The following is a 57,671-nucleotide window of genomic DNA, read 5'->3' on the forward strand; positions in this document are numbered from 1 at the left end:
CCGACACCAGGTCCGACAATCGGCGCTCGGTCTCAGGCTTCTTCCATCCAGCTCTCGGCATACCACCAAACTACACCGATGTGATCTTAACTGAACGGTATTGCGGCTAATGGCTGGGTCGTGCCGAGGCTAGACGAGGCCCGGGTCCGACGCGACCTCGCTGAACGTTGTCGCCAGTCGCTTTGGGCATCTCAATAATGTGTGCCCGTTCGGTGACAATGCGCAGAAGTTCGAGGAGATCGCGACCCTTGAGGCCCCCATGGCCAGGCCATCGACAGCATAACGGCCTGAATCGCCCTGAGAGTTGAACGGAACACGATCTCGACCAGCCCGGTGGAGAAAGCGTTGGCCGATCTCCGTCGGCAAGCGACAGGCACACGTCCGGCCTATCCCGAGTGTCGCTGGCCGACCGACATACGTCGCCTCCGCAGTTCACGCGGTTGCGCCGAACGCGATCAGCGGAAGCGGATCCCGCACTGGCACGCTCCGCGAGCCGATCGGTATTCGGGACGCAGCCCCCGATCAGCTCGGGTGGTGGAGCCGGTGGGCTGCCTGGCCCGGTCCGCCCGTTCGGCGCTGATCCAGCGGGGGCACCGCTACGTTCCTGGCAGCCGGTCGTGCGGCGACTGCGTGCCGATATGTGTTACCTGTCGCAGCGCGGCGAGTTCTTCGCGTGCTTGGTGGACCTCGAGGGAGAGCTCGGCGACGATCTTCGTCAGCGTCTTGGTGGTCTCGTGTTCTTCGGCGAGCTGCTTTTTGAGAGCATCGTTTGCGTTCCTGAGCGCGCGGTTCTCGTCGGAGATTCTTGCGATCGAGCTGGGTGTGGCGTCCTGGGCTTTAACGCGTGCCTTGAAGTCGTCGACGAGGTCCTTGTGCTCGCCGTAGACGACGTCACGTCGTAGGCCGGACTCGGTGATCAGTTCGCTGCTGGTGAGCTTCCCGCTGGCCGACCGCAGCGGGGTGCCGGCCAGGAGACGTTCCGCGGCGGCGGTCAGGTCGCGGCGTTCTGCGTCAAGGTCGCGTCGCTTGCGGGTCATGGTGTGCGACCTTCTTTGGGTGCTGTCTGGTGTCGTGTGAGGACGGCGCGGATCTGTTCGGCTTGGGCGCGTGCGCGGTCGCGCAGGGGGGCCGGTGTCATCGGGTCGTCTGCGGCGGCATCCAGGACGTTGAGGCGTTCGCTCTGGCGGGCGATGTCGCGGTCGGTGTAGGCCAGGTTGACGCACCCGGACTGGCATTCCGCCTCGTGGGGGCCGTCATCGATCGGCAGCCCTTGGGCTTGTCGGCTAGTGCGGCATGCGGCGGTCTCGGCCCGGTACACGCAGGTCATTCCGTCGCCGTGGTGGATGCTGGGGTCGGCGTGTTGCAGGAGGCGTTCGACGTTGCGCACGCGGTTGACCACTCGCCCGGCGAACCGGTGGGTGGCGGCGACCCGATCGCGATAGTCGGTGGCGGCGGGGCCGCTGACGTGTTCCCCGGCCGCCAGCAGGGCATGGTCGTGCTGGTTGTGCTCAAGGATGGCCTCCAGGCGTTCGACGGCCAGGTCGTCGAGCCATCCACTGTCGGCCTTGCCGCTGTAACTGAGTGTGACGGTCGTGGACACATGCCCGTACTGCAGCGCGGCGGCGATCAGCCCGCGGGGGCGACGCACGATGAAGTAGGCCAGGGTGCGCCGGAACCTGGTGGGGTAGATCCGACCGGCCGGATCCGGTGGGATCACGGCCTCGTCGTCGAGGCCACGGAAGGTGCCGTTGACCCAGGCGATGAAGCTTCCCAGGTCGCGGGTGATCTCGCTGCTTCGGCGGGCGTGCAGCTCGGCCGGCCGGATCGGGTGCGGCTTGTGGAGGCTGGAGGGGAACAGGAAGGGTGCGTCGCTCAACTGCTCGAGCATCGTGATCGCGTCGTGGACCGGGCGCACCACGACCCAGGTGCGCTCCCAGGGGTCGTCCCCGAGGGTGGGGCGGTGGGTACGCGCCGGTCCCTTCCCGTAGCGGCCGGCCACCAGTAGCTGACCGGTCATCTCGTCCCGACGGCTGCAGCCACGGCGTAGGTTGAGGACCTCGCCGGGTCGCATGCCCGACAGGTAACTGATGATGACGAAGCAGGCCACAGACAGGTGAGAGATCAGGCTGGGGAGCTCGTGTGTCGTCAGAGGGCGTTCGCGCCACGGGCGGCCCTGGACGAGGCCGCGGATGGTGCCCACGGGTGAGCCGTCGTCGACAGGAAGGCCGCTGTCGAGGATGACCGGCTGCAGGCTCGCGGGTACTTGGCGTTGCGGCAGTTGCAGCATTCTGGCGAGCTGGCTCCAGTTGATCCGTGCTTGTTCGTGCGGGTTGCAGCGGGGATGTCCAGGTAGGGCGTGACGCCGCTGGGTCGCGTCGGCTACGAACGCTTGGAGCCGTTGCCGGGAGGTCAGCCCGTCGAAGGCGCGCTGGCTGGGATGGGTGCCGGCTTCCAGCTGGTCCAGTTCGGTGCGGGCCGCCACGATGTCAGGGCCGATCACCTCGACCATGCGCAGGCTCCAGGCCAGCAAGGCTTCCATCGTGGCCGCGGCGATGCGCGGGGTCGTGTTCTCCGCGGCTGCGGGCCGGGGCGAGGCCGCGGCCAGCCGAGCCGGCGGCGTCCCGCTCCACGGGTTGTGGGTGTTCAGGCGACAGCGTTGGGGAAGACGGTCGCGGTATTCCCAGACGGTGCGGACCGCGATAAAGAGGTGGCTCTTGTGGTGGGTGCTGGCCTCGAGGCGGAGCACGTGCTGGCGGTAGCGGTCCAGCTGCTGATCGGTGACCTCGTGCAGGCTGGCCAAGTGGTGGTGCCTCATCCACTCGGCGAACACGCGCAGCGTGCGCAGCCGGTAGACCAGGGTGCCGATGCTCATCAGGTCTCCGTCGCTGGTGACGGTCACGCTGCGTGGAGTGGGGCCTTCGAGGAAGGCCAGGGTGACGGTCTTGAACACGTCGACCAGCTCGGCGGGCCAGTGGTCCCAGCGGATCGCGTTGATCTTCGCGTGGGCGTCGGGGTGGGCGGGGGCCAGGTGCCAGACCGCGTCCTCGAAGTGGGACAGCTTGTCCGGCGAGGTCCCGGGGCGCACGGTGCGGTGGTGCAGGATGAGCTCGCCGACGCGGCTGGCGTCATCACTCCTCAGCGGACGTCCCATCGGCCCTCCAGGAGGTCGTTGATGCGGTGGCGGTGCTCGTCGGTGATCTCGGCCTTGGCTCGATCGATCTCGGCGCGCTGGAAGCCGGTGGTGATGTCTTGCAGCTGGTCCAGCCGGGGCGCGTACCGGCGCGCCCACATGGCCGGGGGGAGGTGAGGTCGCAACCGCTCCAGTGCGTCGATCGCGGCCAGTTGGATCGGTAGTTGGTGCGGCAGGGCGCGGGCGTTGGCGCAGTCCAGGCAGGCCAGGAAGGACGCCGAGCAGGCGACCCCGGGCGGCGTGTACGGGCTGGCCAGGTGGTCGTGGCAGGACGCCAGGACGGTGTCCTGACTCCCTTCGATCAGCCCGGCCAGCTGTCCCATGCTGATGCCGGCCTGCGTGGCGGCAGCCTGTGGGTCGCGTCGGGCGAGGTCGACGAAGTCTTGGGTGAAGACGGGGACACGGGCATGGTCGCGGGCCTTGCTCACCTCGCTGTCCAGGGCGGCCGCGACGATCGCGTGGGACTCGGCCTGGACGGCGGGGTGGGGCATCAGGTAGCGATCCCGCAGGGTGGTTGGGGAGTGCGCCACGGGACGACGGCGCCGCTCGATCGCGGTCCGCCGCAGCCTCTTGACCGAGATCACTGGCTTCCCGTCGGGAACCGCGGCGTTGGCAGTGGGGAAGCCGCGGGCGGCGGCCCATCGCTGCACATGGTGGCTTGTCAGCGTGGTGATCCACGGGCTTGGGGTGTGACCGGTCTTCTTCGCGATCCGTCCGGCGAAGAGTGTCTGGCTGTTGCTCAGGCGGCGGGCGGTGTCGCCGAGATCGAGCAGCATTCGATACACCTGCAGCGGGGAGCGGGACCACCGATGGTCGGGGTCGCCGCCGGTGATGAGGTCTTCCAGCGCGATGACCATGTGTTCCCGGTCGGGTCCGCGTCGCGGCTTGCAGGACTCGACCAGGGCCAGGCCCTCGTCGGTCAGCCCGCCGTCGGGGCGGAAGTGTGCCGCCGGGCAGGCCGCGATCGTGCCGTAGTTCTGCCCGGTCAGGGAGATCAGGAGCAGCGCGAACGCTGCGAGTTCGTCCGGGGACAGGCACAGCATGCCGGCGACCTTGACCAGTCCGCCGCACCGGTACACCTCCGGCGTGCCGTTCGTGTCGGCCTTGCGGGGCAGCTGGCCGGTCCGTTCGAAGCCGTCCAGCAACCGACCAAGTGTCGCCTCCTCGCTGCCGTCGGGGAGCTCTCCGGACCGATACCGGGCCAGGAGTCGCCGCGCGGTGTGGATCCGGTCGCGGGCCGCCCGCACGTCGTGTCGTACGGCGGTGAGGATCTCCTGCCATTCGGTGTCGGTGTAGCCCGGCTTGTTGATGTCGCGACGACCCATTCCGCGTACCCGGATCGCGGCCAGCCCGGCCCGCGCGTCGTCGCTGAGACGCTCGTCGTCGAGCAGCAGCCGTCGCAGGTTCTCTACATAGCTGCTCACGGTTCGTGGCTTCAGGTGCTCGTAGCGACGCCGGAAGGCCAGCAGGTGCTCGGCGACGACATCCTCCGGGCGCGTGGCCGTGACCGGATGCTCGGACAAGACGACGGCGAAGTGGCGGGCCGTGTCTACCAGCGACCGGGCGGTGGGCAAGCGTTTGACCGTTGAACGCGTGGTGAGCCGGCGGGCGACACGGTCGGCGAGCCACCGGCGGAGAGGTTCGGCCACTGGCAGCTCGACGAAGTCGAACAGCGTGCTGCGCCCGCTGGACTCGTCAACGAACAACACGCTCTGGCCATCGGGCCCCAGGCGTGGCCGTGGCGCCCACCCGGCCGGAGGCAGGGCCGCGGGTTGTCCTCCCCGCGCGCCACTCACCGGGACAACTCGCCGGTGCCGGTAGTGGCGCCGGTGGTGGTGATCGGCTGCACCGTGCGGCCGCCGTGGTGGGCGAGGGTGCGTAGCAATGCATCGACTCCGAGGGTCTCTTCCTCGTCCAACATGGCCATCAGGTAGTCGATCTCCAGGCCGGCGAAGGGTTCGAGGTAGATGTCTCGCGTGGTCATCGGGTGGGCGTGGCCCATCAGGGTGGCCAGTTGGTACCAGATGTCGCCCAGCTGGTCGCGCAGGTCGCGTGTCTCCTCCTCGGACAGGCCGGTGACCCGGGTCCGCCAGACCGCGGAGAGGATCGAGTACCACTTCAGGCAGAACGAGTGGCGCAGCATGTGCGGTCGCGCCCACAGCGGGCACTCGTCCGCGTCCTTCCCGTCGCCGACGGTCTCGGCCCACACTCGGGCGACGCGGTGATTGGCGTGATCGAAGGTGTCCTCCCACCCGTAGGGCTTCTTCGGCAGCCCATTCGGGGCGAGCCACACCCACAACGGCGCAAGCCCGTCCGGGGTGCGTCGGAACAAGCGGCGACGCTCGTCCGGGCCGAGCACGTCCAGCGAGACCGGCACCGGGCCGCCGCCTGGGCCCTCGATCAGCAGCCGACGAGTCTGCGGGCGGTAGCCGGTCACGACCCGGAGGCCGGACAACTGCTGGTAGCGGCCGGCCCGCTGAGCACGGCGGACGACCTCGGCCCGGGAGCCCTCCGCGGGGTCGGTGTAGGCGGCTACCGCTTGCAGCACGCTCCGCGGGATCCGATACGTCCGGCCCGTCTTGCCGCCCTTGAGGCATGCCACCGACAGGTGCGCCGGCGCGAACCGGGCCGCGCCCGGTGTGGGGATCTCGACATCGAGGACGGCGGCCCACTCGGCCAACCGCAGGCCCGTCCCGTACAGGCCATCGACGAACGCCGCATCCCGGTCCTCGTTGATGCCGCGCCAGCCAGGGCGGCGCAGCCCATCGAAGCCGTAGCCACACAGCCCGATGTTGCGCCACTGCTCGAATGCCGATCGAAGCATCCACTTGACCTGCCGCCGCGTCGAGCCTGCTGGCCGCAATGGGTCCCGGCCTACCGACGGGCGACGCAGTGCGATTTCGTGTGGCCGAGCGCGGTGTCGCGTGCCTACCCCGGCGGTGGCGACCGGATTGGCCACGCCGTACCGCTGGCCGGCCCACGAGTAGAAGCTGTTCAGCGCCGACCGATCCGTGTCGAAGCTAGTGGGCTGCACGCGGCCGGCATTGTCCAGCGACGTTAGCCGCCACTCCTTGAACGCTTCCACGTCACCGACCGTCGCCTCCTCCCATCCGCGGCCGACCACCTGCAGGTAGTCCAGCCACACCACCAGCGCGTAGGCATACCGACGCCACGTTCCCGGGCGTGCCTCGGCCATCGGGCCGGTGCGGAAGTAGAGATTGATTCGCGGGTCCGGCCACCCGCCCGGCCCGATCAGCACCGGGGTCCCGTGCCGGGCACCATTCGCCGCGGCGCGAGCGTGGACCTCCCCGAAGCCCGACAGGCACTCAACGTCAGGCGTGGTCACGGACGCAGTGAAGTCGTAGAACGTCAGCGTCCAGCCTTCTAGCCCAGCAGGCAACAGCGACCCTCCAAGCACGGTGATCCGACAACTTCGGAAAGCCTAGAGAAGCATCAGCGCACCCGAGGTCCCGCATCCGGGCAAGCCGGGGGAGTGCTACGGCTCCCCGTCCACGCGACACCTCAGGCAGCTCCTGTCGGTCGGCACGCAGGTCACGCTCGTGAGCGACTCGACGCAGGACGACGTCGACACCTACGGGCGCTGGCTGCGCTACGTCGAGGTAGGTGGGCGCGACATCGGACGGGCGCAGATCCGGTCCGGTGCCGCCGTGGCCCGGGTCAGCTCAGACCCGGTCTGGCGCCACGCCGCGTACGTGCAGGTCGAAGACCAGGCCCGGGAGCGCGGGGCGGGGATGTGGACGGCATGTCGCTGACCAACACGCCGGGACCGATGACGGTGGAGGGGTTTACAAACGGTATAGGGGGGCTATACCGTATAGGGAGGGTATACCCCAGCGGCGCGGGCCGCATCCGTTAGGTGTAGGAGGTCATCAGATGAGCAGCTGCGAGGGATGTGCGCAGAAGGGACACGGGCCGGAGGAGTGCGCAAACCGGGATCTCCCGATGTGCGCCCAGACCTGTACCTGCCGGCATGGGGAGCCTGAAGCCGACCCGGCTCCGTACTGGACGGCAATCGCCGCGGTCGCTGATGGCGGTGCCGCATGAACGTCGAGGACCTCGCTTCGATCCGCCGGCGCCTGGACGCCGCCACCCCCGGCCCGTGGCACGGCGTGGGTGACCAGGTCCGGGCCACTGCCGCCGACGCACTGATCGAAGACAACATCCTGGTCGCCTACTACACAGGCCATGACCACCGACTCGGCCTCAAGACGACAGGTGTCGCGGCCGACGTCGACCTCATCGCGCACGCCCCGACCGACATCGCCGCGCTTCTGGGTGTCGCGGAGCGGCTGATCGAGATTCGGGACTTCCACCGTGAGTGGGGCGACCAGGACACCGACACCCTCGACCTCCTCACCCTGTGGGAGCAGCTCGGCCGACTGCTGGGGGTGACCCCGTGAGCATCTACGTCATTGCGAAGCACGGTTCCGCGTACTTCACCTGCGACTTCATCGGCGGCAAGCCCGAGCACCGGTCGGCCTGCCGTGCCGCCATCACGGTTCGATCCAACCAGGGCGCACTCTGGCTCGATCCGTCGTGCGCAGAGCTGCCCACCGGCTGGGTCCGCGCCAGCGGCGGGCACTTGTGCGGCGAGCACGCTGGCCGCGTACCCAAGGACGGCCACGTCGCGGCGCTTACCTTCTCGGGGAGTGCGTCATGACCGCCGCACAGTGGCGCCCGGCGCTGCAGCGACGTCGGTTCAAGCACGACACCCTCGTGGCTGTCGACGCCTTCTCGGGCTTCGGTGGTCTCACGCAGGGGATCGAGCTGGCCGGCTTCGACGTGATCATGGCGGCGAACCACAACGAGTACAAGGTGCGGGTTCACGAGGCCAACCACCCGAACGCTGAGCATTGGATCGCCGACCTGGTCAACAGGGAGGCCTCCGACTACCACTCCGCGCAAGACCTTCCTGCCGCAGACCTCTTCACTGCGGGCATCAGCTGCGTCAACCACAGCCAGGCGAACACGCAGAAGGCGTACGAAGAGGGCCTGACGCTGTTCGACCTCGAGGACGCCGAGTACGAAGCTCGCGTCACCCGGTCCGAGCGCGACCGTGCGACGGCGATCTGCGTTCTGCAGTACGCCGCCCAGCACCACCCGCGGGTGATGCTCATCGAGTGCACGACCGAGTTCGCGTCCTGGGGCCAGCTCGTTCCCGGAAGGCGGAAGGTCGGCGATGGGTCGACCTACCGGTGGTGGCTCAAGCAGCTCGGCCTGCTGGGGTACAACCACAAGGTCCTGTACCTGAACTCGATGTTCTTCGGTGTCGGCCAGTCCCGCGACCGCGGGTACTGGGTCTTCTGGGACAAGGAGCTGCCCGCGCCCGACCTGGATCACCGTCCCGAGTCCTGGTGCGAGAAGTGCCAGACCATCGTCCAGGCCGTGTGGTCGTGGAAGACCGGCGTCCCGCCGACCGGCTCGGTCCGGTACGGCAAGCAGTACAACTACCGCTGCCCGTCGTGCTACCGCGAGGTCATCCCGCCGTTCACGCCCTCACTCGACGCCCTCGACCTGTCGAACCTGGGCACCCGGATCGGCGATCGGGCCAAGCCCCTCGCCGCCGCGACGATGGCGCGCGCCGAGCGGTGCCGCCAGCGGTTCGCCGAGTTCCCTGCGGTGCTGATGCCGGCGAAGGCCCAGCGTGGCTCCGAGCGCCACCCTTGGCAGCCGATGGCCACCCAGACCAGCCAGCAGGAGACCGCGGTCCTCTCGACCGGTGCGCTGATGGCGGCCGCCGGCAACACCTTCGAGTGGCCCGGGTCGGAGTGCCGCGCCCGCGACTTCTCTCAGCCGTTGCCCTCGCAGACCTCGACGAATGGAACTGGTCTGATCACTCCGCCGGTCGCGATGGCTGTCAACAACTTCCAGGGCGCCCCGCGCGGCGTCGACGAGCCGCTCCCGACCCAGGGCGGGTCTGAGACGCTCGGCGTGCTCTCGGCGCGGATCCTGCCCAATCGCACCAACGGCACGTCCCGGTGCCTGGGCGAGCCGATGGAGACGATCGTCGGCAACGCCGGTTCCGGTGGCCTCGGCGTCCTCTCCTCGGGCGTCCTGCCGTACCGCAGGCACACCACGCCCACCTCGCACGCTGAGGCGATGCCGACCGTGACGGCCGATCAGATTCCCGGGCTTCTGACCGCGGCCGGGTCCATGAAGAACAACGGGTCGATCCTCGAGGCGAAGTACCGGGCACACCCGGTGTCCGATCCTCTCGGGGCCGTCACCGCTGAGCCGACGCAGGCGCTGCTGTTCTCCGGCTGGTACAAGCAGAACGGCTCCACCGGAACCGAGACCGCCCCGCATCCGGTCGCGGATCCGTTCGGGACGCTTACCTCGCGCGACACGACCGCCATCCTGACCGCCGAGTGGCGTGAGGCGCTCCAGGATCTCGCGCTCGAGGACTGCTACTTCCGGATGATGTACGACCACGAGATCGGTCGTGGCTGCGGTTTCGACGTCGACTTCGCGGACTACCAGGGCACGTTCCAGGTGTGGGGGCCGGCGCGCGACAGGGTCGACGGCTACGGGAATGCGGTCTCACCCCAGGTCGGCTGTTGGATCGGAGGCCGGCTCCGCGCCGTCCTCCACAACGAGGAGGTGGCGGCGTGATGAGCGAAAAGAAGCTTTCCACCACGGTCCCGGGCTCGGGTCCTGATGCAGATGCGCTGGCCGCGTGGAGGCGTGAGCAGAAGCATCTCGGCGCGGTCTGCGACTTCCCTGGGTGCGATCGGCACGCCGAGCTCGGCGGACGGATGTGCGACTACCACGTAATGGTCCGGCTCGCCTCGAACGGCTCCTGGGTCGACGACAGCCACGCTGACGGGGGGCACGGCTGATGTGCTATCGAGAGACCGCCCACTACGTCGTTCTGTGCGACCGCTGCGGCGTGGCCGCGCCGGAGGGCACGGGCTGGTGGACGCCGTCACACGCCGACCACGCCGCTCTCGAGGCGGGTTGGGAGATGACAACGACCGAGCACCTGTGCCCAACGTGCGCGATTGCTGAGGTGACCGACGAGTCCGGGGGAGCGGTCGCACACCGGCCGGCCGTCGGGTCCTCGACGGGTCCGGACATCTGCTGGCCGCCGTTCTCAGCCCCTGCGGCTCGTTCGCCGGAGGAGTCGCGATGACAGACAGGACGGGCATCGAGTGGACCGACTCGACCTGGAACCCGGTGACTGGATGCACCGAGGTTTCCGCGGGTTGCAGTCATTGCTACGCCAAGACCCTCGCCGAGAGGTTCCGCGGGACCCCGGGGCACTACTTCGAGGACGGCTTCGACGTCGTCCTGCGCCCCGAGCGTCTCGACCAGGTGCTCCGGTGGACCCGGCCGCGCCGGATCTTCGTCAACAGCATGTCCGACCTGTTCCACGACCAGGTGCCCGACTGGTTCATCGCCCAGGTGTTCGCCCGGATGGCGCTCACGCCGCGGCACACCTTCCAGCTGCTCACCAAGCGGCACGGCCGGATGCGGGCGCTCCTGAACTCGCCTGAGTTCCGGGGCCTCGTGGTCGAGATGACCACCATCGCCGCGAGCGACCATGTTCTCGACTGCCGTGCCGCCGACGTCTGGCCGCTGCCCAACGTCTGGATCGGCGTCTCCGTCGAGAACCAGCAGTGGGCCGATATCAGGATCCCCGCGCTGCTCGAGACCCCAGCGGCCGTCCGCTTCCTGTCCTGCGAGCCACTCCTCGGGCATGTGAACGCTGAGCTGAGCGGCATCGACTGGGTGATCGTGGGCGGCGAGTCCGGCCGCGGCGCTCGCCCGATGCACCCCGACTGGGCGCGGTCCCTGCGTGATCAGTGCACGACCGCTGGCGTCCCATTCCTGTTCAAGCAGTGGGGCGAGTGGATCGAGACCGCGAACGGCACAACCATCGTCCACGCCGACGGTGAGACCACGACTGCCCGCATCCCACTGCCCGCGGGCGGGGCACGGGTATCCCGCGTCGGGAAGAAGGCCGCGGGCCGCTCTCTCGACGGGCGCAGGTGGGACGAGTACGCATCAGCGACCGGAGCCGACAGTGGCTGCTGACACTTGTGGACGACGCCACCGAGGCGGAGCGCTCGGCCTCGCAAGTGCACACCGTGGAGGTGATCTGGTCGAACCGTCCGGTCGACGCCCAGGTTGCCTTCGACTTCGACGGCACTGGGGCAGGATCATGACCAGTCGGCGGTGCGCGCTGGGGCCGTTAAGGTCGGCAGCATGCAGCCCGCCGATGTGACCGCCGTGCCGGCCGAGGTGGTGGAGGACGTGCTTCGCGACCCGTCAGGTTTCCTCGCCGCGGCCGCGGAAGCAGCACCAGGCTGGGCGTCTCGGTACGGAGGGCCAGAGGGCGTCGCACAGCTGACGAGTGCTCTGCATGACCATCTGGCCCAGCTGACGAAGAGCAACGCCGAACTGCGAGCCGCGACGGTGGTCTACCTACGCACCCATTCGGGGCTGTCACTGCTGACGATCGCCCGGCTGCTCGGCGTGACGAAGGGCGCCGTCCAACACGTCATGCGCCGTGCCCAGGAGGATTCGACGCGCCCGTCAGGGACGTTCGCGCGGCTCGCGTCTCCCGGCGTCTGGCGTTCCTGACGACACCGCCCCCACAGGTTGCCCTCAACCATCCCCGGGCCGCCGTCTTTGAGCTCGTCGACACCGACCGCAAAGCTCAGCCCGGTCGCACAGCTAGCGCTCCGGCGCGGTCCAGTTCGGATCGACAGGCACCGGGATGAGCTGGTCGATGCGGAGCCAGTCCATCTTGACCACGGGCTTGAGAGAGGCGTCGTCATGCCAGACCACCAGGGCCTCCCAGTGTCGGCCTTCGCGCTTCCAGTCGAGGATGAGCCCGCGTGACGGCTTGAGGCGGCCGGCGTTGCGGATCAGGACGAACCGAACGACGGCGTACGGTCGCCACGCGTCGTTCTTTGGCGGGTTCGCGGACACGACGGCACGCGTCACTCGGTGGTGAGTAGCTCGGCCGGGAGCCACTCCTCGACTGAGGCCCACCGTCCGGGCCGCAGCTGCGCTGCATAGATGACTCGGCCCTCCCAGAGGTGACCGGCGCGACGCCACTCCAACAACAGGCCAGGGCGCGGCTCCGAGGCGTCGAAAGGCAGAGTTATCCAACAGTGCCGACCGGGCTGAGGCGGGGCCCCTGCGCTGCTGGGAGCTGGCTCCGTGTGCTGGCCAGCGCGCACACGGTCCTTCAGGGGGATCCCCGCCCCGCGCCCGTACCCGCCGCCTGCCATGTCTTCCAGAGTAGAACAAGTGTTCGAGCAGACGCCGCCGGTGCGAGTTCGTACGCTGAATGGGTGCCCACCTGCTGGGAGCCCATGCTGGCCAAGCCCGCAGCCACGCTGCCGGCTGGCTCGGCGCTGCCCGGCGGCACGGTCTACGAGCCCAAGTGGGACGGCTACTGGGCCATCCTCGAGCGGACGCCTGAGAGGTGTTGGGTGTGGTCACGCAACGGCGCGGATCTCACCGCCGGCTTCCCCGACGTCGTCGACGCCGCATGCGCGCAGCTGCCGCCGGGCACCGTGGTCGACGGCGCGCTCGTGGTTTGGAGCGAGGGGCGTCTGGACTTCGCCGCTCTTGCCCCGCGCCTGGCCTACCGCGGCCACCGCCGGCCACCGGCTCAGCTGGCGCCTGCGGCCTTCCTGGCCTTCGACGTGCTGGCCGCCGGAGACGCCGACGTGCGCGGGAGGCCGTTGCGGGTGCGGCGATCGCTGCTCGAGCAGCTCGCCGCGGCCTGGCGGCCACCGCTGCAGCTGACTCCGCAGACGGGCGACCCGGCCCAGGCGAGGCAGTGGCTGGAGGAGTACGCCGCGGCCGACGTCGGCGTTGAGGGCCTGGTCGCCAAGGGAGACGGTCAGCGCTACCTGCCCGGCCAGCGAGCTTGGGTGAAGTACCGGATCCACAACACCCGCGAGGCCACCGTCGGCGCGGTGATCGGTCGCGTCGAGCAGCCGGTGCGGCTAATTCTCGGCCTGGTCGACGACGCCGGCCGCCTACGGGTTGCCGGCGCTACCCATCCGCTCAGTTCCAGGGAGTCGGCTGAGCTCGCCGCTGTGCTCAACGGCACCGATGACCACCCGTGGCCGGCCGAGCTCAGCACCCACCAGCTGGGGCGGTTCAGCCGCGAACCGGTTGCGATCACCCGAGTGGCCCCCATGGTGGTCGTCGAGGTCGAGGCAGACACGGCGTTCGAATACGGGCGCTGGCGGCACCTGACCCGCTACCGCCGACTGCGCCTGGATCTGTCTGGCTGACACAGGGGAGGGGCATTGCGCTGATGCAGCCGGCCGGTTCGCGGCAAGATGGCCCTATGGCCCAGGCTCTCGGCAACTCCAGCGCGCTGCCGCCTGACGATCGGTCGGTGCTGCTGACCGCCACGGGGCGGCGCGACCTCGTCGACGCATTGCATTGGATTGCCGAAGGGCGGCCACTGGTTGACGGCACCGACCTGTCGGGCATGCTCACGGCCCTGGTGGCTGCCGCTGATGCCGGGATACACGGGTCGGAGCCGGCGCTGCGCGCTGCGGTTCGTGCGGCGCTTCGCAGCACGCTGGATACAAGTGCGGATCTCGTTCTCACTGGGACCATCGTGTCTCCGCACCGCTACCAGGCGGCCCTGGCGAACGTCGCGCGCCGTACGACCACGGGCAGCATCGCCGACATCACCACCGCTGCCGTGCTGGCCGCCCAAGATGACGACCCGCTGGTGGTAGAGGCGCTCGGGTTGGTTGCCGGCCTGAGCTGGCGAGACCTGCAGGCCCGTTCTCAGGCTCGTGGGGTCTCGCTGCCGAGTGATGCCGACGGGACTTGGAGTCCGAGCCAAGTTCTGAGCGCCTTCCGGATCATCGACGACGTCGTGTGCGGGCGGGTCGAACCTCAGCTCGACGGTGCGGTGGCCGCTCGCCCGGTGGAGCTCCTCCTGGACGACGCGACCGGTTGGAGCGAGGTGGAGAAGCTCCGCATCGGAGGGGTGAGCTACGGGACTCTTCTTGCTCAGCGGGACGTGGGCAGCGCCTGGAGCGCCCACCGCAACCGCAGCAACAACGAGATCAGCAGGCTCATGGTCCGGCGCGTCCTTGGCGCCCTCGATGAGGCCAATGTTGGCTACTGGTCGACCGAGGGTGATGCTGCGGTCCCGAAGACGTTCCTTGGAACCCACGCGGGGGTCCATGGCAAGCTGCCGGGGCAGTTGTCGGTGGTGACCCGCAGGGCCGATGGCACCGCGGGCTACGCGGTGCTAATCGCGATCGCCCGCGACGGGGGCACAGCGCGCAAGACGGCGGCTACACTCCTTCAGCTGCCCAAGCGGTTCACGATCCCGGCGGTCCTGGTTCTGTTCGGCACAGGCTGGGCGGACCGAGGTGAGAGTGATGATCTGGTGCGGGCCTATGGCGGCCGTCTCTACACCGAGCACACGCTGGCGGACCTGGCCCATCTGGCCGCAACTGTCGGTCCTGCCTGACATGCTGGACCGACGCACGCAGCACGGGAGAGGTACATGACACAGTCGATCACCACCGCCACACGGGAGAGCGCCATCCAGGCCGCTGTCGAAGCCGCCAAGCAGGCCGTCGCCAACGGTGGTGGAACGGCTGAGGAGCTCCGCTGGAAGGGCGGCACGTTGGTCCTGCCCGTGGCCTCGGTCGATCTGGATGTGGTGCTCCTCAGCCCGCACAGTCACCGAATCAAGGCCCAGCTGCAGTCCCTTCCCAAGGCCGACCAGGATGTCGTCGCAACAGACCCCTACGGTCCCCAGGCCCAGGACATCATCGCTCGACTTCTGAGGGAGACCCCCGGGTTCGAACGGATCAAGAACGCGCTCGCCAACGACGGCCAGCTCTTCGCGGGCGTGATCACCACCGGGGGCGTGCTCGTCAATGCCAACACCCGGGCGGTCGCACTGCGCGACCTGCGAGAGCAGTACCTCAAGGTGGTCGTGCTGCCGGCCGACGCCGGGCCGAAGGAGATCACTGAGCTCGAGCTGCGGTTGCAAATGGAGCAGGAGGTCAAGCAGGAGTACAGCTTCACCAGCCAGCTGCTATTCATCGAGGACCTCATCAACAGTGGCAACTACACAACCCTGGAGGTCGGTCGGGCACTGCGCCCCGGGCTGACCACCAGCAAGCGGGACACGAAGGCGGCCACCGATTTGGTCGAGGGCGAATTGCGGCTCCTGGGACTGATCCGCGAAGTTGTGAGCGCCAGCGGCGGAGCACTCAACTTTCTGTTCTTCGACGACCAGCGGCAGGCTCTCATCGAGATCGACCAGGACTACCAGCGGATGAAGAGCACGAAGCCGGAAGAGGCCGCTCGCGTTCGTGACGCTCAGCTCGCCGGAATGATCGCCGGCGTCGACTACCGGCGTCTCAGGGAGATCGATTCGACCCTGCTAGATGACTACGTGGCGCCCGCGTTGGGTGAGTCCACCACGCTGGCTCCCCATCTGGACGCGTTGCTCATGCCTGGCAACGGCGCGGAATCGGCCGGCGCCGCCCCGGCCGGTGTGAGTGACTTCTTCGGTGACGACGAAGACGGCGGGGATCAGTCGGAGCAGACACACGTCAACGGCAAGCCGAGCCTGTCCGGGGTCTACACGTTGCTCGCCCAGACCAAGCCCGAAGACGACGTCACCCTGCCCACCCCTGACGGCGAGACGGTCACACTGCCACGGGTCGTCGTCGCAACCGAACTGTTCAGCGGGCTCACGACCGCGATTGAGAACAAGAAGCGCGACTCCAAGCAGATCGATGATCTGACCGCGCCCATGGTCCACCTCAAGGAGGCGGCACGCGTCCTGGACAAGGCCGCAGCTACCTACGCCGATGTCCACGGCCGCGCGGGGTTCCGCCACGACGCCTTCGCCGCGGCCGTCCAGGAGTACGAACGAGCAGCGGCCGCGTTCCGGGCGGTAGCGCCCTCGGCCGAGGATCCGGGTGTCTGAGCAAGCACTTGCCGCGCCAGCACTGGGTCTCTCCCTCGGGGGTGTCCCGCCGGTGGTGCAGGCGACCCGACTGGGTGAGGTCCCGCAAGGCTTCTGGCTGCAGCTGATTGGCGAGTGGGGCTCCGACGGGGAGCGCCCCGGTCACCAAGTCGTACTTCCGCTGGAGCGGCTGCTGAGCAACATGGGGTGGCTCCGCACCGCCTGTCAGCGCTACGGCGTCGGAATCCGGTCGACCCCCGAGCTGGACGACCTGCTCCAACAGACCCGAGCGCAGCGTCGCTTGCTGCAGACGGCCCTCTCGGAGCCTCGTCCGCTCGACGCGGACGAGGTTGCGCAGCGACTGGTCGGAACGCGTTTCGCGCGAGACCTGCGCACATTCCAGACCCGGGACCTCGGACGGCTCTTAGGGCTGTCCAACGGAGCGAACTTCTCAGTCCCCGGGGCCGGAAAGACCAGCGTGGCCTACGCCGTCTACGAGAGCGAGCGTGCGGCTGGGCGAGTCGAGCAGATGCTGGTCGTTGCCCCGCTCTCTGCATTCGATGCCTGGCAGACCGAGGTGAACGACTGCTTCCCCGAAGGCGAACGACCGGTCGTTGCCCCGCTGGTCGACCAGCCACCGCGCGACGCCGAGGTGCTGGTGGTGAACTACCACCGCCTTGACAGCCGCTACGAGACGATCGCTAGGTGGGTCGCCAGCAAACCCACCTTGGTGCTCCTGGACGAGGCGCACCGAATGAAGCGCGGTTGGGACGGGACCTTCGGTAGCGCCTGCCTCAGCATCGCCTTCCTGGCGGCCCGAAGGGACATCCTCACAGGTACACCCGCTCCTCAGAGCCCCCAGGACCTGATCGCGCTGCTGGACTACCTGTGGCCCGGTCAAGGCCGGCGCGTCCTGCCCGCCGACGCCCTGGTCACGCCGCCACCACCTGATGCCGGCGCCCAGGTGGCCGAGGCGATCGCGCCGCTGTTCGTGCGGACCAGGAAGAGCGAGCTCGGGCTGGACCAGCCCACCATGCGCGTTGTCGAGGTCGAGCTCGATCCCCTCCAGGCGGAGATCTACCACGCGCTACGCGATCGCTACGCCGGTGCCTTCGAGGTCAACATGGCCGACCGGGCGACCTTCGCGAGCACGGGCGACATCGTGATGTACCTGCTCGAGGCCGCCACCAACCCACAGCTACTCACGGCCGGCTCGGGGGCCGAGGATGCGGTCAGCTTCCGCCACCCCCCGCTCGACGTTCCGCCCGGCAGCGCGCTGTGGGACCTCCTGCAGCAGTACAACCAGTACGAGACGCCAGCAAAGTTCCGCCAGCTGGCCGAGCTGATCGACGCGAACGCCGGGCAGGGGCGCAAGACCCTCGTCTGGAGCAACTTCGTGCGGAACCTTCAGGGGCTTGAGCGGATGTTGGCGGTGCATCAGCCCGCACTCATCTACGGCGGCATCCCCTCCGAGACCGCCGACCCCGCTGCCGCCCGTACCCGCGAGAGCGAGCTCGCCAGATTCCGCACCGACCCTGGGTGCGCCGTCTTGCTCGCGAACCCGGCGGCCATGAGCGAGGGCGTGAGCCTGCACCAGGTCTGCCATGACGCGATCTACCTGGATCGCACCTTCAACGCGGGGCAGTACCTCCAGAGCGTCGACCGGATCCACCGCCTCGGCCTGCCTCCCGACCAGGAGACCCGGATCACCTTCCTCCTCACTGCGGGGACGATCGACGAGGTTATCGACGCCCGGATCAGGGAGAAGGCAGAGCGCCTCGGCGAGATGCTCGACGACCCGGACATCAGCACGATGGCGCTGCCCTCGGATGAGGACTACGGGCCGGCGCTCGACTCCACGGCCGACATGGTCGCTCTCTTCGCCCACCTCCGCGGGGAACAGTGAGCGACGTCAACCACCACCCGCCCGGAAGGTCCACACCAACCGCCTACCAGCTCCAGGCGGCAGTGTTGGCTGGCCGGGTCTTGGACGCCGCTGGCAACACGGCCGCGTCCTTGGAGTCCAGCTACGACCAACTAGCAACCGGCGGCCTCTACCGCTCCCAGGATCTTCAGGCCGGTCATCGGCTTCTGCAACGAGCGCACCTGGTCACCACTAACGGCAGCACCTACATCCCCACCCGGACGCTCCTTAGCTTGTGTGGGCTGCCAGACGACGTGGCCGCCGAGCTGCTCCTCCAGGAACTGCTACTCGAAGAGCCCCCGCTGTGGCTCTACGCGGCGGTGGTTGACGACGAGGTCCGTTGGGAAAACGTCCCGCAGGCCGACCAGGAAGCCCTCGAGCAACTCCTCGAGGACGCCGCGCGCCGCGAGGCCCTGCTGATGAGCCTCGGCAGGACCTTGGATGCGGAGCAACTCGCTGATCAGGGTGCCCGTGGCGAGGAGTTCGTCGTCGAACTCTGCAAGCGGCACCTCATCGAGCGGGATCGGCCCGACCTTGCCGCGGCAGTGAATCAGGTGAGCCTGCGCAGCGATCAACTGGGCTACGACGTCAGCAGTCCCGACACCACCGGGCATCGGCATCGGATCGAGGTCAAGACGACCAGCAGCGCCTCGGCCGGGCGCGTGGAGTTCTTCCTCTCCCGTAACGAGGCAGCCGTCGGAGAGAGGGATCCGGCGTGGTCCCTGGTCGCGGTGCGTCGCAACCGCGACGACAGCCTCGAGCTCATTGGCTGGTGCTCCTCAGTGAACCTGGTGCCGCACCTCCCGAGAGATGTCTCAGCGCAAGGACGCTGGGCTAGCGTCCGTCTCAGCATCGCCATGACCGACTTCGTGCCTGGCCTTCCCCTCGACGCCACAACCTGAACCCGAATCGCCGCGGCGGGCGACGGCCGGGCAGTGCCCCGCTTGGCGGCTGGCCCCTCAGACCCCCCGCGCGCGCCGTCTCTGCGGCTTCAGGAACTCGGCCTCAGAGAGGGCTTCCAAGAACTCCGTCTGCCAACCGCTCGGCAGCTCACCTACCGACAACATGTAGTCGGCGACGATGGACAAGAACTCCTGCTCTGCCCCCGTCCCCAGCTCGGGACGATGCTTCACAATCTCGCGACTCGACACGGGCACAAGGTCCAGGAGGAGGTCGAGTGTGCAGGCGCGGACGTTGCGTTTGGCGTGGTCGGTCTCGTTCTCGCTGTGCACGATCGTGCAGCCAGCGGCGCGCAGTCCTGCGCTTTGCAGGGCTTCGAGGAGCTGCGCCCACGCCCGCGGGTCGCGGTTGGCGTAACTGAAGATCAGGTGACCGTCCTCGCGAAGCAAACGGGCCGACTCGCGAAAGATCGACGCGAGCAGCGCGGTGTAGCTGCCATCAGCCACGAGCTGACCGGTCGCGCGGTTCACGACGGCGTCGCCACCCGACTCAGGAGCAGCAAGGCCGGCCCACGCCTGCAGCGGCTGGGAGAGCTCTCCGTACTGCACATCATCGTGGTAGGGCGGATCGGTGAGAACCAGGTCGACTGACCCGCTGGGGAGGAGCTGTCGCTGGGAGCTGCCGGCGACGACCAGAACGTCGGGCCGGTCGAGAGAGTGACCGTCGACGTCTTCACCGAGCAGGGCAGGGACCGTTGCCGCGCCGGCCTGCAACGGTCCCTGGACCTGCAGCCGTCCGCCGGTGTGCTGTCGCAGCCACTCCGCTGCCTTGACTAGTTGGACCAGTCTCCGCAGCGTGGTCCCACGCCCGCTGGTCGTGGTGCCCCAGACGTTCGGCTCGACCGGCAGCGTCGTGAAGTTGAAGCGATGACCAGCCATGGACTCGTAGCTCTTGAGGTAGTACCGGTCCCACCGGGACAGGTGGCCAGCCATCTCAGTCGAACCGACAACAGCGAGCCGGAGTGCGGCAACCACGCCCTCGTCCGTTGAGCAACCTGCCGCAAGCTCCAGGAGGCGCTCCACCATGGCCCTTTGCCGGCGGGGATAGAGATCCTCCCATCGGCTGAAGCCGTGACGGCGGAGCACTGCTGTTTCCTGGCCAGCGGGGATCGTCCCCAGGCTCATGCGGGGCTGCGCGTGCTCGGCGGCCGCGGCAGTCCGCTCACCAGTGGTGGGGATCGCCAGCTCCCGTCGTCCTCCGCCGGCGCGCTCGACCAGCACGACCTCCCACTCCAGCCCGGTGGCGGAGGCGCGGGCCTCTAGCCGATCCTGCTCCCCGCACTGGCAGGTCACCACTCGCCGGGGCGTGTAGACCTGGGCCGGATCGGTTTTCCTGTCGCATGTGGGACAGGCAGAGATCTGGTCGCGGCGAGCCTTGAAGAGGTGACCGTTTGGGCACGCCAGAAAGGCCTCGGGCAGATTGCGTTCGACGCGACTGGTCAGCGTCACCAAGGCGTGCGGGTAGATCCGCTGCCGAGTGCCGCAGTGAGTACAGGGGGCGACCGCGACACGGAACGTGTGCGTGACGAGCCCAGGGGTCCCATCGCTTAGCACGGTTCCATATGCCGCCTGGGCACTCGCGAGAACGCGCTGGGTCAACGCTGCGATTCCATCCCGGAGTGCCTCAGGGTCCGGAAGTGCCAGCATCGAGGCGAGACCAGCAGCGGCCCAGGGGTTCAGATCCTGCGCGTACACGCTGTGGCCGCGCATTACTGCGGCCAGTGGGATGACACCTCCACCAGCGAACGGATCGCTCACCACCATGCGTCCTGGCTTGTCGGCACTCACTGCATCGATGATCGAGCCGTTGACTGCCTCGGTACGGCGGGCCCACCACCGGTAGGTGCTCACGGGCGGTAGGTGGATCTCGCGGTTGCGAACCTCGCGCCTGACGCGCGCACTGACCACTTCAGCATCCAGGTGTCGCAGTGGACTGTGCAAAGCCGGTCGCGAGGGACCTTGGACGCTGTCGTCTTGGTCTGCTGGGGTTGCCCGTGGTGCCCGGCCACCGCGGGTGCTGGTCGTGGAGCGACCCATCTAGTGCCCCGCCTTAGCGCGGTGGTTCCGGACGCTGGCTGGGGTGCCCGCATAGTTGCAACCCGACTTCGTGCACCGCTCCCAACTACCGGAACGCACAGCGTCCTCGGTGACGGAGTGGTCAGCGTCGTAGCCGTGACCGTGAAGAAGTTGGGCGACCGAACCTTCGTAGCGGGTAGCCAGGAGCGCGGCCTCGGCCACCTTGTCATGGCCGCGGGCGAAGAACGCACCCAAAGCCACCTGCTCACCGCAACCGCACCAGCACGTCCCTGTTGGAAGCAACCGCGCACTCTGCGTCGCACTCACACAGACCACCCCTAGCTCAGGCCGCATTCTTGATGGCGGTTCTAGAACGTCTATCAAGATAGCAGGCACATGGCTCCAGACATCGAGGGGTTGAACCCGCGTGTCGGGCATGGTGGCCAACCCTGGTCGCTGCCGCGGCCTCAGATGCTAGGCGCCCTCGCCGACATCACGTCGAGCTGAGATTGACCCGAAACACCGCGGGTCGGCCGCGGCGATCATCGCGTCTCGGGAGAACTCCTGCAGTTTCTGAGGAGTCAGCGCCGTCGTGACGATCGCTAGCAGCCAGGTGCCGCTACGCCGTCCCGGCGAGTTGTGGAAACGGATCGACCTCGAACATCTCGTCCAGCGTCCCCCTGGTGAACACGCGCCCATCACAATCCCGTACGACGGGACCCAGGGCATCGTTGACCCGGGTCCATCCGAGACCGTCCAGCAGAGCGAACAGGGGCACGCCACCAAGACGTCCTGCCTCCCCGCGCAGGGAGGCGAACCTCGCGGCCTTGTCCCGGGCGGTGCCGCCGTCGTTGACCAACTTGACCTCCAGAATGGCCCGCAGAGTGTCGGACTGGTCGAAGAACACGAAGTCCGGCGCCGGCTTCACCGTCAAGTTGAACCTCTGTTGGATCTCTGCCTGGTTGTGAGCCCCGGTCCGGATGAAGGGCACTGCGCGGTGGTGCAGGCGATCTTCTAGCTCCTGCTCGAGGACGTCGCCGCGTTGGGTGCCGATCGCGTCGAGTAGTTGGCGGAATGCGCCCCCGTAGTGGCGCTGGTGAAGGAACACCTCGAACGGCACCCCGCCGGTCGAGTAGCTCCGCACGGTGTCCCAACCTTGGGCCAGGTCGGGGCGTTGCTGCTTCGTACGGCGTCCGTCGTCCGCCTGAGGCCAGAGCGTCCCTTCGATGGCACGACACAGAACCTCCGCGATGACACGCGCCTCACCCGCCGTCACTGGACTGCCCTCCCGGCCCTGCTCAAACCTCTTCAACCGGTCGTCGCTCAGCGCCGGGAGACTGAGCTCCGTGCCGACCACCTTTGTCGCCGCAGAGAACTCGCGCCAGATATACCCGAGCAGCAGCCTCCAGACGCCGACGGTGGTCGGTGCGGCCAGGGTGGCCCGCTCGATGTCGGCAACACTCACCAGGGTGAAACCCTCGGTAAGTCGGAGCGCCTCCAGGAGCGCGGCTCTCACCGGCTCCAAGTCGTATTCCGGCCGCGGTAGAACATACGCGAAGTCCGGCGTCAGTTGAGGCACGTACAGGCGTGACGCGACAGCGGCGTACACCTCGCGGTGCGAGGCAGTGCCGTACTCCTCCGGGATTTGTCTGACAAGATTGATCCGCGCGTTCCACGCGGCGGCCTCGATCGCTGCGACCGTCTGTTCAGTCCTCGGCATGCGGTGACGCTATCCGCAACAGGCCTCATCGACCGCGGTGACCCGTCCGGCGACGTCAACGAGCTGCTCACCCCGGTCTACGACCCGGACGTCGGCGGCTACCAGCGCACCTCCGGCTTCACGGTGCCGCCCGAGGTCGTCCGCATGATGCTGGCGCGCAAGGCCACGATCGAGGAGGCCACGGGCGCCTGGTCCGCGTCGCGACCCCGGCTCGGGTCGGGTCCGACCGGCCCCTTAGCGCATCCCGAAGAACGACGCGATGCAGACCACCTGCTTCCGATCGAGCAGAGTCGGCCTGCAGTGCTTGAAGAAGAACCCCCTCCGCGAACTTTGGCATGCTCACTACTGGCAGGGCGGGGATTCATGAGGCGGGAATCTCAGCGGGGGAGCGGACCGCCCGGATCGCGGCCAGCGCGACCGCTGTCGCCTACGTCGCCCGGGTGCCAGAAGCCGGTCTGTGCCGCGCGGGTGGGGCAGATCCGTACCGCTGCGTCCGTGGATCTCGAGCACACACACGAGCCGGGCTCTTGTCGGAGCGAACCTCTGTGGATGTCAGTCGGCGTAACTAGAGTCTGAGTCCAGCGAAGGGGAATCCGATGATCGTGTCGAACAACGACATCCTGTGGTCGGCCAGCGACCTCACCAGGGCAGCGGAGTGCGAGTTCACCCTGCTCCGTCAGCTCGACGTGAAGCTCGGACGGATCCCCGCGGCCAAGACCGCCGCCGACCCCCTTATGGACCGCATCGCCGAGATCGGCCTCGAGCACGAAGCCCGCGAACTCGTCCGCCTCAGCAAGGGTCTGGCGCCGTACGACGCGGCGACGGGCCGCGGCGTCTGCCTCATCGACTACCCCAAGCCCTACACGGCCGCGCTCCTGGCCGAGCGTCGCGACCAGACCATCGAGGCGCTCAAGGCCGGCGCCGACCTGGTCTGCCAGGCGGCGTTCTTCGACGGCAGCTTCCACGGGTTCGCCGACTTCCTCATCCGCGACGGCGACGCCTACCGTGTCTGCGACGCCAAGCTCTCCCGCCACGAGCGGCCGAAGGCTCTGCTCCAGCTCGCGGCGTACGCCGATCAGCTCGCGGCAGTCGGCATCCCACTGACCGACGACGTCGAGCTCCTGCTCGGCAACGGCCGCCAGGTCAGGTTCCCGCTGAGCGACCTGGCGCCGGTGTTCCGGGAGCGCCGCCAACGGCTGCTGGACCTGCTGCACGGACACCAGGCAGCGGAGTCACCGGCCGAATGGGGGATGCCGGGCGTGCTCGCCTGCGGTCGCTGCGACGTCTGCAGCGAGGAGGTCGCCGCCGCCAACGACCTTCTGCTCGTCGCCGGGATGCGGATGACCCAACGCCGCAAGCTGATGGATGCCGGCATCACCACCATCGACCAGTTGGCCGCGGCCACGTCGGGCATCGACGGCATGTCCGCCTCGACGTTCACCACGCTCCATGCGCAGGCAGCGCTCCAGGTCGCCGGTGGCACCGAGGGAGCACCCGTGAGCGCCGACGTCTTCTGCCCCGACCACCTCGCCGTGATCCCGAAGCCGTCGACCGGCGACCTGTTCTTCGACTTCGAGGGCGACCCGATGTGGAACGACGGGAACCCCGACTGGTGGGGCTTGGAGTACCTCTTCGGTGTCACCGAGGTGCCCGAGCACGGCGCCGAGTCTCCGTTCACGCCGTTCTGGGCCCTCGACCGGGCGCAGGAGAAGCAGGCGCTCGAGGACTTCATCGAGTTCGTCCGGGTCCGCCGCGAGAAGCATCCCGACCTGCACATCTACCACTACGCGGCGTACGAGAAGTCCGGGCTGCTGCGGCTCGCGGCCAAACACGCGACCTGCGAGGCCGCCGTCGACGAGCTGCTCTCCGCAGGCGTCCTGGTCGACCTGTACGCCGTCGTCCGCGGCGCGATCCGGGTCTCCGCGCCGTCCTACAGCATCAAGAAGCTCGAACCCCTCTACATGGGCGACGACCTGCGTGAGGGCGACGTGACCGACGCGGCGGCCTCGATAGTCGAGTACCACGCCTACTGCCAGGCCCGCGACAGCGGCGACGCCGAGGGCGCCGCCAAGCTGCTGGCCGAGATCCGCGACTACAACCGCTACGACTGCGAGAGCACCCGCCGGCTGCGTGACTGGCTGCTCGAGCGGGCCGCCGAACACGGCGTGACGCCCCGCACCGTCGACCCCGCAGAGGCGAAGCCGTGCGATCTCGAGCTGACCCCGCTCGAGGTGCGACTGCGTGAAGGCCTACCCGAGACCGGCCGCACCCCGGACCAGCAGGCGCAGGCGATGCTGGCCGCGGCGATTGGCTACAACCGGCGCGAGCACAAGCCGTTCTGGTGGGCCCACTTCGACCGGCTGTCCTCGGCGCTGACCGACTGGCGCGATGAGCGCGATGTCTTCGTGGTGGAGTCCGCCGACGTGATCAAGGACTGGGCGAAGCCGACCCCGCGGTCGAGTCCCCATCGCCACGTGCGCCTGGTCGGCCACTGGGGTGCGGGCAGCGTGGTGCGCGACGGCGACCAGGTGAGCACCGTCTACGCGAACCCGATAGATGGAGCGCACAACGTACCCGCCAACGCATCGCTGGGCTGCTCGCGTAGCGGAGTCGTGGTCGTCTCCCGTGGGCACGACCACGAGGGCCGCGACGTCCTGGTGGTCGACGAGACGTTGACGAAGGACTGTGCGCCCTACGACCAGCGCCCCGACGCCGTCGTTCCCGGGCCGCCGCCCGGCACTGGTGGCATCGACGCGGCCGTCCAGGAACTGGCCGAGGCGGTGCTCGCGCGCGGACTACACCCGCAGCCCGGACTCGACGTCCTGCGCCGCACTCCACCCCGCCTCACTGGGGGAGGACTGCCGCACGGTGGGGACTCGGTCGACGACATCTTCGACGCTGTGCGCGCCGTGGACCGGTCGTACGTCGCCATCCAGGGGCCGCCGGGCGCCGGCAAGACGTACGTCGGGTCTCACGTCGTGACGCGGCTGGTGCGCGACCATGGCTGGAAGGTCGGGGTGGTCGCCCAAGGCCACGCGGTGGTGGAGCACATGCTCGACGCGATCGTGCAGGCCGGGCTGCCGGGTTCTGTGGTAGCCAAGAAGGTCGGCGACGTCGGCGCGTCCCGCGCCTGGACCGGGATCAAGGACAGTGGCTACGCGAAGTTCCTCGAGGACAACAGCACCGGCTGCGTGGTCGGTGGCACCACGTGGGACTTCGTCAACACCAAGCGGATCGACCGGGACTCGCTGGACCTCCTAGTCATTGACGAGGCCGGTCAGTTCTCGCTCGCACACACGCTCGCGGTCTCGGTGGCAGCGCAAAGGCTGCTCCTGCTCGGTGACCCCCAGCAGTTGCCGCAGGTCAGCCAGGGCATCCACCCCGAGCCCGTCAACGACTCGGCACTGGGATGGCTCATCGGTGAGCACGCAACGCTGCCCGAGGACTTCGGCTACTTCCTCGACCTCACCTGGCGCATGCACCCCGACCTGGCCGAGAAGGGCTCGACGCTCTCCTACGAGGGCCGGCTCCGAGCGCACCCGCGCACGGCCGAACGCGATCTGGCAGGCGTGGAGCCCGGCCTGCACGTCGTACGCCTCGACCACCAGGACTGCTCGGTCGAGTCCCTTGCGGAAGCCGACGAGGTGGTCCGCAAGGTCGAGAGCCTGGTCGGTACGCCGTGGACCGCGCCCGACCTCTTCGAGGGCACGCGGCCGCTGATCGCCAAGGACTTCCTCGTCGTCGCGCCCTACAACGCCCAGGTGCACGCCATCCGCCGGGCGCTGGACGAGCGTGGCTTCGCCGACGTGCTGGTCGGCACGGTCGACAAGTTCCAAGGCCGAGAAGCAGCCGTCGTCATCGTGTCGATGACCGCATCGTCCGTCGCCGACGTACCTCATGGCATTGACTTCCTGCTCGACCGCAATCGTGTCAACGTCGCGATCTCGCGCGGGCAGTGGCTGGCTGTCCTCATTCGCAGCGGTCGCTTGACCCAGTTCCTGCCGACATCCACCACCGGGCTGCTCCAGCTAGGGGCATTCGTCGGGCTCTGCGAGGACTGACAACCACGCACGAATCAATGGCCGTCCGGCTCCCGCCCTGCAACGCTGCGGCTACCGTCACGTCATGGCCAGGCGGCTCGATGAGCGGCCCCCGCATCTTGACGCTCCGCGGTGTCCTGAGCACCCGCTTCTCCACATCCAGGGGCGTGCGTCGCGGGCACCGGCGTGGGCGTGATGACCGGGCGATCAGGCCGGCATCACCTTCGAGACGAAAGCGGGCGACCCAGCGGTGCGCGCACTGGCGAGAGACACCGAGCGCCTTGGCGACATGAGCCACCGGTCGAGCATCGTCGATCACACGCGAGACGAGCAGACGACGGCCATGAAGATTCAAACGAGCGTTAGCGTGGGGCACGAGGACCTTCTGGTTGGTGAAGACGTCAGACATCTCCACTAAGCCCGGAGGTCCTCACCTTTCACAAGGCCCACACCGTCACCAACGTCCCTGCCGAGTACAGCTGATATGTAGGCACCTGCTGTCAAGGGCAGGTTGAGGCGCCCGTCCCACTGGTGGTGGGGCAGGCGCCTCGTGCTTCGTCGGGGTGTGCCGGTGGTCAGCGTGTGGTTGGCGACGCACGGTCAGGCTGATATTCGCGGGTTGGGTACCGCAGGACGGGCTGTTCGGCTGGAGCGGGTCGCTTGTCTAGGGTCGAGCGTCACATCGATCGCTGGCGTGGCTCTCGGTGCTGCTCATAGCTGTGTCGCGGGTCGCTCCTCGCGCTGCTGCCTGGGCCTTGGTCGACGAAGCAGATCGTGGTGGGCTACTCCTCGAGCACGGCCAGGGACCAGCACCAGCCGGCCAGCTCGCGGGCGATCCCAACGTTGGCGACCGTGTGCCTCTTGTGCCGGGCGCGCATGGTGTTCCAGCGGTGATGCAGCCGACGGTTGCCCTCATCGCCGCGTGCCCGGGCAGCGGGTCCGGCGAGTTCCCACCGGTCCCGCATGGTCTTCCCCACGCGGTAGGCGGGACGGTGGTGCCACGCGGCCTCGACCAGCAGGCGACGAAGGTGGGTGTTGCCGGTCTTGGTGATCGACCCCTGGACCCGGGACTGGCCCGCAGGAGTACTCGCCTGGGCACCAGACCGATGAAGGACCCGATGGTGTTGCCGGTGAAGCGGTCCCAGTCGCCGACCTCGACCGCGAGCGCGAGCCCGGTCAGGGTCCCGATCCCACGCGGGCAGCCCAACCGCCGCAGCGTCGGGGTGAACTCGCAGTCCGCGGCCATCAGGGTGATCGCGTCGTCGAGCCGGTCACGGCGCGCTTTGACTGCGAGCACAGCGTCGTAGTCGGACTCGAACGTCAACCGCGTTGCCGCTGCGTCGAGCTGCGCACCGGTGCGTCGTAGCCACACGTCGTGGGCGCCGGTCCATGCCTGCCCGCCGGAGTAGACGTACCCCTGACGCAGCAGCAGCTTCGACAACCGGTGCCGGGCCCGCATCAGGTCACCCCGGGCGTCCTCGCGGGCGCGGACCAGGTCGCGTGCAGCCTCCTGGTCCACGCTGGGCACCGTCACCGCCGTGATCTCATCAAGCCTCAGCAGCCGGGCCAGGTGGACCGCGTCCTTCGCGTCCGTCTTGACCCGATCACCGCTGGGGCGCTGCAGCTTCGACGGCGCCACGACCTCGCACCGGATCCCGGCCGCGTTCAACGACCTCGACAACCCGAACCCGGTCGGACCCGCCTCATAGGTCACCGCCACCGGACCGGGAAGGCCCAGCCAGCCACGAGCGGATGTGCTCATGCGACGGCGTCAGCTTCGCCTGGACAAGCTCGCCCGTGACGCCATCGATCGCCGCTGCCGCGACAGATCGTGCGTGCACGTCGAGCCCAACACTCGTACGCTCTGTAAACACCCGGGGCCTCCATCACAACTGTCGGATAGGCCGAGCAGGCAGCCCCTGCTCGGTAACCCACGAATCTCTGTGAGTGATGCCCCGGCCAGCAACCGCCTCAGGACGAGCCGGTCAATCCATACCGTCTAGACCCACTCGCACGACTGACTGGTGGACAGGGAACCGGGATCTCTTTAAGGACCAGTTCCGGCGCCGAGTAAGGCCGGCTTCACGCGCCCTCATTGTGCCCACCTTGTTTCCCGCCCCCGAGGCCGTCTCACGCGAGCGCCAGGCCGGTGCGCTCGCGCAGCTGCGCCAGCGAGATGCCGTACGTCGACAGGACCTGCGCTCCCGCGGTGCCGACCTCAATGACGGCGTGGTCGGTGTAGACGCGGCTGACGCAGGCGCGGCCGGTCAGCGGGTAAGTGCAGGACTCCACCAGCTTCGACGCGCCGTCGCGAGTGAAGAGCGACATCATCACAAAGACGTCCTTGGCGCCGATGGCGAGGTCCATCGCGCCGCCGACGGCGGGGATCGCGTCGGGTGCGCCTGTGTGCCAGTTGGCGAGGTCGCCGCCCTTCGAGACCTGGAAGGCGCCGAGCACGCATACGTCGAGGTGGCCGCCGCGCATCATCGCGAAGGAGTCGGCGTGGTGGAAGTACGACGCCCCGGGCGTCTCGATGACGGGGACCTTGCCGGCGTTGATGAGGTCGGGGTCGACCTCGTCGCCGACTGCCGCACGGCCCATGCCGAGCATGCCGTTCTCGGTGTGCAGCACGACGCCCTGTTCGGGCGCGAGGTGGTCGGCGACCGTGGTGGGCTGGCCGATGCCGAGGTTGACGAACGCGCCGTCGGGGATGTCGGCGGCGACGAGCGCGGCCAGCTCGTGCTTGTCGAGGGGGCCGCGGTCGAGGTGCTCGATAGTCGTCGGAGTGGCTGTCACGTCAGCACCACCCGGTCGACAAAGATGCTCGGGGTTACGACGTTCTCCGGGTCGAGCTCGCCGGTCTCGACGACCTCGGAGACCTGCACGACGGTCGTCGTCGCGGCTGTCGCCATCACGGGACCGAAGTTGCGGGCGGTCTTGCGGTAGACGAGGTTGCCCATCCGGTCGGCGCGGTGGGCCTTGATGAGGGCGAAGTCGCCCTTGATCGGGTGCTCGAGGACGTAGTCGCGGCCGTCGATCGTGCGCTGCTCCTTGCCCTCGGCGAGCGGCGTGCCGACGCCGGTGGGGGAGAAGAACGCGCCGATCCCGGCGCCGGCAGCCCGCATCCGCTCGGCGAGGTTGCCCTGCGGCACGACCTCGAGCTCGATCCGACCGGTGCGGTAGAGGTCGTCGAAGACCCAGGAGTCGCTCTGCCGGGGGAAGGAGCAGATGATCTTGCGGACGTTGCCTGTGGCGAGCAGGGCGGCGAGGCCGTGGTCGCCGTTTCCGGCGTTGTTGTTGACGACTGTCAGGTCGGCAGCACCGTGCTCGCGCAGGGCGTCGATGAGTTCGGTGGGCTGCCCGGCGAGGCCGAAGCCGCCGATCAGCACGGTCGCGCCGTCGGGGATGTCGGCGACCGCCTCGGCGGGGTCGGTGAGATGCTGGGCGGTCACGCGGCCTCGTTCTCCAGCACGACGGCGAGGCCCTGGCCGACGCCGATGCAGATGGCCGCGACGCCCCAGCGGTGGCCGTCGGCGCGCATGGCGGCGGCGAGGGTGCCGATGACGCGGCCACCGGAGGCGCCGAGGGGGTGGCCGAGGGCGATCGCCCCGCCGCGGGTGTTGACGATGTCGGGCGAGGCCAGGCCCTGGGCGAGCCAGGCGTCGATGCAGACGAGCGACTGGACGGCGAATGCCTCGTTGAGCTCGACGACGCCGACGTCGGACCAGCCGATGCCGGCGCGGGCGAGCGCCTTGTTGGCGGCCTCGACGGGCGCGTAGCCGAAGCGTTGGGGCTCGACGGCGTGCGTGCCCCGCCCCGCGATCCGGGCGAGCGGATCGCGGCCGATCCGGTCGGCCGCTGCGGCCGAGCCGAGGAGCACAGCTGACGCGCCGTCGCTCAATGGCGATGCGTTGCCCGCCGTGATTGTGCCGTCGGGACGGAACGACGCCTTGAGGGCGCCGAGCGACTCGGTCGTGGCGTCGGGCCGGATGCCCTCGTCGCGCGCGAGGTCCACTCCGTCGACGGGCACCACCAGGTCGTCGTAGAAGCCGGACTCCCACGCCGCGTGCGCGAGCTGGTGGGAACGGGCGGCGAAGGCGTCCTGCCGCGCGCGGGGGACGCCGTAGATCTCGTGCAGCTGCTCGTTGGCCTCGCCCAGCGAGACCGTCCACTCGGACGCCATTCGCGGGTTGACCAAACGCCATCCGAGCGTCGTTGAGACCAGCTCGGTGTTGCCGGCGGGGAAGGTCCGCTCGGGCTTGGGCAACACCCACGGGGCGCGGGTCATCGACTCCACGCCGCCTGTGAGCACAACGTCGGCGTCGCACGTCTCGATGGCGCGGGAGGCGATCATGGCGGCGTCGAGCGAAGAGCCGCAGAGCCGATTGATGGTCGTGCCGGGCACGGACACCGGCAGGCCGGCCAGCAGCGTCGCCATCCGCGCGACATTGCGGTTGTCCTCGCCCGCGCCGTTGGCGTTGCCGAGCACGACCTCGTCGACCTCCCCCGGATCGAGCTCGGTGCGCGCCAGTGCCTCACGCAGCACGCCGGCGGCGAGGTCGTCGGGGCGGCTCTTCGCCAGCGCACCACCCAACCGGCCGAACGGCGTACGCACCGCGGTGTAGACGTGCGCCTGCGGGTTGCTGCTCATCAGTCGTCGTCCTTCTCGTCCTCGAACGTGCGCTGGGCGATGCGGAACGCGGTGTTGGCGTCGGGAACGCCGCAGTAGATCGCGGTCTGCAGGATGAGCTCCTTGATCTCATCGATGCTCAAGCCGTTGGTGCGGGCCGCACGCAGGTGCATCTCCAGCTCCTCGTCGTGCCCGCGCGCGATCAGTGCGGTGAGGGTGATCATCGACCGACTGCGACGGTCGATGCCCGGCCGCGTCCAGATCCCGCCCCAGGCGTAGTCGGTGATGAACTCCTGGAACTCGCGCGTCAGGTCGGTGGCCGCCGCGGTGGCACGGTCGACGTGCGCGTCACCGAGCACCTCCCTGCGCACCGTCATCCCGGCTGCGCGGCGCTCCGCGATCGTGAGCGGTGTGCCGTCGGAGCCTGCCACGGAGCGGATGGCGGCCGCGGTCTGCTCCGGGGACTCGGCGGGTGCCTGGTGCCCGACGCGGTCAAGGACGACCAGTCGGCCGTCGGTGACGCCGTGCGCGACCTCGGCCATCGCGGCGACCGGTGCGGCGACGTCGTACGCACCGGCGACTGCGACGACGGGAGCGGTGATCTCGCCCAGGCGGTGGCGCACGTCGAAGGTGGCCAGGGCGTCGCACACAGCGGCGTAGCCGAACCGGTCGGCGTCCTGGAGGGCGTGCAGGAGCGTCGCAGCCACCTCAGGCTGCTCGTCGATGAAACCCGGTCGGAACCACCGCTGGGCCGAGCTCTCGACCATCACCGGCGTGCCGGACCTGCGGACGTGGTCGGCGCGCTCGCGCCACATCGACTCATCGCCGAGGCGGGCGCCGGTGCAGGCCAGGGCGGCCGTTCGGACGCGATGGGGTTGGTCGAGGAGCAGCTGCAGGCCGACGGCGCCGCCGACGGAGTCACCGGCATAGGCGAAGGAGCCGCCGGGCTCGCCGCGCTCGCCGAGCACGCCGTCGACGAAGGTGAGCACCCCGGCGGCCAGGCCGGCCATGTCAAACGAGTCCGCGGGGACGGCCTTGTTGACGCCGTGGCCGGGGAGGTCCCATCCGACGACGTGGAAGTCGTCTTCGAGCAGCTCGGCGACGCGCGACCAGAGAGTGGTCGCGGACGTGCCGAGGGAGGGCCCGCAGACCAGGAGGGGAAGGTCGGGGGAGCCACCGAGCTGGACGCCCACGATGGAGGGTGTGGTCATGAGCGGCCTCCTTGCCGGGCACGGGCGACGAGCTCGTCGATGATCGCGTCGGCGCTGCCGAGGTAGTGAGCGGGGTCGAAGTCGGGGGTCGCGGCCTCGTCGTACAACCCGGCGAGGCTGCGCTGCTCGGCCAGCAGTCCGGATCCAGCGGCCTGCACCAGGCGGGCCATCCGCCCGTTGTCGACGTGCAGCCCGGACACCAGCTCGGCGGTCTGCGAGGCGGCGGTGAGGCTGTGGCGTCCCAGTTGTGCCAGCGCCGACCACTCGACGTGCCACGCGCCGTCGGGCCGCTCGTCGACGTACGACGCCGAGGCGACGTGGAGCTGCAAAGCGAGCGCCGGCGTGGCGAGGGCCGTGCGCCGCACGAGCACCGACAGGACAGGGTTGGCCTTCTGCGGCATCGTCGATGATCCGCCGCGGCCCTCGACCGTGGGCTCGGCGAGCTCCGCGATTTCCGGGCGGGCGAGCAGCAGCACGTCGGCGGCGATCCGGCCCCACGCGCCGGTCGCACGCACCAGCGTGTCGGCCGTGCGGGTGAGGGGAGCGCGGTTGGTGTGCCACGGGGGGGAGTGGGGGAGGCCGAGCCGCTGGGCCAGGTCGTGCGCGAGCGCGGTCGCGTCCACGGTGCTCCCGGACAGGCGCAGGAGCTCGGCGGGCGCGGCCAGGGTGCCGGCAGCGCCGCCGACCTGCGCGGGCAGGCGGTCGCGTGCGTCACGGAGGTCGTCGCGGGCGTCGAGGACGCCGTGCAGCCACTGAGCGGCCTTGAGGCCGAAGGTGATCGGCACGGCGTGCTGTGTGAGCGTGCGACCAACCATCGGGTCGGCGCGGTGCCGCTCGGCGAGCTCGCTCAGCGCGCGCACCTGCTCATCGACCTGGACGAGCACGGCATCGACGGTGTCTCGCAGCGCGAACACGAGCGCGGTGTCGAGGACGTCCTGGCTGGTGAGCCCGCGGTGCACCCAGCGGGCGGCCTCGGGATGCCGGGCGGACAAGCGCTCGCGTACGACGGCGAGGAGCGGGATGACGGGGTTGCCACCGGCCTCGGAGGCGACGGCCAGCGCGTCGAGGTCGACGGTTCCGACGGCTCGCACCAGGTCGACGGCGGCCTCCGCAGGCGCAACGCCAGCGCCGACGAGCGCCGCCAGCCAGGCGCCCTCGACCCGCAGCGCGGCGCGGACCACGGCCGCGTCGGACAGGTGGTCACCCGCGCGGTGGTCGCCGGGCCACAGTAGGTCGGCCATCACGACGTCCCGTGCTCGAGGAACACAGTCTCGCCCTCACCCTGGAGGCGGATGTCGAAGACGAATCCGTGCTCGTCCGGGCGGACGACGAGGGTGTCGCGGCGCTCCTCGGGCAGCGAGCCCAGCAGCGCGTCGGCGGCCGCTGCCTCGTCGTCGAGGGGGAGGTAGGCGCGGGTCAGCAGCCGGTGGAGCAGGCCGCGGGCAAAGACGGTGACCGCGAAGAACGGCGCGGCGCCCACGCTGCCCGCTCCCGGGACGAGTGTGGTGAAGGAGTAGTGGCCGGTGTCGTCGACGGGGGTGCGGCCGAAGCCGGTGAACGTCCAGCCATCGCGGGCGCGGGACCCCTCGACCTGCGGCACCCGGCCGTCCTCGTCGGCCTGCCAGAGCTCGATGATCGCGTCGGGCACCGGCTCGCCCGCGCCGTCGTACACGGTCCCGTGGAGCCGGATCGCGCGCGGGTGGCTGATGGGTACGAGGTCCTCGCCGCCGGTGAAGGGGAGGGCGTAGCCGAAGAATGGGCCGACTGTCTGGCCGGGGGTGGGTGCGAGGTCGCTCATGCGATCTCCTCCTCCACGTCCTCGAAGGGGGTCCGGTGGCTGCCGGTCAGCACGATGTCCCAGCTGTAGCCGGTGGCCCACTCGTGCTGCGTCACCGAGTGGTCGTACGTCGCCACGAGGCGCGCGCGGGCGGCCGGGTCGACGATCGACTGGTAGATCGGGTCGAGCGCGAAGAGCGGGTCCCCGGGGAAGTACATCTGGGTGACGAGTCGCTGGGTGAAGTCGGTGCCGAAGAGGGAGAAGTGGATGTGCGCCGGCCGCCAGGCGTTGAGGTGGTTCTTCCACGGGTAGGGGCCGGGCTTGATCGTGGTGAAGGTGTAGCGGCCCTCGTCGTCGGTGAGCGTGCGACCGACGCCGGTGAAGTGCGGGTCGATCGGCGCGGGGTGCTGGTCGCGCTTGTGGATGTAGCGGCCGGCCGAGTTGGCCTGCCAGACCTCGACAAGCTGGTGGCGGACAGGTCGGCCGTCGCCGTCGAGCACGCGCCCGGTCACGACCATCCGCTCGCCGATCGGCTCGCCGCCGTCCTGGATGGTGAGGTCGGACTCGAGCCGTCCGACGTCTCGATGCCCGAAGACCGGTGCGCGCAGCTCGATGCCCTCGGGGTCGGCGTGGTGCAGGTCCTTGGTGGGGTGGCGCAGCAGGCTGCTGCGGTAGGGGGGGTAGTTGAGCCGCGGCTGGGTCTCCGGGTCGGACGCCACGGTGGCCGAGGCGTCGTACGCCGCGGTGATCGCTGCCATCTCGGCGTCGACGTCCGCTTGGCTGGTCGACGCGGAGTCGGGCCCGGGGGGCGGAGCGGAGTGGGTCACGGGGTGACCGTAGCCAGTTCTCCGGCTCCGACGCTTGCCATCCCTTCCGCTGAGCGGAAGCATCGTCGTTGTGGCAGGCAACGCGGCACGCTCCGGGCTCTCGGTGACGAGCCGCGCACTGGCACTGCTCGCGGCGTTCGACGCCCGCCACCGTCGGCTCACGCTGACCGAGCTGGCGTCGCGCGCCGGGCTGCCGGTCGCGACCGCCCACCGGCTCGTCGGGGAGCTGGTGACGTGGGGTGCCCTGGCGCGAACGCCGTCGGGGGAGTACGTCGTCGGGCGCCGGCTCTGGGACATCGGACTGCTCGCTCCGGTGCACACCGGGCTCCGCGAGCTGGCATCCCCCTACCTCCACGACCTCTACGGAGCCACGTTCGCCACGGTGCACCTCGCGGTGCGTGACGGCCTCCAGGCGCTGTACGTCGACCGGCTGTCGGGCCATGCCTCGGTGCCGGTGGTCAGCACGATCGGCTCCCGGTTGCCGCTGCACGCGACGGGGGTCGGCAAGGTGCTGCTGGCGCACGCCCCGACGGACGTGCAGGAGGCCGTGCTGGCGTCGCTGACGAGGATCACGCCCTACACGATCAGCCAGCCCGCGCGGATGCGCCGCCAGCTCGCCTCGGTCCTCGAGGACGACCACGCCACGACGGTCGAGGAGATGACGCTCGGTGCATGCTCGGTTGCGGTCCCGATCCGTGCTGGAGCCGAGGTGGTCGCCGCACTCGGGGTGGTCGTCCCCTCGCTGCAGGCGCGCGAGCGCGACCGGCTAGTGAGCGCGATGCAGGTCGCGGCTCGTGGGATCGGTCGCAGCCTGCCGTCGGTCGATCCATCTGAGTGACACTTCCGCTGGGTGGAACGTCGCCGTGGCAGTCGACCCGGTCGGCCGCAGACAATCCGGCATGCCCTCCACGCCCGTCTCCACGAAGACCCAGGTCGCCGTCGTCGGTGCCGGCCCCGCCGCGCTGATGTTGACGCACCTGCTCGCTCGGGCGGGCATCGAGTCCGTCGCGATCGACCTACGCAGCCGTCAGGAGATCGAGGAGACCCATCGCGCCGGCATCCTCGAGCAGGACTCCGTGGACCTGCTCGTCGACACGGGAGTCTCCGAACGGGTGCTGCGCGACGGCTACCGCCACGACGGCATCGAGCTCGCCTTCGGAGGCGGCTCCCACCGCATCGACTTCCAAGGCCTGGTCGGCGCCGCGACGCAGCTCTACCCGCAGACCGACGTGTTCATCGACCTCGCCGACGCCCGCGAGCGCGACGGCGGCGACGTGCGGTTCGGCGTCACCGACGTCTCCGTCGACGACCTCACCGACTCGCCCGTCGTGCGGTTCATCGACAGCAACGGGCAGGGGCACCAAGTGCGCGCCGACTTCGTCGTCGGTGCCGACGGCTCGCGCAGCCTGTGTCGCCGCACGGTGCCGAAGGCCGAGCGGCAGCAGTACTTCCGCGAGTATCCCTTCGCCTGGTTCGGGATCCTCGCCGAGGCGCCGCCCAGCGCGCCCGAACTGATCTACAGCCACTCGCCCCACGGGTTCGCGCTCATCAGCCAGCGCACCGAGACCCTGCAGCGCATGTACTTCCAGTGCGACCCGACCGAGGACGCACGCACGTGGTCGGACGACCGGATCTGGGAGCGGCTCCAGACCTCCGTCGGCGCCAACGGTTACACGCTCAAGGAGGGGGCGATCACCTCCCGCACGGTGCTGCCCTTCCGCAGCTTCGTCCAGGAGCCGATGCACCACGGCCGGCTCGTGCTGGCCGGCGACGCCGCCCACACCGTCCCGCCGACCGGCGCCAAGGGCCTCAACCTCGCGCTCGCCGACGTGCGGGTGCTGGCCGAGGAGTTGGAGCGGGCCGTCACCCAGGACGATCTCGCGCCGCTGGCGACGTACAGCAAGCGGGCCCTCGCCCGGGTCTGGAAGGCCCAGCACTTCTCCTACCGGATGACCACGATGCTGCACACGCTGCCGCATGCGACGCCCTTCGACGTGCGCCGCCAGGAGGGAGAGCTGGCCGCGTTGACCGGCTCGGTCGCCGGGTCGACCTACCTCGCCGAGGCCTACACCGGCTGGCCGGCGCGCTGACGCCGCGCTCACCTTCGGCCCGATGGCTGGCATCACGCATCCGCGGTTCCGCGGTTCCGCGGGGACGCGGGGTGCGGTTCGCTGGCAGGGTGACGGTCGAGTGGCAGGCGCAGTGGATCTCCCCGACGGCGACGGGGGAGCGGCCCGGGTTCCGGCCGGCGTACCGCCTGCGCGGTGAGGTCACCCTCGACCGTCCGGTCCGGCGCGCGACGCTGCACGCGACCACGCACGACATCTACGAGCTCGAGCTCGACGGCGCGCGCGTGACGACCGACGCGCTGACGCCGGGCTTCACGGAGTACGCCTACCGCGTGCAGGTGCAGTCCTACGACGTCACCGACCTGCTCGGCCAGGGCGCCCACCTGCTCGACGCCGTGCTCGCGGACGGGTGGTATCGCGGGCAGGTGGGCATCACCCGTGCGACGGACCAATGGGGCACCCGCACCGCCTTCCTCGCCCAGGTCGAGGTCGAGCACGTCGACGGCTCCCGCTCCGTCTTCGGCACCGACGACACCTGGCGATGGTCGACCACCCACATCCATGCCGCGGACCTGATCGAGGGCCAGCGCGAGGACCGGCGGCTCGTCGGCGTCCACGACTGGCATCGCGTCGAGGTCAGCGACCGCGGATACGACTCCCTCGTGACGTCGCCGGCCCCGCCGGTGCGGGCCGTCGAGGAGCTGCGCCCGGTCAGCGTCGTCGAGCTGCGCTCCGGCGTGCACGTCGTCGACCTCGGCCAGAACATCAACGGCCGGGTCCGGCTCGCCGACCTCGGTCCCGAGGGCACCGAGGTCACCTTGACCCACGGGGAGGCGCTCGGTCCTGACGGCGACGTGACGATGACGCACCTCCAGCCGGCGATGCCGTTCCTGCCCGAGCCCCTCAGCGCCGGCCAGGTCGACACCGTGGTCTCCGCGGGCGTCGACGGCGACGCCTTCGAGCCGCGTCTCACCACGCACGGCTTCCAGTGCGTCCGTGTCGAGGGCCACCCCGGCCCGCTGACCGCCGACGACGTGACCGACGTCGTGGTGCACACCGACCTCGCACCGCGCGGGTCCTTTGGGTGTGACGTCGAGATCGTCAACCGCCTGCACGACGCGGCCGTGTGGAGGTTCCGCGGCAACGCCTGCGACATCTCGACCGACTGCCCGACCCGCGAGCGCGCGGGATGGACCGGCGACTGGCAGCTCTACGTGCCGACCGCGTCCTACCTCTACGACGTGCGCGGCTTCTCTCTCAAGTGGCTGCGCGACCTGATCGTCACTCAGTGGCCCGACGGCAACCTCGGCAACATGGCGCCGATCCCGGTCGCGGAGAAGTCGTGCTTCCTCGAGAAGATGAATGGCTTCGCCGGCTGGGGCGACGCCGTCGTGCGGGTGCCGTGGGAGCTCTACGAGGAGTACGCGGACACCGCGACGCTCGCCAAGGTCTGGCCCGCGATGGTCCGCTGGCTGGACCGGGTCGAGCGGATGGCGTCGCAGGTCCGGCACCCCGGATCGGGCCGCCAATCACCCGGAGCCGCAGCCGCACGAGCAGCACCTCTGGGACGCCGGCTTCCGCTGGGGCGAGTGGCTCGAGCCTGGGGAGCCGGGCGACTTCCCATCCTTCATCGCCGCCGACAAGGCGGAGGGCCACGGCGTTCTACTCCTGGACGGCCGGCCACGCCGCCCGCATCGCAACGGTCCTGGGGCCAGCGCGCGGCCTACGACCTCGCCGCGCTGGTCCGCGAGGCCGGGACCCACCTGCAGACCGGCTTCCTCTCCACGCCCGACCTCCTCCAGCCCTCGCCGACCCACCTCGACCTCGCCTACGAGCTGCTCCTCCAGGACTCCGAGCCGTCGTGGATGACGATGATCGAGCGGGGTGCCACGACCGTCTGGGAACGCTGGGATGGCTTCGCGGCACGAGGAGCCGTGCGGCCACTATCGACTCGCGCCTGGCTCACCGAAGCCCGATATCCACGTCGAGTCCCACCACGGCTGAGCTCGCGGCTGATCGTGGCCGGGTCACGGTCCAGCCGCCGGGCGATCTCACCCACCCGTGACCGGCATGCTCCAAGGCAGCGCTCTCCTCCCGCTCCGGCCATGACAGATACCGGCCGACCGGACCGATGACACGAGTGGGATTCACCCCGCCAGCCTTGCTGAAGGTACGCCTGCCCCACGTCGCGGACATGCCGGCAGCACGAGCGGCATCCTCCGATGCCAAGCCCTCGCGGATCCCGGCCCAGAACCGACGATCGAACTCCCGCGGACACTTCGGACGAGCACCCATGACGCATCTTCGACATCGAGGTGTTGCGTGACTACCTAGAGCTCACCCCTCCTGGACCGACACATCGTAAGGACCTTGGTAGACGACGGCCTCCATCTGTTCTCCTTCTCGATTGACTGAGCTGGCTCAAACGAAGACGAGCCGGTCGCCGAACGCTGTGGTGAAGGGCTGCAGCCTCCTGTTGTGCCTGTTCGGCTTTCGGCAGCACGGCGGCGGCACCGAAGAATTTGTGCATGACGCCGTCGTAGTGACTCGCCGTGGTGGTCACACCGGCTTCTTGAAGGAGGCGGGCGCTCTTGGCCTTGGCTGCGCAGGGGATCGCGTTCGTCGGTGATGACGAGGGTGGGCGGTAGCGCGGCGAGCCGGGCGGCGTCGACGCCGAGGAGGTTGATTCGTGAGTCTGTCGCCGCGTCGGGGCGTCCCTCGAAGGCGTGCATCGCCATCCACGAGACGGGCGCCCGGTTGAGGGGGCGGCCGTCGGCGGCGTCCTCCATTGACTCGCCGTACTGCTCGGGGGTGGTCAGCGGGTAGACGCACACCTGGGCGGCCGGGAGCTGTTCGCCGGCTTCGGCGAGCTGGAGGCAGGTTGCAGCCGTTGCCCCCACCGAGTCCCCGCCGGTGCCGACGCGAGCCGGATCGCCGCCGAACGATGCAGCGTTGTCGATGACCCAGCGGTAGGCGGCGAGTACGTCGTCGCGAGAGGCCGGGAACGTCGCCTCGGGCGCGCGCCGGTAGTCGGTGGACACCACGATGGCGCGTGTCTTGTTGGCCAGCCCCCGGCAGGAGGCGTCGTATGTGTCGATGTCGAAGAGCACCCGGCCGCTGCCATGGATCCGCATGACCACTGGCATGGGGCCGCTGCCTCGAGACCTACGAGAACCCCGTAGTTCAACTCCCTGCCGCGCTAGGGGCGGGTTCGGTTCCGTTGTCCGCCAACGCGTCTCTGAGCTGTCTCTTCAAGACCTTCCCGTATGCGTTTCTGGGAAGTGCGTCGACGTCGATTACCCGCTTCGGGATCTTGTAGCCCGCTAGCCGTTCCCGACAGTAGTCGCGTAGCTCACCCTCGCTGAGGCTGCTTCCTGGGGCCGCGACGACCACGGCCGTGACCTCCTCGCCCCAGATCCGGTGAGGGAGACCGATGATCGCAACGTCGGCGACCCCTGGCGCGTGCGCGAGCACGTCCTCTACTTCGCGGGCGAACACATTCGAGCCGCCCGTGACGATCATGTCCTTGACCCGGTCGACGACAAACAGCTTTCCGTCGGCATCGAAGTATCCGAGGTCACCGGTGTGGAGCCACCCGTCACGGATGGTTTCTCTTGTGGCTTCTTCCCGATTCCAGTAGCCGAGCATCATTTGGGGTGCTCGAGCGACCACCTCGCCGACGGTGCCGGCTCGCACGGGATCGCCCTTGTCGTCAACGATGAGCACCTCGCGTCCTGGGATGACATAGCCTGCGGAGCGCGCCAAGTCGGAAGTGTCATCGTTCAATGCAGCTCGATGCTCGTCCTGGCCGAGATACGTGAGGAACATCGGAGCTTCCATCTGGGCAAATGACTGAACCAGTCGACTATCGAACCGACGAGAAGCCTCACGCAGTGTCTGAACCTCGATCGGCGAGCCAGCGTAGAAGATCCACGCGAACCCGTCCGCGGGCCGCCAGGTCTCGGCCATCTCGTCGAGGATCATGCGAACCATCGAGGGGACCAGGAACATCCCTTGAACTTGGCCGGAAGCCATGAGTTCTGCGGTGACCGCTGGGTCGAAGTTGGGCGTCGTGACGTTGACCCCCGCATGGCGGATGGTGGGTAGCATCAAGAAGCCGGCGCCGTGCGTGAGAGGCGCAGGATGCAGAACTGACATCCCGGGCGTGAACGACAAGATCGCCTCGGAGGTCTCACTGACGCTGGTCCACGCGCGGTGACTCAGCATCACGGCCTTCGGTGTTCCGGTGGTGCCGCTGGTGTACATCAGCGAGCAGACATCACTGTCTTCTCGGAAAGCAACGTCAATGGGCTCGTGGCCGAGAAGATCATCGAGACCTAGGTGGCCACCAGAGTTGCTGATGTCGACCAGGAGCGGGAGTTCTGGGCCGACATCCTTGAGTGCCGCCAAGAAGTGCGGTTCGGTGATGAGAGCGGAGCACCCTGCGTCGGCAAGCATGTGCGCGAAATCTTTGGTCGCCAACCGGGTGTTGAACGGCACGATCACCAGCCCTGCCGTCGCCACTCCGAAGAAGACTTCGATGTACTCGGGCGAGTTTCGAAGCAGGAGCGCAACTCGGTCACCGACCTGGAGGCCCTGTTCGAGCAACCCCGCCGCGATGCGAGCGGATCGCTCGGCCAGTTCGCCGTATGTCAGGGTCGCGCCGGTTGCGTGGTCTCGTACGGCCGTGCGGTCGGGTTCGAGCCGAGCGGTGTTGGCGAGGTGGCTGGCGATATTGGCGTTCATGCTGGCCTCTCCAAGATGGTGACGACACAGGCCGCTTCTTCCAGACCGAGGACCCCGCCGCCGTTCTCGGCCAACGCCACGTCTGCTCCTTCGACCTGCCGGGGGCCAGCCTCGTGGCGCAGCTGAGTCGCCAGTTCGTGGATCATGGAGAGACCGGTCGCAGCCACTGGGTGCCCCTTGGCTACCAGGCCGCCTGAGGTGTTGACCGGGAGCTTTCCCCCCGGGCCGGTCTCGCCTGCGGCGACGAATTTCGCTGCTTCGCCTGGACCGCAAAGCTCGAGCATCTCCAGTTGCAGGATTTCCCCGTAGGCGGTGGCGTCGTGGACCTCGATCAGATCCACGTCCGCCGGCTTCAGGCCGGCCTCGGCGAATGCTCGGCGAGCAGCCGTCCTCGACAAGGTGGGCGCATCGGGGCGTCGTGCATAGGTTCCACTCGACATCCCGAGCCCGCGCACGCGTATCGCCCGTGCTTGCACGCTGGGATCTTGTTTGAGCAGCCAATCGCCCGAGCAGACGACTGCCGCCGCGGCTCCGTGACCGAGTCGAGGACCTCGCCGATCAGCACCGCCGCAAACATCGGATTTGCGATCTGGACAGCGCTCGCGCGCGACGGCCCGAGGGTCTCCAGCGAGCGGAAGAAACCCCGTCGCCCCAGGTAGCTGGCAAGCACCCCGGCCACCGCGAACGTCCAAAGGCCCCCATGTCCAAGGCGATGCGCCGCGCCAGGTCCGCTGCGAACAACAGGCCCCCGAAGACCACATTGGCCATGAGGGCAACCAGAACGCCGACCTGCTGGTCGAGCCGCACACTCGCGGAGCGCACGACGAAGACGTTGGCCGAGAAGAGCCCGAGTGCCAGGACCGCTAGCAGGCTACCCAAGTCTCACACCAGGACGCCGTTCAACTCCTCGCCCGTCCGCATGAGACTGGCTGCGATCTCTCCGCGGAGTGTCCTGGTCATTCTGTGCTTCGGGACCGAGATGTTCACGGCATACAGAACGCCGCTCAGGCCGGAGACCGGCACTGCGATCGAGACGACACCTTCCTCGCTCTCCTCGTCACTGGTTGCGTATCCGCGACGACGGACGACCTCGAGGACCTCCTCCAGCTGAGCGCGCTTGGTCAGCGACCGTTCGGTGACCGCGTCAAGCGCCTCCTGGGGGTAGAGGGCACGGAGGGCCGCGGTGTCGAGTCGGCTGAGCATCGCCTTGCCGCTGGACGTGACGTGGGCGGGCAGGGAACGGCCCGCCCGAGAGCCGACGCGAACTGCCCGGGTGCCTTCAATGGCATCGATGAAATGCACGTTCTGCCCCTCCAGCCGCCCGAGGTGGACGGTCTCGGCGAACTCGCGGTGCAACTGCTCGAGTAGCGGCCGGGCGCTGGCCCGGACATCGAGCCGAGCCATGATTCCCAACGCAATGGAACTCAGCGCCGGCCCCGGCTCATAGGCCCGGGTGACCGCGTTCTGCCGTACGAAACCGCGGTACTGCAGCATCGCCATCAGACGATGCGCCGTCGACGACGCCACCCCCAGGTAGGTGCTGGCCTCGGTGAGCCGGATCTGCGTCTGCTCCTCGAAGAGGAGGAGCAGACGCAACGCGTTGTCAACGGACTCGATCGGGTACTGAGGCGGAGCCACGCCGTCCCCTGCCCCAGTGAGCGAACCAATCCTTGCCATGGCGCTCACCCTATCTGCGTTCATCGAGCCGCTCCCCGCTCACAGGCGTTGGCGTCCGAAGCCGGGCGAGCTCGTGTCGCCAGGCCGTGTCGGTGTTGAAAGACCCTCCGAGGTCAGGCAGCTCGGCGACGTCTTCGTCGGGCAGGTCGACCAGGGACCCGCCGGCTGACGCGATATCTAGCGCCAACCGGGACAGGGTGTCCACACTGATCGCCTGGAGCACGGCCTGCTCGACGCTGCCGGCGGCGCTGGTCAAGCCATGGGCGCGCAGCACGACCACGGGCCGGTCGCCGAGTGCATTGACCATCTCCTGTGCGAGCCGGCGGTTGCGAACCAGCACGCCGCGGGGGTACACCGGCACACCGCCGGCGGCGAGGCGCATGCCCGGGATGTCGAATGCTCCGACGATGGGCCGCACCGCAAGCCCCGCAAGGTCGGCCGCCACGACGGCCGGGGGGTGCGCATGCACGACCGCCCGTACCTCAGGGCGTGCGCGGAGCACCTCGGTGTGCAACGGCAGCTCGTTGGGCACCGTGTAACCCTCGTCGAGCTCGCCAGGACCCGCCGGCGCTCCGTCGAGATCGACGAGCCGGACGTCGTCGGGCACCGTGAAGGCCAGTCCCCGTTCCCGCGGGCCTCGACAGCGCACGAGCAGCATCGAGTCGTCGATGCGCAGGCTGACATGGCCCAGGATGCCGTCGGCGAGACCGCGCGCGGCGAGCACCCGGCAGGCGTCCGCAATCTCGGTGCGGAGCCGATCCAGTTCTCTGTTGTTCGAGCGGGTCATGGCCTCATTCCTGAACCTTCGAAGCCTGTGCCGTGAGGGCGTCGTGGACCTGCGCGAGCCGTGACCCGTCACGGAGTGCCCTGCGGCACCCGATCAGGGCGCGGGGCCAGTTCACGACCGCCGCCCCGCTCAGCGTCGTCCCGTCGCGGGTGTAAAGGACTGCGAAGCGGTTGTCTTCGGCCGGGTCCCCGACCACGACGTGCTCGGTCGTGCCGCTGGTGCGGCCCACGACCTGGACCTTCCAGTCGTGCTGGTCGCTCCAGACGTACTCGACGGGGGCGTAGACGCGCAGGTCGTCGGGATGGGCGATGTTGTGGGCCACGCACACGGCCTGGTCGACGGCGTTGGTCCAGTGTTCGACCCGCATCTCGGCGCCGTACCCTGGGTGGAACCAGCGGGCGACGTCGCCGACACCGAAGACGTTGTCAGCGTCGACGGCCCGGCAGTACTGATCGCAGACCAGCCCGTTGTCGACGACCAGCCCTGAGGACCGCAACCACCCGTCGTTCGGCTCTGCGCCGATGCCCACCACCACGACCGCGGCGGCAAGCTCCGAGCCGTCGGTGAGCCGGACGGTGAAGTCGCCGAGCTCCCCATCGATGGCCTCCACGCCGACGCCGAAGATCGAGCGGACCCCGTGTCGCCGGTGCAGGTCGACGAACCAGCCACCGACCTCGGGGTTGAGCACTCGGCTCATCGGCACGGGAAGCGGGTCGACCAGGGTGACCTCGAGGTCGAGCAGCCGTGCAGTGGATGCGACCTCGGCCCCGATGAAGCCGGCGCCGACCACCACGACGTGCCCGCCGTCGAGCAGGTCCTGACGGAGCAACTGGGCATCCCTGAGTACACGGACCACGTGGATGCCTGGGCGCTCACCCCACGGGGACGGCCGGGCACGCGCCCCGGTGGCGACCACGAGATGGTCGTAGCGCAGCGGATCGTGGCCCTGGAGCTCGACGAGGTTCGCGGCGACGTCGACCCGGGTGGCGCGATGGCCGAGGAGCAGCCGGATGCCGGCCCGGTCGGCGGCGTCCTGGGTTAGCAGGCGCACCGAGTCGGCGGTTGCGGTTCCGGCGAGCAGCCCCTTGGACAGCGGCGGCTTGTCGTAGGGCAACTCGCTCTCCTCGCCGACGAGGACGACCTCCCCGTCGTACCCTTCGGATCGCAACGCCTGCGCCGTCCGGACACCACCGACGGACGATCCGACGATGACGGTGGAGGTCACTGGTCCTCCACCAGGAGCGCGGAGACGGGGCAGCTCCGAGCAGCTTCCTCCACACGGCCGCGGTCGCTTTCACTCACCTCGGCCCTCAGCAGGACGACGACCCCGTCGTCGTCGATGTCGAAGTAGTCCTCGGCACCCACTACGCAGTTGGCATAGCCCTGACAGGCCTCCAGGTCCGCTTTCACAACTGCCACTGCTCTCAGCTCCTCGCTCCCCTGTATGCCTCGGTATGGTGCTCGGTCTTGGCTTCACCGCTTGACCGCGATGCCGCCGTCGGGGTGGATGACGTCCCCGGTCACTCCGCGTGCCCGCTTTGACGCGAGGAAGACGTAGCTCCACGCGTGGTCCTCGCCGCTGAGGGCGACCTGCAGCGGGACCCGCGCCGCGAGCTCCGCCTCCCGGCCGGGGGTATCGTCGAGCCGGCTGTCCCGCAGGCCCAGGCTCTGGAGTCCCCGTAGGTCGGTGTTCATGGTGCCGCCGGGCGCGACGCCGTTGACCCGCACCTCTGGGGCCAGCTCGTAGGCCAGCGACGTGACCAGGCCGCGGACGGCGAACTTCGAGGAGACGTAGAGGACCCCGCCGCGGCCCGGGTAGTAGGCCGAGGTGGACTCGGTCAGGATGATTGCGCCGCGCGACTCCTTCAGGGCGGGCAGGGCGGCCTTGACCGAGTGCAGGTGGGACTTGACGTTGACGGAGAACATCTCGGTGAACGCTTCGTCGATCTGGTCCGTCTCGAGGTCGCCGATCCCGCGGTAGAAGTCGAAGACTCCGACGCAGTTCACCAGGATGTCTAGGCCGCCGAAGGCCTCGACCGTCCGGCCCACGGCCTCGTCGTTCGCCGCCCGGGTTGTTGCGTCGCCGGCGGTGACGGGTACCTCTGGCAGCTCCTTGCCGATCGCCGCGCACTTGTCCTCGTCCTTTTCGAGCACGGCTACCCGCGCGCCCTCCCCGAGGAACGCATCGACCACGGCACGGCCGATCCCGGAACCGGCGCCGACGACCAGCGCCCGGCGGCCATCGAGCCAGTCACTCATGCCGAGTCCTCCTGGATCAGAGGACCGAACGGGTTGCCGATCATCGCGGAGAACGTCGCAGTGCTCTGCCAAGTCAGCGACTCCAGCTCCAGAGGGTCGAGTGTGATCCACTGGCCCGACTTCGGGGACTCGATCATGAGCCGGGAGCCGTTGCGCGTCTCGACCCGGAGCACATGGATTTCGGAGAACTCGTTGGCGATCACGATTAGATCGCCGACCGCATGTTCGAGAAACACGTCGCGCTGGGCGGCCGCTGTGATGGCCGCCTGGCGGTCCTGCTCCTCACCCTCCCACTGCAGGCTCATAGGAAGATCGCGAGGTTCTGGGTGCGGAGGACGGACTCGTCGACGGCAATGTGTCGACGGGCGAGCTGCCAACGGTCGCCGTCTCGGCGCAGGAGGTCCTCCCGCCCGGCGGAGATCAGCGAGGCCTCGCGCACGTCACCGCGGCTGCGGAAGAGCAGCACAGCCGAGTCCACGATGATCTCGTTGGCGGCGTCGGTCTCGAAGGTGCGCACGTTGGTCACGTAGTGCCTGATCCGGGAGGGCGGGTCCTCGGTCCAGGCGTGCTCGGTGGCGAAGCGGGCTACCCGACGGCTCAGGGAGTACTTGTTCTCGTCGAAGTGCGCCATCCCGGGGGCTGTGTCATAGCCGGAGCCGAGCGCTGTGGTGACCTTGACCGGCATGAAGTAGTGGATGTCTTCGGTGAGCATCTCCAGCCAGGTCTCGTACTCCTGATGGTCGAGGATATAGGCCTCCTCGACCAGCCAATGGTGCGCGGCCAGGTGACGTGGGTCGTCGAAGGGCAGGCTCTTCCCCGCCCGGCTCGTGGTCGAGGCGTGTCGTCCCAAGGGCGATTGAGCCGAGTCGATCGCGTGGTGCGTCGTGCTCATCGGGGGACCTCCTCGATCGGCTTCTCCGCGCCCACCGCGAGCGAGGCTGCCTCGTCGACCGGGCGTTCAAGGCAGTTGGCCCACTCGTTGAGCAGGTGACGCTGGTTGTACTCGCCATAGCCGGCGTGTGCGACGCCTGGGCCGGCGAACTCCTCAGCAGACAGCGGCTGGACAACGGGGGAGCCGTCGAAGAGCATGCCCATGCGGCTGTTGAGCTGGAGGCGTCGGGCCATGGAACCCGCTGCGGTGTTGGTCAGCGAGACCCAGTTCTCGACGTCGTCCTGCTCGAACATGCCCGTGCTGCCGAAACACATCAGGTAGGCCTTGTAAGACAGAGCCTTGAACTCCTCAGGTGCCTCCTTGTCCACGGCGAACCAGGACAGGATCTCGGTCTCGTTCTCGCTGATCGGCTGCCATTGCCGGATCGAGACGAAGGGCAGGACGTCGTCGGACTCCTCCACGCGGGGCCAGTTGTGGACAAAACTCAGGTTGGGGAAGAGCGAGGCCGCAGAGATCATGAACCCGTTGTCGCCGATGACCGTCTGCTGATCCGGCGACCAGGTTTCCTTCATTCTCTCGATCATCTCGTCGGGGTAGCCGACGTAGCGCAGTCGCTCCTCTAGGTTGCCGTCCGGAAGCTTGTACGTCGTGCCACCACCGTTCCCGGCCCAGTAGGTGTTGCCGTCCTTGCGCTTCTCCGCCTTGGGCTCACGGAAGAGCCCGATCTCGACGACGCTGGTGTGGGTCTGCGGCGTGTGGTACATGTCGCCGGCAAAGTTCTCCGCGCCGATCTTCCAGTTCGCCTTCACCCGCCAGCGCTGCGGGCCGCGCAGCTCGATCCCACTGCTGCTCTGCTTGGTGTAGTAGTCGAGGTAGAACTTGAAGTCGCCCAGGAACTCCTCCAACGGCGGCGCGTCGGGATCCAGGCTGATGAAGATCAGCCCGTTGTAGGTCCCCAGTGACGGTGCCGGCAACAACGTCTGACCCTTGCGGGAAAACCCCTCCTCGCCTCCATAGGCCTCCTTGTGGAACGGCAGACCGACAATCCGGCCGTCGTTCCGGTAGGACCAGCCGTGATACGGACACCGGAAGTGAGAGGCGTTTCCCATCTCCGCGCGGCACACCTGCATGCCGCGATGCAGGCACATGTTGAACATCGCCCGCACCCCACCGTCGTTGTCACGAGAGATGATGAACGAGTCCTCGAGCACCCTACGGACGACGTAGTCCCCCGCATCGGGGACCTCGGACTCATGCGCGACGAACAACCAGCTCCGGCCAAAGAGCCGCTCCTTCTCGAGAGAGAAGATCTCCGCGTCGTTGTAGATGTGCGCAGGGATCATCCCGCGGCGCACCGCGTCAAACACCGCCGCTTGTTCGGCCATCGTGACTCCTACCGTCAGGACAAAGGTACCAAGACATATTCTGTCAGTCAGAGACATGTTCTTGTCAATAGAAGAATAGATCGCGATCGGGGACGCGTCAAGACGCCGGGCCCCCACCGACGCCCCTGGCCACGACAGACTGAGGAGTCGGACGTTGGCCAGCTTGCACCAGCCACCACCACTGCAGAAACACTTTCTCCCATACAGAGAGCGAACGTGTCAAGGATCACCCTTGCAGTCGACCCGGCATCACACAGCTTCGTGGCGATCGGCACTTGGCCCAGGCGTTGTTTCGCGTCAGCACATGATCTTGCAGACCACGGGGCGGAGTCCCGCATGCTCTCAAGAGCCGCGCGTCCGTGAACCGATCGCTCATCCCAGCGCTGCAGGGGATGCCGGCAGTGAGGACCCTGCGGCGACTTGCGCTGTTGAACTTGTGGGACATCACGTCGAGCACGACGACTGCGACGCATTTGTCGAGCTCGCCCGGAATCACCGAGCACGCTCGCAAGCGATTGCTGAGTCGCTTTACACCTCCGCAACGCTTGCCTCGCCAGCCGCCAGGGCCCGGTTGGGTCCCACCTGATCTGCTTCCGTTCCCATGGCGAAGGGGCACAAAGCTAACTGGCAGTAGAAGTAGATGCGACTATCCCGTTGGTTGGACGCCGATAACCTATCTTATGTCAGGTAATCCTGACGGAATCGCTTCCCCGCGTCAGGATTACCTGCCATGATAGCGACATGGGTTGGGTGACGGAAGACGGTTTGCACGAGGGCTATCTGGTGCCGCAGTTCGTCGATGGCCAGCGCGCTGTCGGGACGACCGGTGGCGGGATTCCCGACGACCAGGTGGCCTCCGGCCCCGAGGTGCAGGCCGCGGACGGCACCTGGTCCTACCCGACCCGGCCTGCCGGCGAGGTCACCGGCTGGGTGATCTGCTGCGACTGCCGGGTCCAGGATTCGTTCCGCTACACCACCTGGGTCGGCCCCGTCTTCACCCGGGTCCCGTCCAAGGCGCTGGAGGACCCGAAGGCCCTGCGGGTCTACGCCACCGACGAGGACGTCGTGTTCGTCTCCGACCGCGAGGACGTCCACGAGGTCGCCCACGACCTGTGGCGCTCCGAGCACGCGTTCGGTGCGGACGCGCTGGGTGAGGTCGAGGCCGCCGCCCAGGCCGCGGCGGCAGCCAAGGAGCGGCTCGATGCCGCGGTCTCGATCGCCCGAGCGTCGGGCGAGACGTGGGAGGCGATCGGCCGCGCCGCTGGCATGGCCCGACAGTCCGCCCAGGGCCGCTGGGGCACGTCCCCCGACGCCGGATCGGCAGGAGACCGATGAGCACCACCGACTGGACCCAGGGCCGCGTCGACGCACTCCTCTCGGCGCTCGACACCTACGGGATGGTCATGTCCCGGGCGGCCGCCGAGGACCTGATCACCGAGCGCGTCGGCTCGGTGGCACAGTTGATGCGGACCACGAAGGCCACTGCGCGCCACTACCTCACCGACGAGGCAATCGCCGGCATGGCCGAGTCGATCGCGTTCTCGCTGGCCGAGGAGTCCCCCGGCGCCGAGCTGTACGAGGCACCCCGCACTGCGGCCGTGCCGATCAATGTCGTGGGGCGGACGGTCGCCGGGCTCGCCGAGGCCTGCCAGGTCCGCTTCGCCGAACGCGACGACCCCGAGCACGCCGAGACCCGTGTCACCGAGCTGGTTAAGTGCCTGTCAGTTCTCGGCACCATCGCCAGCACCGAGCCCACGCGCGCCGCCGCCGGCGCCGAGGGGATCGCCGGGGAATCTGCTGATGTCACGATGGCGTTCCCACCGGCGCTGCTGCGCCGAATCGCCCGCTACCTCGACGCGGCTGCCACCGCAGCCGACGACGGTGCCACTCCCCCGGGCTTCGACGGTCGTCCGGAACAGCTGGCTCAGGCCTTCCGCGACGACGCCACGGTGCTGCGCATCCTCGCCGAGGCTGGCGGTCCCTCTGGCCCACCGAACCTGCGGGGGCTGTGATGCGCGGCGTGTAGGTGATGTCGTCATCGGGGCTCCAGGTCGATGCGCAGGTCGTCGAGGTCGGCGGCGCTGTCGCCGAGGTAGCGCAGTAGATCCTCTTGCCTCGGTTGGCCGAGCACCAGGCGGTAGGCGCCGACGGTCCGCAGCAGCCGCCGCAGGGCGTGGCTTTCTTTGCTCAGCGGCAGCGCCGGCACGTAGCGCTCAATCCGCGCGGTGCCGGCGAGCGGCGGGATCCACGAGGGGTAGATGTCGCTGACGCCGGGCTCGCGGTCCTCTGCCGCCAGCCGGAACAGCTCCGCCCACGGGTTCGCCGCCCGGACCACCTCGGGACGGTCGCCGTAGCCGGCGGCGACGTTTCGGCGTACGGCGTGGCCTTGGTAGCGGTGCACGCGCCCCTCCCGCTGCTCCAGGTCGACGGGGTTGCTGGGTAGGTTCCAGTGCACGATGGCGTGGCTGTAGTGGTGGAAGTCGAGCCCTTCCTGCCCAACCGACGTCGAGGCGAGGACGAAGGGCCAGAACGGCGAGTTGAACGCAGTCCGAACCTGACCCTCGCGCATCACGCTCTTGTCGTCCTCGGTCACCCCTCGGCCGAACCGCACGGCGAGGTGGGTCCGGGTGCGGTGGGGCGTTGAGACGACCCGACCGTTACGCACCTGGATGTCGGTGAACGTCTGCACGGCGGTCCGCAGGGAGGCTGCAGCGTCCACCTCCTCCGCGATCGTCTCCGCCGAGGTCACGTTCAGCACGTGGACGTACTCGTCGAGGACACTCTGCAGCCCACCGCCGACGGAGTGCCGCAGGACGTCAAGCCAGTACGCTCCCTCACCGGAGCTACGGACGATGCCCATGATCTCCGGCCGGTTGAACATGTTGCGCAGCGACCACGCGATGCACGAGGCGTACGACCTGATGTCCGGGTCGCTGAGCGCCTCGACGCCGCCCGTGACACGCGACAGCGCGCGGAGCGCCACGTTTCCCAGGCCCCCCAGCGCCTGGAGGACGAGCACTTGCACGAGGTCATCCGGGCGCCTGCCCAGCGCGCGGTCCTCTAGTTCGGCCGCCGCGTCGAGGTGGTCGCCGAACCCGCGCTGGGTCACGTCGTCGGGATCGTCGGCAAGGCCGTAGGGCAGCTCCGCCATCAGGTCGAGGTCGCGCTGCCGGTCGAGAAGGGCCGCGGCCCAGTACCAACGGGCGTCCTCCACCCCGGTCTCCGGGCCGGCCGGGAGCGTCGCCAACAGCTCCTCGATCCGGCGCCGCACCTCGGCCTCGATCTCGGACCGTGCCATCGGCAGGGTGCGGCCCAGCGTACGTGCGACGTCCAGCGGGTCGCCCGCCTCGGCGAGCGTGACGCTCGGGTAAAGCAGGCCCAGGGCCGGTACACCGGTCAGCCGGCCGTCGGTCTTCTGAAACGTCAGCAGACCGGTCGGTCGTGTCGCGTCGTACTGCGTCCAGGCGGCGGCCGAGCTGGCCCGCGCCGCGCGCTCTGCGATCCGGCGCTCGGCCTCGTAGCTGATGACCGTGCCGATCGCCTTGGGCGCCACCGCCCACGATGAGAAGACCAACCGTTTGGTGAACTCACGGAGCTGCGGCTCGGCGTAGGGCCCCGCGAGCTCGTAGTACGGCATCGACGGCGGGATCCACACCAGCTGCCAGGCTCCGCGGTCGAGCACGTCGGCGGCGAGGCCGCGCATCTTCGCGTTGGCCGGGTCGACCCGTTGGTAGCCCCGAACCTGCTCCCAGGTCAGCCCGGCTGCACCCGCCGAGAGCGCGCTGACCAGCGCCGGGTCGCCGGGGTCGTGGTCTTGGAACCGGTGCTTGATCTGGTAGTTCTCCATCAGTTCCAAGACGTACGGGGCGGCCCGCCAGTACTCCAGCGGGTCCTGGCCGTTGACCACCTTGGCCACGCCCTGCAGCCTCCGGAAGTCGCGGACGTCATCGGACGCCAGCGCCACCCCAGGCAGCCCGCGGGTGACGACGAACCCGTCGCGGTCCGGTGTTGTAGCCAGCCGCTCAGTTCGGGTCATGACCCGGCGCAGCTCGGCCTGCACCTGATCGCGCGCAGCCCGGGCGGTTGCCAGGTCGCCGGCGTACAACGCCCGCCTGAGCTCCCCCGACTCGCGCTGCACCCTGGCGGCCCGGTCTGGACCCGCGAGGAAGCTGACCGTGTCGACGAAGTCGCGGTAGTGGTCGTCGCCCTCGGGCTCCTCGGGCAGTGTGTACATCTTGAAGGGGGTCGCGCTGAGAAGCAGCAGCCGGCAGCCCTCGAAGTCGAACAGCTCGCGCGCGAGCTCGGCGCCTTCGCCCTCGTCGGACATCAGGTCCTTGAACCGCTGGAACTCGTCGAGGATGACCAGGTCGGGCTCGAGCTTCCGGACCGCGGTGCGGGCAAGCGCCTGGCGCATCTTCCCGATCAGCCGGTAGCGGCGGTGGCCCAGCGAGCCGCCCGGATTGCCCCGCACGGGCACGAACTCCCGCACACAGGCTCGAAGCTCGTCGCTGAGTCGCCCACCCATCGGGCCCTTGAGGGAGTCCAGCGACTCGGCGAACTCACGGCCCAGCTCGGCTGTGAGTTGACGCCGGTCGAAGTTCTTCAGTGCCCGGTCGAAGTTCGCGTCGCTCACCCGGCCCTGGAAGAAGCGCACCCACGGTCCGGGGCGCACCTCGCTGCTCCAGGCGGTCTTGAGCAGCCAGTAGAGGAGCACCCGCTCTCCAACGTGGCCGCCGCTGTCGGAGATGTTGAACGACGTTCCGGGGGTGAACGAGACGAAGTTGAGCTTGCGTCCCTCCAGCTTGCGCAGCTGGGTGGCGAGCAGGGTCAGCCGGTCGGCGTGGCGGCGCTCGTCGCCGTCGGACCCGATGCGCAGCTTGGGCAGGTTCTGCCGGGCGATCTGGCCGTTGGAGCAGATGTAGACGACGTCGACGCGGTCGACGGTGTCCCAGAGGTGGTCGATGGCCTTGGCGATGACGCCGCGCGCGACGAGAGTCTTGCCGAGCCCTACCTCGTCAGCGACGAGGAAGCGGCGGGTGGGGTCAACCGGGTCCCAGAGTCGCTCGTGGACCCGGTCGACGGTGCGGAGCTGGAAGTCCTTCAGACCCTCCAGCTCGCGCTCGAGATCTGGTCGCGGTGTCGTCATCGCTCGCTCGCTTCCCACACCACACGCCACAGCTCGAGGAACTCCGCGCTCAGCTGGGGTAGCTCGCCGTTCGGGTCCCTGAGGTCCTCGAGCAGCCGGTGTGCCCGGAGGAGCGCGTCGTCTCCCCGCGCGGCCGCCCGGACCAGGGGCTCCAGTAGGACCAGGTCGTCGAAGGAGACGCCGTACGAGCCGCGCTTCTTGTCGTCGTCCTCGTCCTCGTCCGCGCCGTCGTGCAGCAACCGGTCGAGGAGGTCGTCAACCGAGGGGTCACCGAGCAGCAGTGCGAGGTAGCGGAGGATGTCCTCCTGACGCGCGAGCAGTTCACGTAGCAGCCGGGCCAGCCGGTCCTGAGGTGCGTCCACCACCTCGCACAGCAGCACACATTCCTTGGTCATGGTCGTCCCGTCGACGTCGACGGTGGTGCTGACGGCGAGGTACGGCGTGAGCCCGGCCAGGTTGAGGCCGCGCCACGACGGACCGTCTGCCAAGGGGCGGAACGGAATGGTGCGGACGCCGACCGGGCGCGCTGTGGTCCGGTCGACGAGCCCGTCGGGGTCGGCCGGGAGCGTGACCTCCAGCTGCAGGTCGAACCCGGACTCGCCGTCGGTGACGAGCAGCCGGGGTGTGCACGCGGCGAGCTCGGCGTGCCACAGCTCGACCATCCGTTCGGCTCGGTAGACGGGGTCGGGCTGGGGCTCGACCTCGCGGGGGGCGTAGCCCTGGGTGATGCGGAGGAAGCCGGAAGTGTCGTCGCCCACGAGCGCGTGGACGCCGCAGGCCGAGATCGGGCCGGACAGCAGCACGGACAGCTCGATGTTGCCGCCGAACGCGGCGCCGGTGCAGTTGGCCGAGCCGGTCAGGACGTGGGCGCGGCCCTCGGTCTGCCAGGCGAAGACCTTGGCGTGCAGCCCCTTGGATAGGTCGGCGGCGGGAGCTGCCTCGGCGTTCTCGTCGGGCTGGGCGGAGTCGGCCAGCGGTTGCAGCACCCGCAGGTCGAGGTCGACCAGAGCGCGTGACCCGAGCCGCTCGAAGGTGTCCGGGCGCGAGAGCAGGATCCGGTCTCCGCGGCTCCGCGGCAGCCGGTCGACCGCCCCGACGTCGAGGAACGGCGAGATCACCGCGCAGGTGTCGGCCGTGTCCGGGAGCGGCCAGCCGTCACCGGACGGGGTGCCGAGGGCGATGACGCGGCCCTCGGTGAACGGTTCCGGGAGGGCCAGCCGGGCGTGGCGCAGGCTCTCGCACAGGTCGCGGAGCTGCTCTCGGCGTACTGCGGTCAGCGGCCGGACGGTGCTTTCGAGCAGCTCCTCGACGAAGGTGCTGATTGGTCCGGGGTCCAGGGTGTGCTTGGCGTCGGGGTCCTCGTCACAGATCAGGACGGTGTCCCAGGAGCGGTCGCCGGTCAGGTTGCGGCTCAGGCAGGCGAACCGGTGTCGCCTGCGCCCGTCGTCGTCGACGAACCGGAGCACCCAGATCTTCGGGTGGAAGGTACGGCCCGGGGGCGGTGCGACCTCCGCGACGCACCCTTCCGCGAACGCCGCCAGCTTGGGGTAGGCAGGTGGCACGTGGATGCCGGCCGCCTGGCACAGCACGGTCGTGTGCTCGGCGTGCCGTCGGATCGACTCGAGCAGCGCGAGCGGCGTGGCCGCCCCGTCGAGCTCCGTGGCGTGGCGCTGGTCGTAGGCGGCCATTGCGAGTGGCGCCAGGAGCACGGAGGTGAGGTCGAGGGTGTAGGTCGTGGCCAGCGCGCGCTCGACGGCGTACCCGTCGGGCGGCCGCAGCGCGTCTGTGAGCAGGTGTCTGCTCTCGGGCTCGAGCATCAGACCGCACCGCCGCTCAGCCCGGCGAGGACGTCGTCCAGGAACCGCTGCGCCACCCGCCACCGGTAGTCGAGCCGGACCAGCCCGGCTCCCCCGCTCCAGCCTGCTCGCGCGTCCGGGTAGGCGATGCGGCTGCGCCGCCCCTTCAGCCGGATCTCGCGGTCGCGGACCAGCCGCTCGGCGTGGTCGCCGGCGTTGTCGCCTGCCTCGACGAGGTCTATCCATTGATTGACGAAGGCGACGGTCGGCGCGCCGACGCGCGGGTTGAGCTGGCGCACCAGCGCCCAGAAGTCCTGCCGCTGCCACCCCTCGAGCGCCCGCTCTGCCTCGAGGTCCTCGAGCCAGTCCTCGGTCGACTCCTCGTAGAGCTCGACGAGCGCGTCGTCCTCGACCTGGCGAGCCAGCATCAGGTTGTACAGAAGCGGCGCGCCGTGCCAGACGTGGTGGAGTCGGCGCGCGTGGTCGATCCGCGCCCGGTGCTCGTCGGGCATGTCGCCCAGCTGGGGGTGCTGCCAGACCCAGTCGCCGCTCGCGGTTGTGGCGTTGGCGGCCAACCAGCCGAGCAGTGAGCTGGACGGAAGCCTCGCAAACACGGCCTTCAGCGTGTCCGCCTCGTCGTAGGTCAGGTCGAACGTGGTCTCGGTGAGCAGCTCTTCGGGCGGCGCCGGCAGCGCAGAGTCGAGGCCGACGTCCACGCGTGCCGTCTCGGCGTCCCCGGTGCTCACTTCGGCGCTGCGGCGGGCGTGCTGGGACGCCTTGCGGAAGTAGCCATCGATGGTCGTGTCCCAGCGGCGGAGCTGGAACGTGGCGAGCGCCGGCCAGTAGACCTGGCTCGGCATCGTCTTGAGCTTCTCCTGTGCCTGGCTGCCGATCACATTCGACTGCTCGCCACCGGCCAGCAGCGCCTTGATCAGCCGCACCTCAGCCTCCCGCAGCGCCTTGCGCGACTCGTCGACCGGCCGGCCCCTGCGGGCCACGTCGGTGAGCAGCCATGGGATGAATAAGAGGTAGCGCGCCCGGGTGTGCAGCACCGAGGTGCCCGGGAAGAACGAGTTGGAGAACGCGTCGCGGACGCTACCGATCCCGAGCTCGTCGACGCTCCCCTGGTCTTGGAAGAGCTTGATGACCTCCATCATCTGGGCCCGGTGGGCGTCGTCGTGGTCGAGCCAGCCGAACCGGGAGCTCACGGGCACACCTCCGACCGCTCAGCCAGGAAGCGCTCCACCTTCTGGGTCAGCTCGCCAACGGGACGGTGCCCCTCGGCTCGCATCAGGTCGAGCACCTCACGGACCCGAGCACCGCGGGTCAGGTCGACGCCGTGGCGTGCCAGCAGCCAGTCCTCCTTGTACCGCATCGGTCGGTCGGGCCGGCTGCTGTTGATGTCGGTCCACGACGTGAACGTGGGATGCAGTCTGCGGACAGCTGTCTCGCTGAGGTAGCAGACGATATCGGGCCGGTCGAGGCCGATCTCGCGCACATTGCGGCCGCGCTCCTTGGCCGCCCGGCGCAGGTGCAGAAGCTTCTTCTCCTCGGGAGTGCGTTCGCCGGAGCGGCTGAGCCGCTCCAGGCGAGTGTTGTCCAGCATGACGGTGACGTCGACGTCCAGGTAGCGCTCAATGAAGTCGAGGTCGACGGTGGCCAGGATGTTGT

48 protein-coding genes and 3 pseudogenes (1 of these 51 running past the window's edge) are annotated in these 57,671 nt (G+C 69.0%); 18 read left to right on the forward strand and 33 right to left on the reverse strand.

Going from position 1 to position 57,671, the window contains the following annotated elements; all coding sequences use genetic code 11:
* Window positions 1-596: 596 nt before the first annotated feature.
* The 4 genes from ASD30_RS25260 to ASD30_RS25275 form a co-directional block, all read right to left on the reverse strand.
* Window positions 597-1,037 carry a hypothetical protein gene (locus tag ASD30_RS25260; RefSeq protein ID WP_056689007.1) on the reverse strand — a complete coding sequence of 147 codons (441 nt, stop codon included), beginning with the start codon at window positions 1,035-1,037 and terminating at the stop codon, window positions 597-599.
* Window positions 1,034-3,151 (reverse strand): hypothetical protein, encoded by a 2,118-nt coding sequence (locus tag ASD30_RS25265; protein WP_056689012.1) that lies wholly within the window; start codon window positions 3,149-3,151, stop codon window positions 1,034-1,036. The genes ASD30_RS25260 and ASD30_RS25265 overlap by 4 nt, the downstream gene beginning before the upstream one ends.
* Window positions 3,136-4,899 carry a hypothetical protein gene (locus ASD30_RS25270; protein ID WP_056689016.1) on the reverse strand — a complete coding sequence of 588 codons (1,764 nt, stop codon included), beginning with the start codon at window positions 4,897-4,899 and terminating at the stop codon, window positions 3,136-3,138. Before ASD30_RS25270 ends, ASD30_RS25265 begins: the two co-directional genes overlap by 16 nt.
* Window positions 4,900-4,982: 83 nt before the next feature.
* Window positions 4,983-6,449 carry a site-specific integrase gene (locus ASD30_RS25275; RefSeq protein ID WP_200951255.1) on the reverse strand — a complete coding sequence of 489 codons (1,467 nt, stop codon included), beginning with the start codon at window positions 6,447-6,449 and terminating at the stop codon, window positions 4,983-4,985.
* A gap of 193 nt (window positions 6,450-6,642) precedes the next feature.
* On the opposite strand from ASD30_RS25275, the gene ASD30_RS25280 reads away from it, so the two are divergent.
* The 7 genes from ASD30_RS25280 to ASD30_RS25310 all read left to right on the forward strand — a co-directional run bounded on the left by ASD30_RS25280 (window position 6,643) and on the right by ASD30_RS25310 (window position 11,797).
* Window positions 6,643-6,963: a thermonuclease family protein gene (locus ASD30_RS25280; protein ID WP_082564186.1), complete on the forward strand. Its 321-nt coding sequence runs from the start codon at window positions 6,643-6,645 to the stop codon at window positions 6,961-6,963.
* Window positions 6,964-7,251: 288 nt separating this feature from the next.
* Window positions 7,252-7,611, forward strand: a complete 360-nt coding sequence (locus ASD30_RS25285) for a hypothetical protein (RefSeq protein ID WP_056689024.1) — start codon at window positions 7,252-7,254, stop codon at window positions 7,609-7,611.
* A complete protein-coding gene (locus tag ASD30_RS25290) occupies window positions 7,608-7,871 on the forward strand; it encodes a hypothetical protein (protein ID WP_056689027.1) in 264 nt (87 codons plus the stop codon). The genes ASD30_RS25285 and ASD30_RS25290 overlap by 4 nt, the downstream gene beginning before the upstream one ends.
* Window positions 7,868-9,823 carry a DNA cytosine methyltransferase gene (locus ASD30_RS25295; protein WP_056689030.1) on the forward strand — a complete coding sequence of 652 codons (1,956 nt, stop codon included), beginning with the start codon at window positions 7,868-7,870 and terminating at the stop codon, window positions 9,821-9,823. The genes ASD30_RS25290 and ASD30_RS25295 overlap by 4 nt, the downstream gene beginning before the upstream one ends.
* Window positions 9,823-10,050 carry a hypothetical protein gene (locus tag ASD30_RS25300; RefSeq protein ID WP_056689033.1) on the forward strand — a complete coding sequence of 76 codons (228 nt, stop codon included), beginning with the start codon at window positions 9,823-9,825 and terminating at the stop codon, window positions 10,048-10,050. The genes ASD30_RS25295 and ASD30_RS25300 overlap by 1 nt, the downstream gene beginning before the upstream one ends.
* Before the next feature lie 289 nt (window positions 10,051-10,339).
* The gene (locus tag ASD30_RS25305; RefSeq protein WP_056689037.1) at window positions 10,340-11,248 is read left to right on the forward strand and encodes a DUF5131 family protein; all 909 of its coding nucleotides are present in this window, start codon (window positions 10,340-10,342) and stop codon (window positions 11,246-11,248) included.
* A 171-nt stretch (window positions 11,249-11,419) separates the two neighbouring features.
* Window positions 11,420-11,797: a hypothetical protein gene (locus ASD30_RS25310; protein ID WP_082564199.1), complete on the forward strand. Its 378-nt coding sequence runs from the start codon at window positions 11,420-11,422 to the stop codon at window positions 11,795-11,797.
* Window positions 11,798-11,890: 93 nt separating this feature from the next.
* On the opposite strand, the gene ASD30_RS25315 is transcribed toward ASD30_RS25310, so the two are convergent.
* Window positions 11,891-12,163 carry a hypothetical protein gene (locus tag ASD30_RS25315; protein ID WP_056689041.1) on the reverse strand — a complete coding sequence of 91 codons (273 nt, stop codon included), beginning with the start codon at window positions 12,161-12,163 and terminating at the stop codon, window positions 11,891-11,893.
* A gap of 353 nt (window positions 12,164-12,516) precedes the next feature.
* Here ASD30_RS25315 and ASD30_RS25320 point away from each other — a divergent pair, with 353 nt between their 5' ends.
* The 5 genes from ASD30_RS25320 (at window position 12,517) to ASD30_RS25340 (ending at window position 18,965) form a co-directional block, all read left to right on the forward strand.
* Entirely contained in the window at window positions 12,517-13,473 is a 957-nt protein-coding gene (locus ASD30_RS25320; RefSeq protein ID WP_156393777.1) for an ATP-dependent DNA ligase, read from the forward strand.
* A 56-nt stretch (window positions 13,474-13,529) separates the two neighbouring features.
* Window positions 13,530-14,681, forward strand: coding sequence for a hypothetical protein (locus ASD30_RS25325; protein WP_056689047.1), 1,152 nt, complete (start codon window positions 13,530-13,532; stop codon window positions 14,679-14,681).
* A gap of 36 nt (window positions 14,682-14,717) precedes the next feature.
* A complete protein-coding gene (locus ASD30_RS25330) occupies window positions 14,718-16,160 on the forward strand; it encodes a hypothetical protein (RefSeq protein ID WP_056689052.1) in 1,443 nt (480 codons plus the stop codon).
* A 181-nt stretch (window positions 16,161-16,341) separates the two neighbouring features.
* Window positions 16,342-18,045, forward strand: coding sequence for a DEAD/DEAH box helicase (locus ASD30_RS25335; RefSeq protein WP_268788307.1), 1,704 nt, complete (start codon window positions 16,342-16,344; stop codon window positions 18,043-18,045).
* On the forward strand, window positions 18,042-18,965 hold the full coding sequence (locus tag ASD30_RS25340) for a protein NO VEIN domain-containing protein (RefSeq protein ID WP_156393779.1): 924 nt from the start codon (window positions 18,042-18,044) through the stop codon (window positions 18,963-18,965). Before ASD30_RS25335 ends, ASD30_RS25340 begins: the two co-directional genes overlap by 4 nt.
* 57 nt (window positions 18,966-19,022) lie before the next feature.
* Here the strand turns inward: ASD30_RS25340 and ASD30_RS25345 are convergent, their stop codons facing one another.
* Together ASD30_RS25345 and ASD30_RS25350 are read right to left on the reverse strand one after the other, a co-directional pair.
* Window positions 19,023-20,873 carry a hypothetical protein gene (locus tag ASD30_RS25345; RefSeq protein ID WP_156393780.1) on the reverse strand — a complete coding sequence of 617 codons (1,851 nt, stop codon included), beginning with the start codon at window positions 20,871-20,873 and terminating at the stop codon, window positions 19,023-19,025.
* A 784-nt stretch (window positions 20,874-21,657) separates the two neighbouring features.
* Window positions 21,658-22,758 (reverse strand): hypothetical protein, encoded by a 1,101-nt coding sequence (locus ASD30_RS25350; protein ID WP_056689064.1) that lies wholly within the window; start codon window positions 22,756-22,758, stop codon window positions 21,658-21,660.
* A gap of 596 nt (window positions 22,759-23,354) precedes the next feature.
* On the opposite strand from ASD30_RS25350, the gene ASD30_RS25355 reads away from it, so the two are divergent.
* Entirely contained in the window at window positions 23,355-26,819 is a 3,465-nt protein-coding gene (locus ASD30_RS25355) for a TM0106 family RecB-like putative nuclease (protein ID WP_056689067.1), read from the forward strand.
* 123 nt (window positions 26,820-26,942) lie between these two features.
* On the opposite strand, the pseudogene ASD30_RS27715 reads toward ASD30_RS25355, so the two are convergent.
* The 10 genes and pseudogenes from ASD30_RS27715 to pcaH all read right to left on the reverse strand — a co-directional run.
* Window positions 26,943-27,207, reverse strand: a pseudogene (locus ASD30_RS27715) (leucine zipper domain-containing protein); the annotation flags it as partial.
* Between the two features lie 373 nt (window positions 27,208-27,580).
* Complete coding sequence (locus tag ASD30_RS28025) at window positions 27,581-28,033, reverse strand: transposase (protein ID WP_442938284.1); 453 nt, start codon at window positions 28,031-28,033, stop codon at window positions 27,581-27,583.
* A gap of 200 nt (window positions 28,034-28,233) precedes the next feature.
* Window positions 28,234-28,560 (reverse strand): annotated as a pseudogene (locus ASD30_RS28030) (IS110 family transposase); the annotation flags it as partial.
* Window positions 28,561-28,928: 368 nt separating this feature from the next.
* Window positions 28,929-29,594 (reverse strand): 3-oxoacid CoA-transferase subunit B, encoded by a 666-nt coding sequence (locus ASD30_RS25365; RefSeq protein WP_056689070.1) that lies wholly within the window; start codon window positions 29,592-29,594, stop codon window positions 28,929-28,931.
* The gene (locus ASD30_RS25370; RefSeq protein ID WP_056689073.1) at window positions 29,591-30,250 is read right to left on the reverse strand and encodes a 3-oxoacid CoA-transferase subunit A; all 660 of its coding nucleotides are present in this window, start codon (window positions 30,248-30,250) and stop codon (window positions 29,591-29,593) included. The genes ASD30_RS25365 and ASD30_RS25370 overlap by 4 nt, the downstream gene beginning before the upstream one ends.
* Window positions 30,247-31,449: a thiolase family protein gene (locus ASD30_RS25375; RefSeq protein WP_056689075.1), complete on the reverse strand. Its 1,203-nt coding sequence runs from the start codon at window positions 31,447-31,449 to the stop codon at window positions 30,247-30,249. The genes ASD30_RS25370 and ASD30_RS25375 overlap by 4 nt, the downstream gene beginning before the upstream one ends.
* The gene (gene pcaDC, locus ASD30_RS25380; RefSeq protein WP_056689078.1) at window positions 31,449-32,639 is read right to left on the reverse strand and encodes a bifunctional 3-oxoadipate enol-lactonase/4-carboxymuconolactone decarboxylase PcaDC; all 1,191 of its coding nucleotides are present in this window, start codon (window positions 32,637-32,639) and stop codon (window positions 31,449-31,451) included. The genes ASD30_RS25375 and pcaDC overlap by 1 nt, the downstream gene beginning before the upstream one ends.
* A complete protein-coding gene (locus ASD30_RS25385; protein ID WP_056689083.1) occupies window positions 32,636-33,880 on the reverse strand; it encodes a lyase family protein in 1,245 nt (414 codons plus the stop codon). Before ASD30_RS25385 ends, pcaDC begins: the two co-directional genes overlap by 4 nt.
* Window positions 33,880-34,437, reverse strand: coding sequence for a protocatechuate 3,4-dioxygenase subunit alpha (pcaG, locus tag ASD30_RS25390; RefSeq protein WP_056689086.1), 558 nt, complete (start codon window positions 34,435-34,437; stop codon window positions 33,880-33,882). Before pcaG ends, ASD30_RS25385 begins: the two co-directional genes overlap by 1 nt.
* Entirely contained in the window at window positions 34,434-35,243 is an 810-nt protein-coding gene (gene pcaH / locus ASD30_RS25395) for a protocatechuate 3,4-dioxygenase subunit beta (RefSeq protein WP_056689090.1), read from the reverse strand. Before pcaH ends, pcaG begins: the two co-directional genes overlap by 4 nt.
* A gap of 70 nt (window positions 35,244-35,313) precedes the next feature.
* Here pcaH and ASD30_RS25400 point away from each other — a divergent pair, with 70 nt between their 5' ends.
* The 3 genes from ASD30_RS25400 to ASD30_RS25410 all read left to right on the forward strand — a co-directional run bounded on the left by ASD30_RS25400 (window position 35,314) and on the right by ASD30_RS25410 (window position 39,447).
* Window positions 35,314-36,081, forward strand: a complete 768-nt coding sequence (locus tag ASD30_RS25400) for an IclR family transcriptional regulator (protein ID WP_056689094.1) — start codon at window positions 35,314-35,316, stop codon at window positions 36,079-36,081.
* Window positions 36,082-36,142: 61 nt separating this feature from the next.
* Complete coding sequence (locus ASD30_RS25405) at window positions 36,143-37,333, forward strand: 4-hydroxybenzoate 3-monooxygenase (RefSeq protein WP_056689097.1); 1,191 nt, start codon at window positions 36,143-36,145, stop codon at window positions 37,331-37,333.
* A gap of 89 nt (window positions 37,334-37,422) precedes the next feature.
* Window positions 37,423-39,447 carry a family 78 glycoside hydrolase catalytic domain gene (locus ASD30_RS25410; protein WP_162251058.1) on the forward strand — a complete coding sequence of 675 codons (2,025 nt, stop codon included), beginning with the start codon at window positions 37,423-37,425 and terminating at the stop codon, window positions 39,445-39,447.
* Here ASD30_RS25410 and ASD30_RS28035 read toward each other — a convergent pair.
* From ASD30_RS28035 to ASD30_RS25465, 12 genes and pseudogenes are all read right to left on the reverse strand, one after another.
* Window positions 39,333-39,623, reverse strand: a pseudogene (locus ASD30_RS28035) (hypothetical protein); the annotation flags it as partial. The gene ASD30_RS25410 and the pseudogene ASD30_RS28035 overlap by 115 nt on opposite strands.
* A 19-nt stretch (window positions 39,624-39,642) precedes the next feature.
* Complete coding sequence (locus tag ASD30_RS25415) at window positions 39,643-40,458, reverse strand: alpha/beta hydrolase (RefSeq protein WP_056689102.1); 816 nt, start codon at window positions 40,456-40,458, stop codon at window positions 39,643-39,645.
* A 37-nt stretch (window positions 40,459-40,495) separates the two neighbouring features.
* Window positions 40,496-42,058: a class I adenylate-forming enzyme family protein gene (locus ASD30_RS25420; protein ID WP_056689105.1), complete on the reverse strand. Its 1,563-nt coding sequence runs from the start codon at window positions 42,056-42,058 to the stop codon at window positions 40,496-40,498.
* Entirely contained in the window at window positions 42,055-42,819 is a 765-nt protein-coding gene (locus ASD30_RS27880) for a thiolase family protein (protein ID WP_082564191.1), read from the reverse strand. Before ASD30_RS27880 ends, ASD30_RS25420 begins: the two co-directional genes overlap by 4 nt.
* Window positions 42,820-42,940: 121 nt before the next feature.
* A complete protein-coding gene (locus ASD30_RS25430; protein ID WP_200951260.1) occupies window positions 42,941-43,696 on the reverse strand; it encodes an IclR family transcriptional regulator in 756 nt (251 codons plus the stop codon).
* A 49-nt stretch (window positions 43,697-43,745) separates the two neighbouring features.
* Window positions 43,746-44,522, reverse strand: a complete 777-nt coding sequence (locus ASD30_RS25435) for a class II aldolase/adducin family protein (RefSeq protein ID WP_056689111.1) — start codon at window positions 44,520-44,522, stop codon at window positions 43,746-43,748.
* A gap of 4 nt (window positions 44,523-44,526) precedes the next feature.
* Window positions 44,527-45,747 carry an NAD(P)/FAD-dependent oxidoreductase gene (locus ASD30_RS25440; RefSeq protein ID WP_056689114.1) on the reverse strand — a complete coding sequence of 407 codons (1,221 nt, stop codon included), beginning with the start codon at window positions 45,745-45,747 and terminating at the stop codon, window positions 44,527-44,529.
* Window positions 45,744-45,941: a ferredoxin gene (locus ASD30_RS25445; protein ID WP_056689117.1), complete on the reverse strand. Its 198-nt coding sequence runs from the start codon at window positions 45,939-45,941 to the stop codon at window positions 45,744-45,746. The genes ASD30_RS25440 and ASD30_RS25445 overlap by 4 nt, the downstream gene beginning before the upstream one ends.
* 54 nt (window positions 45,942-45,995) lie before the next feature.
* Entirely contained in the window at window positions 45,996-46,781 is a 786-nt protein-coding gene (gene hcaB / locus ASD30_RS25450) for a 3-(cis-5,6-dihydroxycyclohexa-1,3-dien-1-yl)propanoate dehydrogenase (protein WP_056689120.1), read from the reverse strand.
* Window positions 46,778-47,086, reverse strand: coding sequence for a hypothetical protein (locus tag ASD30_RS25455; protein WP_056689123.1), 309 nt, complete (start codon window positions 47,084-47,086; stop codon window positions 46,778-46,780). Before ASD30_RS25455 ends, hcaB begins: the two co-directional genes overlap by 4 nt.
* Window positions 47,083-47,673 (reverse strand): 3-phenylpropionate/cinnamic acid dioxygenase subunit beta, encoded by a 591-nt coding sequence (locus ASD30_RS25460; RefSeq protein WP_056689126.1) that lies wholly within the window; start codon window positions 47,671-47,673, stop codon window positions 47,083-47,085. Before ASD30_RS25460 ends, ASD30_RS25455 begins: the two co-directional genes overlap by 4 nt.
* Window positions 47,670-49,175 (reverse strand): Rieske 2Fe-2S domain-containing protein, encoded by a 1,506-nt coding sequence (locus ASD30_RS25465; RefSeq protein WP_200951261.1) that lies wholly within the window; start codon window positions 49,173-49,175, stop codon window positions 47,670-47,672. Before ASD30_RS25465 ends, ASD30_RS25460 begins: the two co-directional genes overlap by 4 nt.
* Window positions 49,176-49,799: 624 nt before the next feature.
* Between ASD30_RS25465 and ASD30_RS25470 the strand changes: the two genes are divergently transcribed.
* Together ASD30_RS25470 and ASD30_RS25475 are read left to right on the forward strand one after the other, a co-directional pair.
* Entirely contained in the window at window positions 49,800-50,393 is a 594-nt protein-coding gene (locus tag ASD30_RS25470) for a hypothetical protein (RefSeq protein ID WP_056689132.1), read from the forward strand.
* On the forward strand, window positions 50,390-51,070 hold the full coding sequence (locus ASD30_RS25475) for a hypothetical protein (RefSeq protein WP_056689135.1): 681 nt from the start codon (window positions 50,390-50,392) through the stop codon (window positions 51,068-51,070). The genes ASD30_RS25470 and ASD30_RS25475 overlap by 4 nt, the downstream gene beginning before the upstream one ends.
* A gap of 23 nt (window positions 51,071-51,093) precedes the next feature.
* Here the strand turns inward: ASD30_RS25475 and ASD30_RS25480 are convergent, their stop codons facing one another.
* The 4 genes in view from ASD30_RS25480 to ASD30_RS25495 are tightly spaced (each overlapping or abutting the next) and all read right to left on the reverse strand, a layout consistent with a single transcriptional unit that may run on beyond the window.
* Window positions 51,094-54,204 carry a helicase-related protein gene (locus ASD30_RS25480; RefSeq protein ID WP_056689137.1) on the reverse strand — a complete coding sequence of 1,037 codons (3,111 nt, stop codon included), beginning with the start codon at window positions 54,202-54,204 and terminating at the stop codon, window positions 51,094-51,096.
* Window positions 54,201-56,021, reverse strand: coding sequence for a phospholipase D family protein (locus ASD30_RS25485; protein ID WP_056689140.1), 1,821 nt, complete (start codon window positions 56,019-56,021; stop codon window positions 54,201-54,203). The genes ASD30_RS25480 and ASD30_RS25485 overlap by 4 nt, the downstream gene beginning before the upstream one ends.
* The gene (locus tag ASD30_RS25490) at window positions 56,021-57,208 is read right to left on the reverse strand and encodes a DUF6361 family protein (protein ID WP_156393782.1); all 1,188 of its coding nucleotides are present in this window, start codon (window positions 57,206-57,208) and stop codon (window positions 56,021-56,023) included. Before ASD30_RS25490 ends, ASD30_RS25485 begins: the two co-directional genes overlap by 1 nt.
* Window positions 57,205-57,671, reverse strand: the 3' portion of a protein-coding gene (locus ASD30_RS25495) for a hypothetical protein (RefSeq protein ID WP_156393783.1). 181 nt of this gene lie beyond the right edge of the window; only the last 467 of its 648 coding nucleotides appear in the window; its start codon lies off the right edge, out of view — the gene reads right to left on this strand; its stop codon occupies window positions 57,205-57,207. The genes ASD30_RS25490 and ASD30_RS25495 overlap by 4 nt, the downstream gene beginning before the upstream one ends.

The sequence above is a fragment of the Nocardioides sp. Root140 genome (genome assembly GCF_001426745.1).
GTDB lineage: Bacteria > Actinomycetota > Actinomycetes > Propionibacteriales > Nocardioidaceae > Nocardioides.

Bases quoted from the DNA above. Each gene is read 5' to 3' on its own strand.
- ASD30_RS25435 (WP_056689111.1), bottom strand. From the start codon at position 44,522: ATGACCCGCTCGAACAACAGAGAACTGGATCGGCTCCGCACCGAGATT.
- ASD30_RS25375 (WP_056689075.1), bottom strand. From the start codon at position 31,449: ATGAGCAGCAACCCGCAGGCGCACGTCTACACCGCGGTGCGTACGCCG.
- ASD30_RS25420 (WP_056689105.1), bottom strand. From the start codon at position 42,058: ATGAACGCCAATATCGCCAGCCACCTCGCCAACACCGCTCGGCTCGAA.
- ASD30_RS25295 (WP_056689030.1), top strand. From the start codon at position 7,868: ATGACCGCCGCACAGTGGCGCCCGGCGCTGCAGCGACGTCGGTTCAAG.
- ASD30_RS25480 (WP_056689137.1), bottom strand. From the start codon at position 54,204: ATGACGACACCGCGACCAGATCTCGAGCGCGAGCTGGAGGGTCTGAAG.
- ASD30_RS25325 (WP_056689047.1), top strand. From the start codon at position 13,530: ATGGCCCAGGCTCTCGGCAACTCCAGCGCGCTGCCGCCTGACGATCGG.
- ASD30_RS25405 (WP_056689097.1), top strand. From the start codon at position 36,143: ATGCCCTCCACGCCCGTCTCCACGAAGACCCAGGTCGCCGTCGTCGGT.
- ASD30_RS25305 (WP_056689037.1), top strand. From the start codon at position 10,340: ATGACAGACAGGACGGGCATCGAGTGGACCGACTCGACCTGGAACCCG.
- ASD30_RS25485 (WP_056689140.1), bottom strand. From the start codon at position 56,021: ATGCTCGAGCCCGAGAGCAGACACCTGCTCACAGACGCGCTGCGGCCG.
- ASD30_RS25350 (WP_056689064.1), bottom strand. From the start codon at position 22,758: ATGCCGAGGACTGAACAGACGGTCGCAGCGATCGAGGCCGCCGCGTGG.
- ASD30_RS25475 (WP_056689135.1), top strand. From the start codon at position 50,390: ATGAGCACCACCGACTGGACCCAGGGCCGCGTCGACGCACTCCTCTCG.
- ASD30_RS25355 (WP_056689067.1), top strand. From the start codon at position 23,355: ATGATCGTGTCGAACAACGACATCCTGTGGTCGGCCAGCGACCTCACC.
- pcaDC (WP_056689078.1), bottom strand. From the start codon at position 32,639: ATGACCACACCCTCCATCGTGGGCGTCCAGCTCGGTGGCTCCCCCGAC.
- ASD30_RS25415 (WP_056689102.1), bottom strand. From the start codon at position 40,458: ATGCCAGTGGTCATGCGGATCCATGGCAGCGGCCGGGTGCTCTTCGAC.
- ASD30_RS25455 (WP_056689123.1), bottom strand. From the start codon at position 47,086: ATGAGCCTGCAGTGGGAGGGTGAGGAGCAGGACCGCCAGGCGGCCATC.
- ASD30_RS25310 (WP_082564199.1), top strand. From the start codon at position 11,420: ATGCAGCCCGCCGATGTGACCGCCGTGCCGGCCGAGGTGGTGGAGGAC.
- ASD30_RS25300 (WP_056689033.1), top strand. From the start codon at position 9,823: ATGAGCGAAAAGAAGCTTTCCACCACGGTCCCGGGCTCGGGTCCTGAT.
- ASD30_RS25260 (WP_056689007.1), bottom strand. From the start codon at position 1,037: ATGACCCGCAAGCGACGCGACCTTGACGCAGAACGCCGCGACCTGACC.
- hcaB (WP_056689120.1), bottom strand. From the start codon at position 46,781: ATGAGTGACTGGCTCGATGGCCGCCGGGCGCTGGTCGTCGGCGCCGGT.
- pcaG (WP_056689086.1), bottom strand. From the start codon at position 34,437: ATGAGCGACCTCGCACCCACCCCCGGCCAGACAGTCGGCCCATTCTTC.
- ASD30_RS25335 (WP_268788307.1), top strand. From the start codon at position 16,342: ATGGGGTGGCTCCGCACCGCCTGTCAGCGCTACGGCGTCGGAATCCGG.
- ASD30_RS27880 (WP_082564191.1), bottom strand. From the start codon at position 42,819: ATGTGGTCTTCGGGGGCCTGTTGTTCGCAGCGGACCTGGCGCGGCGCA.
- ASD30_RS25265 (WP_056689012.1), bottom strand. From the start codon at position 3,151: ATGGGACGTCCGCTGAGGAGTGATGACGCCAGCCGCGTCGGCGAGCTC.
- ASD30_RS25470 (WP_056689132.1), top strand. From the start codon at position 49,800: ATGGGTTGGGTGACGGAAGACGGTTTGCACGAGGGCTATCTGGTGCCG.
- ASD30_RS25385 (WP_056689083.1), bottom strand. From the start codon at position 33,880: ATGGCCGACCTACTGTGGCCCGGCGACCACCGCGCGGGTGACCACCTG.
- ASD30_RS25460 (WP_056689126.1), bottom strand. From the start codon at position 47,673: ATGAGCACGACGCACCACGCGATCGACTCGGCTCAATCGCCCTTGGGA.
- ASD30_RS25285 (WP_056689024.1), top strand. From the start codon at position 7,252: ATGAACGTCGAGGACCTCGCTTCGATCCGCCGGCGCCTGGACGCCGCC.
- ASD30_RS25330 (WP_056689052.1), top strand. From the start codon at position 14,718: ATGACACAGTCGATCACCACCGCCACACGGGAGAGCGCCATCCAGGCC.